Source organism: Agrobacterium sp. 20P9.1.2 (genome assembly GCF_057799395.1).
The window spans coordinates 1-57,671 of the sequence record NZ_JBYOKI010000009.1; the positions used below are offsets into that span (position 1 = coordinate 1).

Here is a 57,671-nt window from a genome sequence, read left to right on the forward strand (position 1 = left end):
GGCTGGTATCCGGATGGATCGCCCTGCCGTCCCACACGATCTGCGCTGGCGGTTTGCCGTTCACGAGGCTGGGCATGCCATCGTTCATCATGTCCTGAAGCTTGGACCGATCCATGGTATCAACATCGATACCGCAAACGGGGGGTACAGCCAGCTTGGCTTCACAGCTTCCGGCAGCGATACGCTTGGCTATCTCGAGGATATGCTGGCCATGCTGATGGCCGGGCGGGCCGCCGAGCAGATCGTCGTCGGCAGCGTGTCATCAGGGTCGGGCGGGAGTGATGACAGCGATCTCGCCCGCGCCACCAAGCTCGCGCTTGCCATGGAGAGGACGTTGGGTTTTGCCGCAGTTCATCCGCTGTTGTATCGCCATGACGTCGACCAGGCATCCGTGCTCGACGGAAATCCGGATCTTGCCGCACGGTCCATGCGCGGTTGGAGACGGCGCTGGCCAAGGCACAGGAAATCCTTCAGCAGAACAGAGGCGCCCTTGATGCGCTTGTTGAAGAGGTGTTCGATATGCAATCGCTTAGTGGAGAAGATATTCGCCGCATTATCAAAATAATAGGAAAATGATAATTGCCGAGTAATAGGATATCGACAGCAGGTATTTATCAATGTTCTGGCGATCAACTACGAAACCGTAGCTTGTGACGAAAAAGCTCTCCCTTAGCGGCCGGCTCATAAGCTAGCTACGAGACTTACGATCTTACGAAGTTGCTCACATGAGTGCTGCTGCGAACAATCTGGGACGCGGCGTCAGAAATGATTTGTCGTGATAGCGTATTGTCCGTTCGCCGGTCCGGACGGGCTCTGTCGAACGATCCCACTTTACCTTCGCCTGCGCCCCATTGTAAATCAACTGTGAACTGGTTCATCTCGAAGACCTTGCCTCGACGACACTATTAAAGATATTCGCTCATCCAACCACGAACTGACGATCGCTTGCGACGTTTTGCACAGCTGCCGACGACGCGCCGCTAGCCGTCTGGGCGCTGTCATCCAACGGCTTCTGTATCCTTGCCTAGCTCACTTCAGAGAAATTTTGTCATTCTCGACTTTCTGCAGTCTGGCAGCTTTAAGTTTTTTGGTTTTATCTTTGTCATCCCTAATTCGCTTCTCCTCCATATTCGAAACGGTCAATTTAACTGTGTCGAAATCTTTTTTTGGGGTAAGCTTCGCCAGCTTTTGGGGCTTTTGGTCGCTCATGTTCAGCACCTTATCTCCAGAGGAGTTTATCGCTCAGCACGTTAGCACATCTTGGGTAGCTTATGAGCTAGGATTTATAAATGCTCGATTCCATAGCCATCCAAAACGATCTTCAAAATCCCGATCGATTCGGCAGATCTTGATTGATTAACTTTTGACTAAGCGTAGGCGCCTTTGAGGTGACTTGCACGACTACAGGTCAATATTGCCGCCGAACCGTATGCCGCATTTCCCCATAACATCGCCACGGCCGATGCGGGATTAAGCTCTACTGGAAGTCACCAATCATACCGCTCTTCTTAGCGTGTCAGATAGCAGATGAAGCCCGAGCGATCTTCAGCTAGTGGACCTTTCGTCAATCCACGGGGTGACTCAAATTCCTCGCCCAGAATAGCGATGCTTGGTAAGGAAATCATCCTCGCTGCTCTCAAACGTCGTCCAAGCCTCTGAAGATACTAACGCGCTGCCCGTCAAAGATCAGATAGAAGCATTCGTAGATAGTCCCCATAGTCATTCTTACCGTGCCTTTTTCCGAGGACCTCAAGCTGACCTGCATCAATAAATCCTTGGCGGTAGGCCACCTCTTCTGGGCAATTGATTTTTATACCCTGCCGTTTCTGAAGCGTTGCCACAAAATCACCAGCCTCCAAAAGGCTATCTGGGGTTCCGGTATCGAGCCAAGCATAGCCGCGCCCCATCTGTTCGACGCTCAGCTTGCCGCGTTCGAGATAAGTACGGTTGACGTCGGTGATTTCCAGCTCTCCGCGTGGTGACGGGTTGAGATTAGATGCAATATCAATGACGTCTTTGTCATAGAAATATAGTCCCGTAACCGCCCAGTGTGACCGTGGCATAAGCGGTTTCTCCTCTATCGAGATCGCCTTCATCGACTTGTCGAACTCGACCACGCCGTACCGGCCTGGATCCTGGACATGGTAAGCGAATATCGTTGCGCCACTTGGCCGCGATGCAGCGGTCTTGAACAGGTCAGAGATGCCATGTCCGTAGAAGATGTTGTCGCCGAGGATAAGGCAGGAGGGATGAGAGCCAACAAAGTCAGCACCAATGACGTAGGCTTGCGCAAGCCCATCGGGCGAGGGTTGCTCAGAATAGGACAGTGAAATCCCCCAGGTGGAACCATCACCCAACAGGCGCTGGAAGCTTGGCAAGTCATGCGGCGTCGAAATGATGAGAATGTCGCGAATACCTGCCAGCATCAGCGTGGACAATGGGTAGTAGATCATCGGTTTATCGTAGATAGGAATAAGCTGCTTCGACGTGACAAGCGTTATAGGGTGCAGCCGCGTTCCACTCCCGCCAGCGAGAATAATGCCCTTCATACGGTTGCTCCTCAATATGCTTGCGGCATTATGCCAAGGTGAGCCGACGAACCACTTCGGATGTTGCGCTTTGCCAGTCCCGCAGAGATACGCCGTGCTCTGCAGAGAGCTTTCTGCAGTCCAAGCGCGAATTTTTTGGCCGTTTTGCCGGCGTCGGATATTCGACTGTGGTGATCATGTGAACCTTTGCCGTTGGCCCATTGCCCCTACCGGATGCAGCGAATATTTCCGTCGCAAACTCCGCCCAGCTGGCGTCGCCCGTTGCGGTCATATGGAACACACCCCGCAGGCGTGGATCGTCGGAAGTCAGAAGGTTTTCGGCGACCTGGAATACTGCTTCGGCAATGTCGAGAGCAGATGTCGGATTACCGATTTGATCAGCGACGACGTACAGATCAGTGTGCGTCTCAGCCAGACGCAGCATGTTCCGAAGAAAATTCTTGCCAAATGGGCTGTACACCCACGCAGTCCTGAGGATTGCGTAATCGGCACCTGAAGCTATCAGCAGGTGCTCGCCCTCAAGCTTCGAGCGACCGTATACACTGAGCGGATTGACGGTATCACGCTCATTGTATGCAGAAGCTTTGTCTCCATCGAATACGTAATCGGTCGAGAGATGCACAACTGGAATGCCGAGGGTCTTTGCAATTCTGCCAATCTCCCCAATCGCTGTCGCATTGATGGTGAATGCGATTGCCTGGTTCGTCTCTGCCTGATCGACGGCAGTGTAGGCGGCGGCAGAAATGATCAAGTCCGGTCTGGAGTGCAGGATGGCAGCTTCGATCGACGCAATTCGGTTGAGATCCAGAACCGGTCTACCCAAAGCCATGACTTCGATCTGCGCGTGGCTAGATCCACGATCGAGGAGGGAGCGAACAACTTGGCCTTCCCGACCCGTGACGAGATACCGGCGGACCATCACTTGCTGCCAGAGGCAGAGAGGAGCCCGAGCCGGTTGCCGTTATAGCCTTCACGAAGCGGCGCCCACCACCATTCGTTCTGCAGATACCATTTCACGGTCTTTTCGATGCCGGTGTCGAAATTTTCCGTGGCCTTCCAGCCGAGTTCAGTCTCCAGCTTGGTCGCGTCGATGGCGTAGCGCGCGTCGTGGCCCGGTCGGTCTGTTACGTAAGAGATCAGGCTCTGGTGTTTGTTTGGCTTCGGAGCCAACCCGTCCATGATGGTACACACATTCTGCACGACATCGATATTGCGACGTTCGTTACGCCCGCCGACATTGTAGGTTTCTCCGAGGCGTCCACGTTCGGCGATAAGATCGAGCGCGCGTGCGTGGTCTTCGACATAGAGCCAATCGCGAATGTTCATACCAATGCCATAGACCGGCAGAACCTTCCCTTCCAAAGCATTCAGGATGATCAGTGGAATGAGCTTTTCTGGAAAATGGTACGGGCCATAATTGTTCGAGCAGTTGGAAACCACGATCGGCATGTCGTAGGTGCGGGCCCACGCTTTTGCCAAGTGGTCTGATGCTGCCTTTGACGCAGAGTAGGGAGATGACGGATCATAGGGCGTTTCTTCCGTGAAAAGGCCATCGTCACCCAGTGATCCATAAACCTCGTCGGTCGAAACATGCAGGTAGCGAAACGCAGCCTTGCGAGCTGACGGCAATCGATCCCAGTAAAATCGCGCCGCCTCGAGAAGGACGAAGGAACCGATGACATTTGTTTCGACGAAATCGCGTGCGCCGGTGATTGAGCGATCAACATGGCTTTCAGCGGCAAGGTGCATAACGCGATCCGGCTGGAAGCTTTCGAAGGCGTCCTGCATGGCTGCTCGGCCGCAAATGTCGGCCTTGAGGAACCGATGTAGCGGATTGTCTTCTATCGCTGACAGCGACGCAAGGTTACCGGCATAGGTAAGCTTGTCGATGGTTAGGACCTCATACCCCTTGACGGTGATAAGATGACGAACGACCGCAGAACCAATAAAGCCAGCACCGCCTGTAACAATGACGCGCATCCTCAATCTCCAGCCAAAACAGGTTCGTAGGTGAGGGCAGCTAGAAGGTCCGCGAGTTTCGGCTGGACCTTATCCTTTGCAGAAAGATAAGCCGCATCGGCAGCTATGGGCCATTCGATCTCAAGTTGAGGATCGCTCCACAACAGGCCCCGGTCATGCTTTGCGCTGTAGTAGTCGGTGACCTTGTAGGAAATGACGCTGTTTGGCTCCAAGGTGCAAAAGCCGTGCGCGAACCCCGGCGGCATCCACAACTGGTGGCCATTTTCAGCCGTCAACTCGGTCTTTACGTGTTGACCAAAGGTTGGGGAGCCCCTGCGGATGTCGACGGCGACGTCGAGGATCGCGCCTGCAACACAACACACAAGTTTCCCTTGCGCTCGAGGTTCCAGCTGAAAGTGCAGCCCGCGAACCGTACCGACTTGCGCAGATAGTGATTGGTTGTCTTGGACAAAAGCTGCAGGACAAACATTTTCGTTGAAAATATCTGTTCGGAATGTTTCTGAGAAATAGCCTCGGTCGTCGCTAATTCTATTCGGAATTAGCAGAACCACACCTTTTATTGGCATTTCAAGAAATCGCATATTGGATCCTAACGATGAACATATTTGATAGTATTCCGATCTATTCTTTCGCTTGCGGTCTCCTTGTCGGTTTGGTGAGATGCCCCAGATCATGCATGTTTCAGATAATTGTCTGCGAATGAGTAGGCGAGCTTCATGATTGTGAAGGTTGGGTTTGCGCTGCCTGCAGTTGGAAAGACTGACGCGCTGACAATGGAAACATTTGGCACGGCATGACAGCGCAGGTTCGGCCCCACAATTGAGTCCGCAGGGTTGGTCCCCATTCGTGTCGTCCCGGACGGGTGAGCGCAGGCTTCGGATTTGGCGATGATCGAGCCAGCGGGGTCTTGGACCAAGTCGTTCAACATCAGCGGGCTTTTCTGATCCAGGGCCGCTGATTTCCAGTAATCTGCCAATCGGGCTACAGCGATCCGGAAAGTACGCTCCTCACTGGGCATTGGCTGCCATTCGATCTGAGCCTTTGGCATGCCAAGACGATCGAGTGCAGGCGACAGAGAAATGTGATTCTTCCATTCCGGCAGTTGTTCTGCGCAGATCATAACTTTGAAGTTGACGTCCTTAGGCACGAAAAGCTGCTTTCGGACCGCTCTCCAATAAGCCGCTTGCGCGACCAGCCCGGCATTCTTGGAGATCGTTACCAATTCGCGCAGGTCGAGTTGACGACGCTGCAGGTTTTTCGCCACCCGCCGGAGAGCGGCAAGCGGGCTGTTGGCTACATCCATGGCAATGTAGGCAAACGCACTGGAAACGCCGCCTTGCGTCTGAGCGGTCTGCCCAAGATCCAGATGAAGATCCCGCCTTGTGGAATTAACGTACCGATAGGCGAACAGACGATTGGTCATCACCGCATCGTATCGCCCGATAGTCGCAACCTCGACCTTCAGATGGTCTTGAAAATATCGGCCAATCACGCTCGGCTTGGCAAACATTTTCTCGTTTGCGCAACGGTCCATCAAAAGCATCAGTTTCGTGGTCTCGATTGTCCCTGCAGTAAAAACAAATCGGCCAGCTTTCACCGTCAATGATTTACCGGCAAAATTTCGGGCGGTGATTTCGCGTAAAAATCCAGAGTCGCGATCCAGATCAAAGTCACAAACCGTGGCTTCGAGCCATATTTCAATGTTAGAATTTTTCGACAATTCTCGTCTCAAGACGTGAGCGAGATTACAATTTCTCAAACTGGGACATTTGGCCCAGCGGGTCTCCAGATGTCCGTTCCCGAGCAAAGACAGGGCCCCACGAGAATTTGTTTCTGGAAGTTTGTCGAAGGAACCGTTTGCAACGCCGAAAAGCTTTTCAATTTCCTCTCCATAGCAATCCAGACCGGCCATATCGAGCGGCCATGCCGGCATTCCGATATGGTCGCGTCTGGCCGTATCATGGCTGCTTATGGGAATGAGCCTTCCACCCCAGCGACTTGAAGATCCACCGAGGCCCCGGAAACGACCATCCAGTTCTCTGGTGTAACGCCCATCGATATCTTCAACAGCGTTTAAGTCGTGAATCTCAGGATCGAATTTGTCCTTACCGCTTTCGATGACGATAACCTTTCGACCTGCTTTTGCTATCCGGTTCGCGATGAGAAGCCCGGCAATTCCAGCACCGATCACGCACAGTTCTGCCGAAATAGTCATGGATGGATGATCGATCTGCGGCAGGTGAAAAATTGTCATGACAAATTCTGCATCCGGAATTCACGGATGTAAAATTGTACTAATTATCAAAGGCTTGTACCTTTGCGGGATTTCACGTTGATCGGTCCGTCCTTGTGTCTGACCAGGGTCAACCATTCGGCTTAGATATCGCAATTTAGGCGTAGGTGTTCCCAAAACGAATTGACTTCCGTCTTGGTTCAAGGCTCGCGAAGAGCAGTGTCCAAACCCTTAATGATTGGGTAGAGGACATAGGACATAATGGAGCGATGGCCGACCTTGATTTCGGCGGATACTGTCATTCCTGGAACCAGTGCCAACCGCTGATTTTGCGTCTTGAGTTCCACATCAGTCAACATAACGCGCGCTCGGAAGAAGGGTGTGGATGATTTTCCGGCACTTATTTCCTGCTGTGTAGGCGTAAATGTATCCCTGCTAATGACTCTGACGACACCTGAAGCAGTTCCAAATTTTTGGAAGGGAAAAGCATCGAACTTGACGCGTACGGCTTTATCCACGGTGACACGCGCGATGTCGATGGTGCTCACAGAGACCTCAGCCTCCAGCGGAACATTGAGTGGAACCAACGTCACGATGGGCTCAGCTTCCCTTACAACGGAACCTTCCGATCTCTGGGCGAGATCGAGGACGACAGCGTCTGCTGGTGCCTTGAGAGTAACCATGGTGCGGCGCAAATCCATTTTTTTCAACTCCTCGGCAGCAGCATCACGCTGATCCCGAAGTTGGATTAATTGCTCCAAGAGCCCACGACGCAGTTCCTCAATGAAAGCTTGCTTCTCTGCCGTTAGCTTCAGCACGGCATGCCGTGCTTCTATGCCCCGGCTGCGCACGGCCGACAGCGTAACGCTGACATCCAGGCGGGCTTCTTTTGCATCAAGAAATACAATGAGCGATCCTGCCTCATTTTGAAAAAGGTTCTCACGGGCCGCTTCGATCTGCGTGAGTGTGTCGAGGCGGCTTGCAAGGATAACGGCTTGGTCGTCGCTTGATGACACTGTCGCCATCTGGCCGGCAATCTGCTGATCGAAGTTTTGGAATTGCGCACGGGAAAACGCACTGCGCTGCTGAAACAAGGCACTTTGGAGCTGCTGGTCCGAAGATGCATTCGCCATCGCCGGATAATCATCACCTGCCACTTCCGCCTCGATCCGTTTAACCTGAGCATCGTACGCACTGAATTTGAGACGTTGCTGGTCGACGTCTGCCTGGCTGAATGTCGGGTCCAATGTTGCAAGCTGCTGGCCCGCCCTGACAACATCACCGACCGAGACGTCGAGAGTCCTTATGATCGAAGTCTCCAGAGGTTGGACGACCATCGTCGGTTGGGTGGTGATTAATTTTCCGGTTGCGATGACCACTTCGTCCACCTGCGACACGCAGGCCCACACGAGCGCAATCGCGATCATGGTCGATAGCGTGTAGAGTGTCACCCTGGCGACGAGTGGTGGGGGACGTTCCTCCAGTTCGACGGCGTCCGACTGAAAATCGGCAATCACCGCCGGGAGTTGTCGGAGCCGACGCGGAGTTGTCTCTGAGGCTTTGGTAAGATCATTCTTCCGCTGGGATGACGATCGGTTTGTCATGCGACTTGCCGCATCTGCTGAGCCCAAAGATGACGATACGTCACGCATCTCGCGACAAGCTGATCGTGCGTGCCGATATCGGAAACCTTGCCCTGATCCATGACGAGAATCGCATCTGCATCGATCAGGGTCGAAAGCCGGTGTGAAACGATGACGACCGTGCGCCCCGCAGCGATCTTGCTCAGATTTTGTCGCAGGATCGCCTCACTGTCGGGATCCAGCGCACTGGTCGCTTCGTCGAGAATCAGCAGCGTGGGATCGGTTATCAACGCGCGGGCGATGGCCAGCCGCTGCCGCTGTCCACCGGAAAGGTTGGAAGCGTTCTCCTCCAGCAGCGTGTCGAAACCGCGAGGCAGCCGCTCGATGAACTCCTCGGCTCCAGCCGCCTGGGCGGCTGCGGCAACTTCTTCGATCGTTGCGGCAGGCATCGTTGCCGCGATATTGTCGCGCACTGTTCCGCGAAACAGGAAATTGTCCTGCAGGACAACGCCGATGTTGGTGCGCAGGTGGACAAGATCGATTTCGCGGCTGTCATAACCATCGACGCGGATAATGCCTTGCTGGTTCTGGTACAAACCCTGAATGAGACGGGTCACCGTTGTCTTTCCTGACCCGCTTTTTCCGACTATCCCGAAAACCGAGCCAGCCGGGATTTCGAATGAGATACCATCGAGTGCCGGGGAACCGTCGGGCCCGTAACGAAACAATACTTTGTCAAATTCTATCCGCCCTTTCAGGGCCGGCCTGATACCCCTGCTGCGTCCGGACTGTTCGGGGCGTTGGTTCATCACCTCACCGAGCATGCGAACGGAGAGAGCAACCTCCTGATATTCATGCACCATGGTGACAATCTGCATGAGCGGACCCGAGACGCGGCCGGCCAGCATGTTGAACGCCACGAGCGCCCCGATCGTCATCGTGTTGTCGAATACGGCAAGTGCGCCGATCCCGATAACCGTAACGCTCGTCAGCTTCTCCAGCAGGCCGGTTACGGATTGTGCTGCGGCTGAAATCTTGTCGACGCGAAAGCGAACAGAAATCGATCGCGCGGACTGATCGTCCCATACCTTTCGCTGCCTGGGTTCGAGTGCGAGCGATTTTACAGTGCGCATTCCGTGGACGGTCTCGACCAGAAGCGCCTGACGCTCTCCTTCAGCCTGGTAAAGCGCTTGGAGCCGCCGCTGGAAGGGTCCGACCAGAGCCGTAATCACAATGCCGACCAGAACGGTGAAACCCAGAACGACTAAGGTCAATGTGACACTGTAAAGGAGGAGAACAGGTATGAATACGAACAGGGACAGGGCATCCAGAAGCGTCAGAAACAATCGGCCGGTCAGAAATTCCCGAATTCGCCCGGTCTGCTGCATATGTTTGACGAGCACTCCCGCGGACGCTTGCTCGAACAGGGCGATCGGCAGGGACAGAAGATGTCCAAATGTCCGCGTTGCGACCCTGATATCGATCCTGTTCGTTGCGTAGAGAAGGATGTAGCGCCGCAGGAAGGTGAAAATCGCATCGAAAACCAGCGCGATGGCGATGCCCACGGTCAGCACCACCAGCGTGGCATAGCTTTGGTGGACGAGAACTTTGTCGATGACGAGCTGAAAGAATATCGGGGTCGCGAGACCAAGGCCGTAGAGAATAACGGCGGCCATTCCGACATCCCGAAAGAGACTGCGCTGACGAATGATGTCCGGCACGAACCAGCGAAATCCGAATGGCTGGTCTTCCTCGGTCATACGGTAGTCGCGCTTTATCAGTATCACGGTTCCGCACCAGCTCTTGGTAAACTGGCTTTCGGACAAAACCATCTGTTCCGGCCGTTCCGCCAGCGGGTCCAGAACGCTGATTATGTCATTTCCTTCAAGTGTCGACCCGCCAGTGATGACGATCCAGTTGCCGTTTTCTAGTTCGGCCAGAACGGGGTAGGCCTCACCCAGTCCGATCAGCGACTTCCAACTGAGGTGATGGCTGCGAGCACGCAGACCGGCATCCTTTGCCATCCGAAGAAGCTGACGTGTCGTGACCCGAGTTTCGCCAACGTCGTAATCGTGCAGCAATCGCTCGGGTGACAGGTCCACGCCATGGTGGCGGCCGACGAGAGCAAGGCAATGCAGATTTGTGTGAAGAGCCAGGGTCATATTCAGCGGAGACCATCGAATATTCGCGTTCAGTTGAAGTTTGGCGAAGAATTCAGCTGCGTGTGATCGACTGGATCGCCGTCTGTTCTGTGCGGTTTTGGTAGTGGAGGATTTCGGTGCACGGCGCCCGCTTCGATCAGGCCACCCAGTGCCTTCTGCATCAGATCTACAGCATTGGCGAAGGCTTCCACCGGCATGATGATCCGCTGGCGAAAAGTGGGAGACGGATTTCCATCGCTGTCCCGTACGGTGGCTGACAGGGACATGAGGTCGAGCCGTACAATCGAAGCCGTGACGGTAATCTCGCCAATTCCATCGCAATATAGTTCGTCGGTCATTCCAGTCTCCACTGCGTAAGAGAAGTCATCTAGTGAGGTGCATCGGCGTGTTGCCATGAGGGGAGTGGATCAGGCAGATCATGCCAGCGGTCAGGTTCAAAGCAATCCTCCGAGCCGATGAGACAGGCGTCGAGGTTCAGCCGGATTTCATTTTCGGGGAGGTCTACTCCGATGAAAACAATCTCCTGCCTACGGTCACCCCAGGTCCCGCTCCAGGATCGCTGAAGCATTTCATGAAATTGTGGGTAGGCAGGCCAATGGGCCTTCGGCGCCGCCGCCCACCACATGCCCTTCGTTTCAGTGCGGCGCTGTGTGCCTGCGATCGACAGAAGTCCTATTAAGTCTGGGCGCGTGGCCACCCAGAAGTAGCCCTTGGCACGCAGAAGACCTGCCCATTCGGCCTGTAGGAAGGCCGAAATCTTGGACGGGTCGAATGGACGGCGTGCCCTGTAGACGAAACTTGTGATTCCGAATTCTATCGTTTCCGGGACGTGGTCTTGCCAGCCAAACAACTCTTTGTGCCAGAGAGGATGGCGCGCCGCCTTAACCTCGTTGAACAGCCCGGTGTTCAAAATCCCAGCAAGCGGGATGTTTCCGAAGTCAGCTTCGATGATGCGCGCGTCCGGGTTGAGCGCTGCAATGACCAGTCTGATGGCGTGGCGGGTCCGCGTATCCACGTCTGAAATCTTGTTGATCACCACAACATCGCAGAACTCGATCTGCTCGACCAACAGGTCGATCAGCGTTCGGGCATCGGTCCCGTCGCGCGCGGCTCCCCGGTCGCTGAGCAGATCACAACTGGAGTAGTCTGCGAGAAGGTTCTCCGCATCCACGACGGTTACGATCGTGTCCAGTCGTGCGACGTCGCTGAGGGCGGCACCCATGGCGTCTCTAAAAGAAAAGGTGGCCGCAATCGGCAAAGGTTCGGCAATACCGGTGCCTTCGATCAAAAGATAGTCGAAGCGACCTTCGCCAGCGAGCCTGCGAACTTCGCTGAGCAGGTCATCGCGAAGGGTACAGCAAATGCAGCCGTTGGTGAGTTCCACCAGCGTCTCTTCCGTGTTGGACAGGCTGCTGCCGCCATCACGGATAAGATTGGCGTCGATGTTGATCGCGCCCATGTCGTTGACGATTACCGCGGCCCGCAAACCTTCCCGGTTTCGAAGGATATGGTTGAGTATCGTCGTCTTTCCGGAGCCAAGGAACCCCGTAAGCACCGTCACTGGCAACCGTGCAGGAAACATGGTGACCCCTTTTCGCTAGGCGGCAAGCTGTGGGCGGAATGCGATATCCACGTAGTAGTTCGTGCTGTTGAAGGTGCTTGTCGGGAAGAGCCCGCTCGAACCATAGGCGTAGACCCCGTTACCGCCGCTCAATGCGGAGGATTTGGCATGCAGACTTCCGTTGTCGACAGAACTGAGGAAAAAGTTGCTCGTCGCGGAGTAGTTGCCGTTTGTGCTGTAGGAAACGACATAGGACGTGTTTGCCGATATCGCCACGTCCGTCGACAGATTGACTGTTTGCCAGCCACTGCCGCTTTCGTTGGTGAAGCTGGCGCTGGCAAGCAAGGTGCCTGTCGAAGACCAGAGATATCCCGTGTGCGGACCGACGTTGTCGCTCCCTTTGTAGAATTGGATACCGGATATCCAACCGGCCGTATCAGCCGAAAATTTCATTCCAAGATTGACTGGCGAGTTGTCAGCTACGGAGATGATCGTCGGCGTCTCACTGGGGAGAAAAAGGGTGGAGACATTGCCTTTCTGGGCCACTGTCAACGAAACCTGCGCTGAGGCCGTTCCGCCGTGCCCATCTGAAACTGCGTAAGAAAACCCCGCAGCGCCTGAATAGCCTGCATTGGCAGCGAAGGTCACCGTGTTCAAACTGGCGTCGAATGTGGCTATGCCGTTGGTCGCATTGCTGACCGATGTAACAGCGATGGTATCGCCGTCTGGATCGTTGTCATTGGCGATCAAGCTAGAAGCTGAGATCGTGAGGGGCGACGCGGCGACAGCCAGAAAGCCGCTGTCGGATACCGCGACCGGTGCCCTGTTCTGCGAGGCATTCTGGTAAAGGACGTCCACCCAATAATTGGTCGAGTTGTAGGTAGCCGTCGGAAACAGAGATGAAGCCCCGTATGCATAGACACCGTTCCCGGCAGCTGTGGCGCTGGATGGTGCAGTCAGTACACCGTTCGAATGGCTTGTAGAGAAATAGTTCGGTGTCGCAGAATAGTTGCCATTTGAGTGATAGCTGGCAACATATGTCGAGCCTGCCGAGATACTGATCGGCTGGGTAAAAGTGGCGGTTTGCCACCCGCTAGCTGTTTCTGCCGAAAATGTCAGCGTGCCAAGAAGCGTGCCTGTGCTGGACCATAGAGACCCGGTGTGCGTGCCGGTGTCCTGAGCGCTCTTGTAGTAGCGCAGCCCGCTGATTTCGCCTCTTGTCGAGGTCGTGAACTTCATTCCAAGTTCGACCGAGCCGGGATCAATCACGCCGGATGCGGGAGGGGTGTCCAGCGCCGTGAACACGCCCGTAGCCGTGGATGGGGGAGCGACCGTCATCGAAACACTTGCAGAAGAGGTGCCGCCGCGTCCATCCGATATCGTGTAGGAAAAGCTTGCCGCGCCCTGATAACCTGCGGTCGGAGTGAAGTTGAACGTCTGCGACTGTGCATTGAAGACGACGGCGCCGTTGGTTGCGCCATTTGCAGCGATGACCGAAAGTGCATCGCCGTCAGGGTCGGTATCGTTTGCAAGCACGAATGCCGCCGGGATCGCCATCATCGTGTTCTGAACAATGGAAATGCCGCTGTCGTTGTGCGCAACCGGTACCGCATTGGTCGTCGATGGTTCGAACGCCACGTCGACCCAGTAGTTGGCGCCATTATAACTTTTGTCAGGAAACAGACTGGCGGAGGTTCCATATGCATACACGCCTGCCTCCGCTGACGCGCGCAGAACGCCGTTTGCATAGGAAGACGTGAAGTATCCATCGGTCGACGAATAGTACCCGCCGCTGTGATAGGAAGCGACATAGGTCACACCAGCCGAAATCTGAACGGGGTTGGCGAACGTCACTGTCTGCCAGCCGCTGATCGATTCACTTGTGGATAGGGCGGTTGCAAGACGTGTCCCGTCGGCCGACCAAAGGCTGACATTGTGGTCCCCGATATTGTATTGGCCCTTGTAGAAGCGGATAGCAGTCACAGAACCCGCAGTGGTTGTCTGGAAACGTGTGCCCAATTCCACGCTTTCCCGGTCGAGGGTCGTCGCGGTGACCGGAACTGCCGACCTGGTCCACAGGCCAGAAGTCGATGGCAGGACGACGTTCACCTGCTTGCCGGTGGAAGGCGTTTCGAGATTGACGCTGTCATCGACCGCGCGTGACAGGATCGTATAGCTGCCGCTGGCTTGCACGACCCAGTTGAAGCTCCAGTTCTCGCGTCCGGTCGCCTTGAACCAACGCTGGCCGCCGTCCGTGGAGACCTCCACGCCGGCGATGATCCCCCCGCCGAGATCCTGTGCCGTTCCGGTGATCGATACATGTTGGCCCTCGACGAAGCTGGTTCCCAGACCGGGAGTGATGGTCGATGTCGGCTTGATGTGATCGGGAGATGCCGTCGCCAGAACCAGGCTCGCATCCAGTGTCGTGGGCTGTATTCCCATGTCCGCGAACATGTTGATCATGGCTTGCTGGACATTCGGATCGGCGGGCGTCGCTGCGCCCTCATGGGCAGTACTCAAACCCCATGACCAGAACACGGTGCCGGCCCCGAATACGAGTGCGCCGCTCTCGGCGCGATACATGGTAAGGCTATGGGTGGCCACAGCGGCGCCCACGCTTGTGCCATAGTCGCGCAGATAGGTATCGACCGAGATGCTAGAAAGCGAGAGATTGATCAGGCCATCCGGACGAAAACCGTTTTCGACATCGGAATCCCATTCATAGCCCAAAAGATTTTCTGTCAGCTGGTAGGTCTGGCCAAGGGCCAGTTCCGCAACGTCCGTGTTGCGCCAGAACCGGAGATTCGAATAATCGTAAGGTATCGAAATGGCATCCTGACGATAGCTGTCGACCGTGAACATCGTTCCTGTCAAAGAATTTTCAGGCTCTTGTCCGGCATCGGCATAACGCGGATCACGCCAAGTTCCCGTGCCGATTGGACTGGGATCTACGCTGGTTCCCCAGGTTTCCTTGTAACAGACCATCGTACGGTAGGCTGTGCCGTTGCCGTCGATGCTGTTCTCCCAGCGCACCTTCCAGTAGCATTCGTTACCGCTCCAGAAAGCCAGGTTGACCCCTGCATCGCGGGCGGCCTCGACATTGGTTCGTTGTTCTGCAGACCAGTACTCGTCGTGGCCGACCGACAGGAACGCCTGATGATTGAGAAGCTGGCTGCCGCTTCGCGCAGAGTCCACCCCGGAAATATACGAGACGTCATAGCCATTCTGCTCAAGCCACTGGATGGCCGAACTTTCGGCTCCGAAAATGAAGTCGTGTGTGCCGCCGATGGGGCTGGTGTTGGTGATGATGGGTCGATTGTAGCTGACGGCGGAAGCGCGACCGATGGCGGTCAGACCGCAACTGCAATTTGGCGGCATGTAGCCGATCATATCGGCTGGATCCACAGGAACCTGACCGTAATAAAGGCTAGCTCCGCCCCACGCATTATAAGCCTGCCAGGTCGTATCGGAAGTCTGGAAGACAATGTCGCTGGCAGCCGCGTCATCGCGCACGATAAAGGGTACGATGCTTTCGCCACTTATGCCGTCTTCGCGGACGAGCTTGGCGAAGTAGACACCCGACACGGCGTCCGAGGGTATTGCCCAGCTCGCCGAAACAGACCAATTGCCGCAATCGATCAGCCCCAGTGACATGTCGACGATGGGATGTGGCTGTATCTGCGCGGTCGTCAGGTTCTGTTCGATTGTGGCTACCTTTCGGGCGCCATCTCCATCGTAATAACCCATGCGGTAAATGTCTAACCGGTAGTGGGCGCTGTCGGTCGCTATCTTGAAATCAATCGTCTGTCCTATATTGCGGCTGATGTCCGTGGCGAAGCCTTGAATATTGCCCGTACCGTCACCGGTTATGCCCCATTCGCTCTCCGGGTTGCCCTGCTTCAGGTTTTCGACTGCGATCTTGTTGAGTGGCAAGGCAGACGCTGTAGTTGGCTGATCAGATGGCGAAATGGTCACCGCGTTATCCTTTCACGTTTTGAGGGACCTGATGGTGGCATGACTATTTTTAGTGATGCATTTCGCAGGCGAAACGCTTGCCGATAGAGCGTGTCTGAAGCCGAAGAGATCATCTTGCCGCATTTTTCGCGGGAATGGATCATAGCCTTTTGATGATGCCCTACTCCCGGCCTCAGCCAATGTGAGGGGTTGCGTCGGTGTTAGAAAACTCACCGGGCATTTGCAAACGGTCAGCAGTTCAGTGCCACGCTCCCCTGGTGTCGTAGACCACCTTGCCGCCAAGACGCGTGTGCTTGATTGTCTTGAATGCCTCATGCTCGACCAAGAGAACGACGATGTCGGCCCGCTCCACGGCTTGATGGGCGCTTTCGAGGTGCAGATTGGCGAAGTTACCCAAAAGTTTTGGCAGAGTGCTGACATATGGATCGGATACCAGGATGGATAGGTCTGGCATGGACTGAGCAATCAGACTGACGACTTCGATAGCGGGACTTTCTCTGATGTCATCGACATTCGCCTTGAAAGTCAGCCCAAGGCAGGCGACCGTCGGCGATTTGAAGCGCTTCGCCTTTTCGACAACCTGACCTGCGACATGGTGCGGTCTGTGATCATTCACTTCGCGGGCTGTGCGGATCAGCCGCGAAAGTTCGGGTGCCGCGGAGACGATGAACCATGGATCGACCGGAATACAATGGCCGCCAACACCCGGTCCTGGATTTAGAACGTTGACCCGAGGATGTCTGTTGGCCAGGCGGATCACCTCCCATACATCTATGTGCAGCGACTCGCTGATCAGGGAAATCTCATTCGAGAACGCAATGTTGACGTCGCGGTAGGCGTTTTCGACCAGCTTTGCCATCTCGGCGCTCGCTGCGTCAGTCAGGAGGATTTCACCCTGTGCAAATAGCCGGTAGATGGACGCGGCCTTTTCTGCGCATTGTGGCGTCAGACCGCCGACGACGCGATCATTCGTGATCATTTCAATCATGATGCGTCCGGGAAGGACGCGCTCGGGGCAGTGTGCAAAAAACAGGTCTGCCCGGTTTTCGCCATCGACGGGAGTCTTCAGGTCCGGCCTAAGGTCCGCGATCCACTTTCTAATGCGTTCCGTCGTGCCAGGAGGGCAGGTGGATTCGAGAATGACAATGTTTCCCGGCCTCAGCATCGGCGCGATTTGGCTGGCCGCTGCTTCCACACACGAAAGGTCAGCGGATTTATCGCTGTTGAAGGGTGTTGGCACGGCGATGATGAAGGCATCGGCTTCGGGCATTTCCGTGGTCACGCTGAGACGTCCCATGGCAACCGCGCCGCTGACACCAACAGCGAGGTCCGGTTCGACAAAAGGTGCCTCACCGCGCGACAGCGCTGCAACTGTGGCGGGGTTGATATCGACCCCTATAACGTCGATGCCACGCGTTGCAATTGCTACGGCTGTGGGAAGCCCGATGTAGCCCATACCGACAATAGCCACCCGACCCTTGAATATCTCACTCATCGACACCCCCGTGCGGCTGTGTGGTCGGTAACCGACGCGCAAGTCGCTCACCCGTACGCCGGACATGCGTGCTGAAAGCGCTGGATGGATGAAGCATCTCGACCAATGTAAGACCGATAAAGGCGAAGTTCGTTGTCAAATAACGCCAAGCCAGGCGCCGCGGCTCCTGCAAAAGTCGGTACGCCCATTCCATTCCGGCCCTTTGCCACGCAACAGGCGCCCTCGCTGTTAAACCTGCAATGATATCGAAAGAGCCGCCGACGCCATGTAGGACCGGCACATTAAGAGTGGAGCCGTAAGTCGCGAGAAAAATCTCTTTCTTTGGAGAGGTGATCCCTAGGAACAGCATATCGGCTTGTGATGACCGGATGTCCCCGGCGATCTTGCTGGCCTCGTCAGCCGAGTAGAAGCCGTGATGCCGATAAACGATCTTTAGGTTGGGGTATCGTTTCGACACGATAAGGTCGACTTCCTTGACCACTTCGGGCGTAGCTCCGAGCAAGGCAATCGAAAGCGAATGCCGATGAGCGAGTTGGAGAAGACGTTCGAAAACGTCTATTCCGGCAACGCGCTCGGGAAGTGGCCTGCGTAGCAGCCTGCTTGCCCAGACAACGGACTGACCGTCAGCTAGGAGAAGATCACACTCGATCATGGAGTCGCGGAGGATCTTGTTCCTGCGCAGCTTAACCACCTTTGCAGCGTTGAGAACGCCGAGCAGGAGACGTTTACGTGTTGTCACGGCTGTGTGGCAACGGGCGATCACATCGTCCATGCGAACCGCATCAACGTGAAGGCCGAAAAGAAGTTGGCGTTTGGCAATCATCTCATGTTCCTCCTGAATGTCCGGTGTTTTCGGCATATGTGCAAGAAAGCGCGGCGACGGTGCCTCCCGAAAGCCACGCGTAGAGGAGCCAACCCAGTTCATAGGGTCGGCATTCGTAGTCGATTGCGCAGGGCGGAAAGATTGCATCAAGCCCGGGAATTCGAAGTCCGGGCGATGCTGCGGTCGTAATCGCGGACAGCCATCTGACAGTCTTACCTGGCTCCCTGCGGGCGACCTTCCGCCAGATCACCCCGATCTCGCGATCTATGAGAGGCTCCGTCTGCTCGGGGTGGGCCTCAAGCCAATTCAGTCCTTTGGTGATGGCGTCGGAATGATCCGTGCCACCGGCGTCCTTGAGATCCAGTAGAACCATAGGGGCCATACCGTGCTGGTGGACGCTGTAGACGGGGTAGCCTTCAACCACTTGCCCATTGCGCGTATCATAGTGCCACCACCATTGACCCGCCGGTCCCTGGAGTGCGCAAATCTTCTCCGCACAAGCTTCTGCAGCAGCAAGAGCTTGGCGGTCTCCCTTCGCCACGTACAGCCTCGAAAGCGCCTGAATGGGATAGACCTGGTCGGCAAAGCAGCCGACATGTGCTCGAAATCGTCTGTTGGATTTTGCAGAGATCGTATGCGGGAAAACGCCGTGGGATGACTGACCCACCAATAGCCGTTTCGTAGCCAGCGAGACAACGTCTTGCGTGTCGCCATATCGCGCCGCTGCCAGACCTGCGGTAAGTGCCCATGCGCAGCTGACTGTTTCAATAGGTGCGTTTGACGCCAAATATTGGCCGAGAGTGTCGAATAGTCGCCGGGCGTAGAAGCCTCCAACCTCCGCTGCTGCCCAGGCGGCAAGCGTTATCGCTCCCAGATCATCGGACTTCTCAGCACGCTCGACACAGACGCGGGCCAGTTCGGCAGCCGTTTTGCCGCCCAGCGTTTTCATCTGAACAACTTCCGGGACCAAGCCTATGCCGAGCGCTACTATTGCGGTGTAGCGCAGATTGTCGCCCTCGAGTTCAGCTGTGGATGGATGCCCCTTGGTACGGGCCCTCAACGTATGGCCGAAAGCGCCGTTCCGGTGCATTTGCGGCAGGCCTGTCAATGCGAGTGTGACAAGCTTATCGACCTTGTCCTGAGGGTGCAGAGCTGATGTCGAAAGCAACCTGCGCCTATCATGAGAACAAACGTCATCCTGCTCGTGATCCAAATGAACCGATAAGGTTGCGCCGTGGGAGACATCGTATCGATCTGGACTGAATTGTTGCTCGATCGGCATGAGTGCTCCTGGCGGATCGTCCTTCCCAGGGAAGGCGATAGAATTAAGTTGAGAAAAGCGGCTATGGAATGAGCTTTATGTTAGGAGAAACGCAGTAATGCGCCAGCACACTAAAAGGCTTAGTGAGCATCCAGAATGGCTCAGCAGGGCGTGCCGCGGGTGCATCTAATGGATAGTTTGTACTTTGGACATCCGCTCTTCGGCTTAGCGCACCGCATGAGGGTAATGTTCTCTACTTCTCACGACCGGCTTTCAGAACCACATGCTTTGGCGCAAGGGTAATGATGTCTGCGTAACGCAGACGTCGGCCATAAGGAGACGAAGACGTGGATGCATCCTCAATGCAAGCGCCGCAATCTGATCGCGAACCGAGCGACGATAGGACGGCGCTTGCCATTGTCATCGTTACCTATAACAGCGCAGAAGTTCTTCCGGGCCTGCTGGATTCGCTTGAAAGCGGCCTTGAGGGTGTTGTGCGCAGTAAGGTAATTGTCGTCGACAACAGGTCGCAAGACCGGTCCGTCGAGATTGCGCAGGCACACTCATCGGTAGACCGGGTCATTCAAACTGGCCGCAATGCTGGCTATGCTGCTGGTGTCAATGCGGCCACCGCCGAGATTTCCACGTCGATGCATCTTCTTGTTCTCAATCCGGACATCCGGCTCGCCCCCGGATGCCTCGGCATCCTTCTCAAAGGGCTTGGCTCTTTGAAAAACGCTGGCGTCGTCGTTCCCCGGATGCGGAACCAGCAGCATCTGGTATCGAAATCTGTCCGGCGGGAACCATCCATTACAACGGCCTGGTCCGAAGCGCTTCTTGGCGGCTCCCGCGCCGCTCGCATGGGGCTCGGAGAAATGGTTGAAGATCCCGTGCTCTATCAAAAAGGAGGTAAAATTGAATGGGCTACCGGTGCCATCCTGCTCATATCCGCAGGTGCCCGCAAAAAGGTCGGCGATTGGGATGAGAGTTTTTTTCTCTACAGCGAGGAAGTCGACTACCTCCGAAGAACCCGTGAAGCTGGATTTGCTATCTTCTACGTTCCGCAGTCGGAGGTCGTTCATATCGGTGGAGATTACCGCAGCAGCAATTTTCTCACAAATCTGACCATGGCCAATCGTATAAAATACTATCGGCGACACCACGGCATCGTCAGTACCACTCTATTTCAAGCGGCTCTTGTCGCCGGTGAATGCATCCGTCTTCTTTCGAGACGGCCGCGCACATCTGCGCTCGCCGCTGCATTGGGCATGTGGAACGGCCAGAATGTTGCCGGGCCATGATGATGGTCCCAACCGGCGCGACAGCATTTTTATTGTACGCATTCCAGGTAAGCGGGATGCCCTTGCCTGTCGGGGCAACAGGCGTGGAAGCAACTGCTGCTTTTCCTGATGACAGCAATACCGGGGTGAAAGCGGGAACGGTGCTGCAGAAATACCGCGGCACGCTTCATATCAAGACTCCCAATGCCGTTGTCAGCAATATGGAAATTACAGGCGATATCGTGGTCGACGCTCCGAATGTGACAGTCAGCAACACAAGGCTGATTTCCGACACACCATGGCATGCTTTAAGGGTCATGGATGCGGCCAGCGGTTTCACACTCGTTGATAGTGAAATCGATGGTCGGGGTCGCACTAATAACGCTGTTTTTGGCTTCGGAACATTCCTGCGCAACAACCTACATGATGCCGAAAATGGCATGACCATCGGGGGACCATCTCGCGTTCAAGGCAATTACATTCATTGCCTGCGGAGCACCAACACTGATCCGCACTACGACGGTATCCAGATGACCGGTGGAACGAATGTCGAAATCAGCGGCAACACCATTATCAATGGTCATTCGCAGACATCAGCCGTCGGTATAGGCAACACGTTCGGGGTTCTTTCGGATATCACAATCACCAACAATCGCTTGCTCGGTGGAGGCTATACGGTCCAGGTCGATGGCCGCAAGGGCGGTGGCGCCCTCGACAGCGCTTCGATCAGGATTACCGGCAACCAGATCGGAGGCGGTCGCTGGGGTGATTTCGCGATTTGGGACAGCAAACCTATCGTATCGGGAAACATCAACAAGGGAACGGATGCGATAGAGGAGGTCCAGTCATGCCGCCGACCGTAAAATTTCTCTATGCGGCAAACCCGTGCGCCTGATCATCCATTTCTTGATAGATAGGCCCAGAACCGAACTCTGCTGGCCGTTCACCGATTCCGAAAAAATGATCGATCGCCTGCACCGCGCGTTGCGCGGCCTTTCCGTCGCCGTAGGGGTTTATGGCGCGGGCCATGGCCTCATAGGCTATCGGATTGACAAGAAGGTTCGAAACTTCCTCGACAATGCGGCTTTCATCTGTTCCGATAAGCCGAACGGTACCCGCCGAGACGGCTTCGGGTCGTTCCGTCGTGTCACGCATAACAAGCACGGGTTTTCCGAACGTTGGCGCTTCCTCTTGGACACCACCGCTATCGGTCAGGACAATCGAGCAGTTCCGCATAGCATTGATAAAATCACAGTAAACGAGCGGTTCGGTGATGAGAATATTGTTCAGGCCAGCAAGCGGAGGCAGCAGAACGGAGCGTACGGCGGGATTGAGGTGGGCGGGAAGCACAAACGATACATCTGGAAACATGACCGCCAATCGTGCGATTGCGCGTGCAGTCTGCGCCATAGGCTCACCCCAGGACTCCCGTCGATGGACGGTAATCAAGACACTTCGCCCATTCATGATGCGCTCGAGATTCAGGTTCTCAAGAGGGCGATTTTTTCCTGATACATGCAGCAATGCGTCGATGACCGTGTTTCCGGTGACGACGATATCTTGCGCGCTCACACCCTCCTTCAACAAATTATCGCGGGAGGTCCTAGTCGGAGCAAGGTGAAGCGCTGCCAATTGCGTCGTCAGGCGGCGGTTGATTTCCTCGGGAAACGGGTTATGGCGATTGCCTGTGCGAAGGCCCGCTTCGAGGTGGAGGAGTGGAACTTTGCGATAGAAAGCTGCCAGCGCGCCGGCAAAACACGTCGAGGTGTCACCTTGGACAATGAGCGCATCCGGCTTTTCTAGGGCAATTATTTTCGAGACACCATCGAGAACCCTACCTGTAATCTGTTCGAGACTTTGTGATGCAGTAATGATGTCGAGATCGTAGCTCGGGCGGATACCAAACATGCTGTTGACCTGATCGAGCATCTCGCGGTGCTGACCTGTCACCGCAACGATCGGAATGCAATGCAGCGATTGGGTGAGAGCATCAACGAGCGGCGCCATTTTGATGGCTTCAGGACGTGTGCCGTAGACAACGAGAATCTTGCGCAACGTGAATTCCTTCCGGTGACCAGCGGGGCGATGAAGTCGAGAGTTGTCTTGTCTTCAGGTTTCGTCGCGGCGCATTAGCCCACGTCGAAAAGGCACTTGTTCAAAACCACGCCAAGCAGGTTTGTTCGCTCCGATAGATGCCGCTCGCAGCGGTCGATCTCGTCGAACGTGCTGTGTTCAGCGGCTGCGACCAAAAGGGCGCAATCAACATTCGGCAGGAATGCTGTCACGTCATCGCCTCCCAACATCTTCGGCATGTCATAGATGATGACGTCTGGCGCCAGCTTTAACTTCATCTCCTTGAGAACCCGGGCGGTTTCTGAACTTTGAAGAAGCTCTGCCGAAAACTCGGCGGTTTTGCTCGTTGTTCCTATCGCCAGGTTTTCGCCAAAACGGACAAATGCTTGCTCCAACGAACTGCTGCCGCAAAGGAAATCTTGAATCGAGAAAGGCGCACTGACGCCGAGGAACTGCTCGAAGCCAGGCGTTTTCATATTGAAATCAATCAAGACCGTGCGGCAATCAAGTTGATGAGAAAGACTAAACGCAAGGTTCAGCGCGACGGTCGTCTTGCCGCAAAGCGGAGTGGGGGAGGTTATTGCAATCGACGTCCACTCGTTCTTTTTAAGGGTCTGTAGGGTCTTCGTTCGCATCATATCGAATGTCGTGTGCGTAGGATCGGAACGGTGCAGAGTCACGATGTGGCTACGCTCAAGCCGATCCCTGTCAACGTCGACGACCTCGAGATCTTTCCAGGTGTGGTCGAGCGATAAACTCGAGGACGAGTGTACAGCTTGCTGAGCCGTTTTCTCCGTGCTTCTAAACCAAAGGGGATCTCCTAGCTGTCGGGGAAAATGATCCATGGCCAAATTCTTCCTTGATTGAAGCGCTGTTTCGGGTGTGGCGTATGCCACTGAGATCAATGGGTCGAAAATCAAGGTGATTTTTCTCCTAGCCGGTGTAAGGCCGCCGTCGGCGGTTTGATGGCGGTCTGCCCGACGACAGAAAGACGGTAAGGTGCTTGAGGAGAGCAGCAGCCCTATCAACCAATCTTGCGCGGCGTCGTGCGGGTTTCATGTCCGGGACGATGGCGAAAGGTTCATATTGAAGCAGGCGCACCAACTCGGCCGGGCTTCTAACCTTCTTGTTCAGCAATTCGAGAAGGACAACTAAGGCCAGTCCGAGCACCAATCCAGCCGCTCCACCAATAGCAAGAATCCGCGTGCGTTTCGGGCTGAGACGAGTTTCAGGCGGGATTGCTGCCTCTAGCAAAGAGAAACGTCCGCCGTCCGCCCGCATTTCGATCTGCTCGCCGATAGAAGCTTCCGCACGACGTGCAGTGGCGGCATTGTACTGGACCTGCAGGCTTTCCCGGTTGCGGGTCAGGGAATTGAGCGCCGTTTCCGTAGCTGGCGTATTCGCGATCGAGCTTGTCATCTCGTCCATCTTCATTGCAGTGTCCCGCTTTTCGACGTCAATCGTCGCGAGCCGATTGTCGATGTCGGAAAGCTGAAGGTTTAGACCCATCCGGCCGCCCTGTGCTGCTTCTCGTCGTTCGCCTTTTTGATTGCCTGTCGTTGGCATGTCCACGATGCTGCGTTCGATATCGGCAACACGTGCCCGTAGCGCGACGATGTTCGGGCTGGTTTCCGAAAATAGCGCGAGTTGTTCCGCAGAGGCCCGCTTCAGACTGGCAAGGGTCTGCTGTTCCGATGTTAGCGGGGTCGAGCCTTGCTGTAGATCCCCATCAGAATAGCCTGCAACCAAGTTACCGCGGCGAGTTCGAAGGTCGGCTTCGTCTCGTTCCAGCGAGATCAGTCTGTCCTGCAATGCACTCTGTTGACTGCGACGAAAATCGAGACTTTCCGGAAGTGAGTTGCGGTTCTCGGTTTTGAATTTCAGGATATCCGCCTCAAGACGGTTCAGCTCTGAAACCAGCCGAGAAACGTCCTGATTGAAAAACTGGAAGGTATTTCCAGCCCGGTCCGTTCGCTGCCGTTGATTGCTTCCTAGGATCATCGTGGCGAGCTGGTTGGCAATCTTTGCAGCTAGTTCCGGCTTGGCAGCCAGAAATGAAACACTGAAAACCATCGTGCCTCCGCCGCCTTGATCGCCGAGAGATACTTGGTCAAACACAATGCGCGAGCGCATCTCCCGCACAACGTCTTCGCCATAGCGGTTCATTTTGAAGCCCGGTTCGTCGCCAAGCTTGCTTGCCAATTCCAGAAGGTTATCGCGTGACGTAATCTGCTGCTGGATGATCTGCAACTGCTCGACGGCCCCCACCGGAACCGTTGATCGTGCCATTTCTGCTGGTATCTGAGGCGCCTCGACAAGTATCCTGGCGCTTGAGCTGTAAACGGATGGAAGTAAGTACGCTACAGCTATTGCGACGCACAAGCACACGAAGACTATACCTGCCACGTATCTCAGTCGTCTTAGGAGAATGTTCCAGTAAAAATAGAAGTCGATATTCAGCATGAGCGGATATCTCTTTGTTGAGGTCGCGATACGGATCCCAACTCACACTCGGACATGTCATGATGTAATGGAAGTTGTTACATTTGCATCCGTGATACGCATCATGTCTTAGTGGGTCATCCCTTCGGTTGACGCGCGCGCTGTATGGCAAACCGGAAGTCACCGGCATATGTCTATTTTGCAAGTCACGGAGCGGTTGGTTCAGCGAATATGACCCACGTCATCAAAAGTGTGCCGCCAACGATATCTGCCCCAGTCTCTCTGCCTCGAAAGCGGTAGCTAGGCTGGCTACATCGAAGGTCGGGCCATCCGAATGCTTAATATTCGGTTAATGTTTCAGCCTTGGCGCAGCCATATAGCCATCTTACCGGGCTGTCCCCGGCAGTTCATCCTGGCTTCGCTGATGCCTGCAAATCACTTCATATGGCGGCAGCACCCAGGCTTCCGTGACATTTGGGAGGCCTAATGGAAACTCCTTCTGAGAAGCCTGTTCAATGCCATCTCCTTTCCAGTTAAGTGTGATAGTGCCGCACTTGAATGAGCCTGACGACCTTCGCCGTTGCCTCGCAGCTCTCGTGTCGCAACGTACGCATCAGATATCCTTCGAGATCGTTGTCGTGGACAACGGATCCAGGGTTATGCCGCATGACGTATGTGCCGGCATCGATGACCTCAGGCTCTTACGCGAACCCATTCCTGGACCAGGTCCTGCGCGCAACTTGGGTGCTCGGACAGCAAACGCAGAATTATTGGCATTCATTGACGCCGATTGCGTCGCGCAGCCGGGCTGGGTTGCCGCTATCGTCGAGAGGATGGCATGCCACGGACGAACCGCTTTCGGCGGCGGTGACATTCAGATTCGACCTGCAAATGCACTGCGGCTGACAGCAATCGAGTGCTACGAGAGCATCTACGCCTATAACGCACGTGCCTATGTGGAGCACCACGGATTTGCGGCGACGGGCAACATGGCTGTCTGGAAGCAGATTTTCCAGACCAACGGCCCGTTCGGCGGAATTGCGATCATGGAAGATACCGACTGGGGTCAAAGAGCTACTCGAGCGGGGTACAAAGCGGTTTTTCTGCCTGAGGCGAAGGTGGTGACGCCCTCCTGCGCTGCATTCGCAGAACTTGCGCGCAGATGGGACCGTCACATCGCTCACGAATTCAGTGAAACGACCGCGGGTGGCTCGGGCGCAATGATCAAGTGGCTTTTGCGGGCTGGCGCCATCGCAGCATCTCCGATTGCGGAAAGCATCAAGATACTTGGCACCGATCGTGTTCGAGGAGCACGTAACCGTTGGCTCGCTTTTTCCTGTCTGACGCGCGTTCGGCTTTACCGGGCGTGGAGGATGCTTTGTGTCGCGTTAGAGGGAGACGCGAGTGGTCTCGTCAATAACTGGAACCGCAAGGAGCCTTAACCGGGCGTTCAGTCACGCCCGCCGCGACCGTCACTGCGTCGATCAGTCTTACATGCCGTCTCGTTCACAAAGCAGGAGAACCATCGTGGTGAGTAGCGCGACCAATCACGCCGTCTATATTGAAGATGATTTTCCTGACGAACTGTATGATTACATTTCCATAAACTATTACCTCTTGGCCAAAAGGCTCATGGATCTGTTGTTGACCATGGTGTTCGCGGTGCCAGCGCTCATTATCATCGCGCTATGTGCGGTGATGATCAAACGAGATGGTGGGCCAGCATTCTTTTCGCAACCTCGCGTCGGCAAGGGCGGCGTAGTTTATCATCTTTGGAAACTTAGATCGATGGTGCCTGATGCGGATCGTTTGCTAGAAGAGCATCTTGCCCGGACACCTGCTGCTCGCAAAGAGTGGGAAACGATGCAAAAGCTGCAAAGAGACCCGCGTATCACCTGGCTGGGGCGATATTTGCGCAAATACTCGTTGGACGAGTTGCCTCAACTATTCAACGTTTTCGTAGGGGACATGAGCGTTGTAGGACCGCGACCGATGCTGCCTCAACAGCGGGCGCATTACCCAGACACAGCCTATTTCGACTTGCGTCCAGGTCTGACAGGTCTTTGGCAAATAAGCGAGCGTAATGGATGTACATTCGTCGAGCGTGCGAAGTATGATAGCCGTTATTCAGCTTTCATTTCATTGAGCATGGACTTGTGGATCATCTGGAGAACGCCCTTTGTCGTGTTGAGTGGAACCGGGCTTTGACCTCGACATGCTGGATTAGATGCCATTTTGATCAGGCCTGTATCTGCAAGCCCTTATTGGGTGGCGGCATTATCAAAGCAAAAAATTCGACTCTGCCGAAGCAACCTCTATTCATCATCCAGGTCGGACTGGTTAACCGTTACGGGGGAAAAGTCCTTTAGCTTATAGGCAACTTCCGTGCGGTTCGTCGCCTTTAGTTTTTTCATGATATTACGAATGTGAACTTTGACCGTGCTCTCACGAAGTTTTAGTTCGAATGCAATGATCTTGTTGGCCTTGCCGCGACGTAGTGCTTCCACCACTTCGACTTGGCGTTCGGTGAACAAGCCATCCAGCGGACGGGCAACGGGACTTCCGGCCTCCGCTTGCTGCATCGCTAAGATGCTGCTGGCTGGTACGAAGATTCCTCCTGCAATCGAAAGCGCTACCGCCTCGATGCATACATCTATGTTGACGGACGAGGGGATGTAACCTTTCGCTCCGCATTCCAGTGCGCTGAGGACATCATGCAGATCAGCGCTGTCAGCAAGCACGATAATTGGCGCTTTCAGCGTGGAGCAGAGCTTTCTTACCTCGCTCATGACGTCAGGATCGCTTGCTTTCTTGCCGCCGAGATTTAGCAATATGGCAGCAACGGGCGGATAACTCGCCTGGCTTGCTTCCCATTCGACTATGGATGCGAATGATAGGATTTCAAAATCCTTGTTCTGCACAGCTATACAGTAAGCGAGACATTGCCTGTCTAAAGCGCGGTCATCCAATATCAACAAGGATCTGCCATGCGGTATATCATCAGCTCGACGATCTTGCCCGCCGCTGGCAATGGGGTGGTAATCTGACCGAGGATTGCCCTCGCCATCGTCATCTGCTGGCAGCTTCATTAGTCAACCTCCTCTAATTTACGTGTAGGCCGCCGCAGGATGCGAATTCGACAATACTTTGGAAGTTAAAGGAGAAAACTTATCGCTTATTTGTTGCTATCCAACATTCAGTTCAAAGACATAAAGCTAATCCAATATTTAATGAGTATCAGATAATTTATATAAACGTAAAATAATATTTTATTTTATTTTTTATTGCAATATTTAGGTTTTGGCTTCTTTAACTCTTTGTGCAGAGCCAGCGCAGTTCCGATGCAGAGTTGTTCGTGTCAACGAAGTTTGGCAGATATGACGTTCGTTCGACGTATCTGATATGGGTGGATCCTTCTGTTCCGCTCCACTTTCGTGTGATCAACGACTGGTGGGCCAACTCTTTGATCAGATTTGCGTTTTGTGCGTGGGACAATTGCCGTCGATTGGGTGCCCATTTGCGGTACGTCCAGTATCCAGAGACCTGCGGCCAACAGGAAGATAAAAAGGACATAAGTTGCATTCCAGAAATGCACCGTCCACCCCACCAGAAAGAAGCTGTACATAGTGATCATGTAGCCGGTTCTATACTGCACCAACTTATCATCGCGACTTTTGGATAGACCAATGGTCACGACCGGCAGCAAAAATATCAGCAGCATCAATATTGCGGCCGGTATTCCATACTGGACGGCATGGACCAGCCAAAACATATCTATGCTATTCGGCATCCAACTTGGACGGTCCCATCTGTTAAATCCGACACCGAAGAACGGGTGGTTAAGCGCGGACTGCGATCCAAATGTCCAGATCAGAATGCGGTGATAAGCAGAATCAACGTCAAAAGAAAAATTGGTGAGAAAAATGTTCGGGACGGATCGATTGGCCGCAATTGAAATGAGAATCCATAGGGTCGATAAGCCCGTGCCTAACAGCCACCATCGATGCTCGTACCGTCGTAACACCCAATTCCACAATAACAACAGGCCCTGAGCTGCAAGGGCGGTGATTGGACCTGCAGAGAGACTGAGAAACGCGGTAGCCGCCACGAGCCCGGTTCGGAGCCAACGTTTGCCAGCTTTTTCGCCGTAGCCGAGTGTGAGATGCACCATCGCCATGATGCTTCCGCAGACCACGCCAAACAAAATGGGATGCTCGAGCACGGCTTGTACCCTTCGCAAACCCCAACGCATCTCATTTTCGGCAATCGGAGGTATGGGAAGGAAGGTGGATAGAGCCTCAAGCAGAAGGTTGCGGTTGGTCACGGCTTCCGAAATTGCGATGGGGAATAAAATCATCACGATAATGAACAAAAGCCGAATTGCTTCCCGGAAGTCATCCGCACTGCGAATAAAGCATCGCGCAACGAAGTAAGCGCCGGCGGTTTCGACAAATTGTGTCCCTGCCTGCGTGATGCTGCCCTCAAACCCGTGATTGACGATCAGGCTTACAGCGCACCAGAAACAATATAGCAGCACGGTAATGTCGGCCGCACGGATCGGGCCTGCCCGTCCAGTGATCCAGCGAAAAAGACAGGGTAAAACCATAATTACTAAGACGAGCCGATAGGGTGGGACGGCGACGGAACCGAGGTGCCACGTCCATGGCAGAAACAGGGATATCAGAAGAATACGGGCTGGCCAGGCTAATCCTGTCCTTTGGGTTTGCGCGCTATTTCTGATAGTCCCGCGCAACGGTCTTGACACGCCTTGACCAACCAAAGTTTCGTTCACGACATTGCCCCTTCAAAAGACAAGCGGGTGCATGCTTTTCGGATCCGCGTGCAAACGGCTTCAATCCATGTGTCTAGTCTGCCTTCGCAGACCAAACAGCGCGCACGAGTGTCCTAAGGCTCCCAATCAACCGGCCAATACTAAGATTACAGGTGTGAGGGGTAGGGAGGTAGACTGTCTTCCGCCGTACGCCAGACGGCCAACTCACGTCTCAAATAGTTCGTTTGGATGCCTCTAGTCCGCCAAAAGCCGTAGTCGCGTCGTGTGCTACTCCGATTTTGCAATGGTCAGTCCTCAAGTGCGGAGTCCGATTGGCTTTTTTCGGGAGATGCCTTGCTTCTGCGCCACAGGGTTTTGAGGTTGCGGACCCACAGCGACTTACTCGCCAATCCGCGCGCCTGATTGTTGACGACAGAAAAAAGCGAGTGGGTCATCATCAAAAAGAAAGGCAGCGGGCGTGCCGCAGTCAGCAGTATTTCGCGTTCGAGACGAATATCTATCCCAAAAGCAGCCTTGTATTCAGCCTCGCCCTGGCCGAAGTCTAGGCGCGTTATCTCCGGCTCGCGGCACAAATCCTCTATCATACCAAGCATTGTGAATCGCCCCACGGAATCCTTCGCAAAATCCGGATCGAAGCCAGGGGTGTTGACGTAAAACGTGTTTCGATATGCGAAGCCGGTCCAGAACGCCACCGGCTGGTCTTTCAGATAGAGTATCCATGTTCGGTGCCAGCCCTTGCGTAGGCCAAGCCTGATGAGTGCCATTTCGATCGGACTGCCTGAAAATCCAACACCTAGCCCCCCCTGATAGGAACTCGATGCGATTTTCTGCATGTCGCGGCAGAGTTCCGAGAGCTCTTTAGGTCGGCTGAAACGGCGTAGTTGCAGATTGTTTGTGAAGCTTTTCTTCAATGCACGATCGTGCCAGCGTAGTTTCTTGCGGGTCTTTGACGAGCGGTTATCAAGAAATTCGTCGTAGGAACCGGGAATGTCCGCCACCCATCTATGAGACGCGGGCTGGCCACAGCTTCGCATTAGGAGGGGAGTAGATGCCACAGCCGCAGCATACCGGTCACTGCCGACATCGATGTTACGCATGTGGACGATATCTGCTGTGCCTTTTTTCAACGCCTGGCGAAGGCAGTAAAAAGCAAGGTCCTCGTCTTCCCGATTCCGGGTTCCCAGAATGCCATCGAACGAGACGATCAGCGCGCGCAGCGATATGCGGCCTAGCACGCTATAGCCAAGCTTTAGCGGCATCGATACCGTTTGCAGGCGGGCGATGACCATAAGATCTGGCGCGTTGGGGCGTCGAATAAGCATCACATGCGGCATGATCTGGTGGTCACTGCCAACGACGGTCATGAAGTAGTCGATTTCCGCATCTATGTCGGTAATCGCAAATGCGCTCCAAATGTTCCTAAGCGCCTCAACCTCAGTCAAGCTCGTCGCGACACTGACCGTAACCGCATTTAGGGAATTCGAGACCTTTTGCGTTGCAGAACCACTATGCAAGAAAGATACCTCCGGTGTGGCCAATGGCCTGTCTGCGTCTTCGCGACAACGTAGTGCTCAGTAAACGGTTTTGATTTTCGTGCGTGCCACCAATTCTGAAGAATGAACGTTCGGCGCCAGCTTGGAGGCTTTCACCACAGTCCGACGTCCGTGCTTGAAGATTTTCCTTACGAAAGCCCAGCTCATTAAGCCGATGTGCGGGGGATGATCGATCAGGGCAGCGAGAAGAAACGTCATAGCGCTTCTTCGCTTTCCTACGTTGAACAAATAACTTCCAACATCCATCAGCATGATGGATCGCTGCTTCCTTCTGACAGACAGCGCATCCCTGTTGTGCCTGAGGATACGCATCAACCCGATCATTTGCTTTCGTCGGTTCATCGATATGCTGTCTTGGGAAATGAACCCCAGGACAACCGGCTCGATGTCTTCGTAAATTGTGGTGAACTTGGCGAGCTGGATGGCAAAGCCCCAGTCTTCATTGGCTCTGGCGCAGCTATCGAACCACTTCACCGTGGGAAAGCAGCTTTTGCGAAACAGGGCGTTCTGGAGGCTTATACGGTTTTCCGTAAGAAGATGGCCAAGTTGATCCTCGTCGATGCGCAATCGTCCCTCTGGACGAGGCGCATAGGCCACACGCCCCGGGCCGAAATTCCAATCGTCGTCACGGCCGTAAAGGATCTTTGCCCCGACAACCACGCCGATGTGGCTGGGCATGGTTGAAAACAATGCGAGCTGCTTCTGAAGCTTTCCCGGTAACCACAAGTCGTCGCTGTCCTGGAAAGCGATATAGTCGCCGCTTGCGTGCTCCAGTCCCGTGTTGCGAGCCGCCGCGGCACCACCGTTTTGCTGGCGCTTCACATATTTTACCCGACTGTCGCTAATGCCGCAGACAATGCTCTCCACGTCCTCCGTTGACCCGTCATCAACGACGATCAACTCTAGGTCGGAATAAGACTGAGTCATAACGCTGTTTATCGCTGCGAGCAGAGTGGCGCCTCGGTTATAGGTTGGCAGTATGACGGATATCGTCATGCCGGTGATGTCCAGGCACGATCCAGCATCTTGTCAGGCGGCCAGTCCCCACACCGCGCCGCATTGAGAAGGTTCAGTTGAACTCGTCGCTTCTGCCGTTTACGAAGGGGATTGTGATTATCGATCTCGACCATGAGAGACATTCGCGCTGACCTGAAAGCTTCGGAAGGACGTCTCATCGGGGGGGTGCTGAGGATTTGGTGGTAGATCGCGAGCTGCAAAGCGTTGGCGCGCTCTACGCTGAAGCGCTCTGTAACGATCCGACGACCATAGCGAGCAAGTTCTAGCCGTAGATCCGGTTCGCGGAAAAGAGCGTGGATCTGCTCCGCGAGGCGTTCAGGACCGGCCTGCGCATCTCCTCTTCCATAAAACCCCTGTTTTAGAAACAGGTCATAGCTCTCCGGCTCGAATATCTCCGAGAAGCCTTCCTCGCCCTGGACGATGAGGGGTATCCCCATGGCGAGCGCTCGCAGAGCAGAACTTCCCATGCCGACAACAAGATCAGCGGCGGCATATGCCGACCGCGGATCCAAATCCTGGCCAGCAAGACGCACAATTTCCCTACCGTGCCGACTATTGACCGCCGCTGCTCTGGCTTCCAAGGCATCGCGGGCAGGGCCATCGCCGACCAGTATAAGCCTTAACCGGCATGAACGAGAGAGCTTGTCGACGGCATCTATAGCGCGAACAAGAGCATCCAGTTTCAAGTCGATAGCTAGCCGCGATACACTCACGATGAGAAATTCGTTCGGCGATACCGCATGCTTGCGACGGAATGCCGATCCATCGATATCTGGATTGTCGCGGACAACGTCGATAGGTGGCTCAATCACCCACACGCCATTTTTTTGCCTTTTGCGCGCCTCGATAGCCAGATTTTGAGTTCCCATGATCAACGGAACGGAAGCAGGTATGTTGGGCATGACCTCCATGCTAAGCACCGTGCACACAATCGGTACGTTCAGCAGAAGAGAGGCACCATAATAGGCGTCAAGGCAGCTCGGCCATTCATATGTGTGAATGAGATCGATGCGATGTCTCCGGGCAATCGCAGTCAATTGTGCAATACGCGAAGGTGCAGGCCGATACTTGAGAGTGTGCGCCGGAATAAACCGAAGTCCGCGTTCGGCGATATAGTCAACGAGAGGTCCGGGAACCCCGTAGACGATCACGTCATGCCCGGCAGCAGCGGCTGCCGCAGCTAGGTCGATAGCATTGATCTGACTTCCACCGATTGACAGCTCGTGCGGATAAACGAGGAGACGCATGTGTTTAACTCTCCGCTTCCTTGAGCTAGGTGCGAACCGGTCGGTTATTCCCGCCTGTCGAACACTTTCGAGAGCTTTGCGCGTCAGTCGAGATAAGCACAAGCTCGCCCTTTGAAGGATATAAGAGGATGAACTTCCCGAGCGCCCGGTAATTGGGCGTATGCGGTCGAGCAGGTTGCTGCGGCAATACTCCTTTTGATCGAGTAACAGCCTATTTATGTCAGCTTTACGCTGTTGGAAAAAAGTCGTTCTTCTTGGGTTGCGCCACCGCCTGAGCTCCGATGAGGGACAGAGTGCGGTTCGCGAGAGCCCCCGGATGTCGGGGCGTCATTAAACCTCGCACCACAGGGCCTTCAAGCATGATTGCATCAAGCGTTACCTTTGGCCACGACGTGGTGATCCATCATCCTGATCTTGTGAACCTTTATGGCTGCAGCATCGGCGACGGAACCCGCATCGGGACTTTCGTTGAAATCCAGAAGAACGCGGTCGTCGGGCGCAATTGCAAGATTTCCAGTCATTCTTTCATCTGTGAAGGCGTCACCATCGAAGACGGGGTCTTTATCGGGCACGGGGTCATGTTCACCAATGACTTGCATCCCCAAGCCGTGGGGTCTGACGGTCTGTCACTCTCTGACGGCGACTGGACCGTTGTTCCGACCTTGGTGCGTAGGGGGGTGTCGATTGGCAGCAATGCTACCATTTTGCCCGGCTTGACGATCGGTGCAGAGGCCTGTGTTGGCGCTGGCGCTGTCGTTACGCGCGACGTTCCCAACGGGGCGACAGTCGTCGGTGTCCCAGCCGTGATCATCGGCTTTCGCCACACTGCGGAAAATCAAATATCGTCGAGTAGGAGCGTGTGATGATTGGCATCGCTGTCGTGGGATACGGCTATTGGGGCCCCAATCTGGTGCGCAACATCGTCGGACTGGAGGGTCTTCAACTGCTCTATGTCTGTGACTTGCAAAAAGCCCGGCTTTCCAACGTGAAACTGCGGTATCCGACGGTTGAAGTCACGGATGATTTCGAAGATATCCTTCGAGATCCGCGGGTCCATGCTGTTGCCATAGCAACGCCTGTGTCGTCGCATTTTATGCTGGCGATCAAGGCCATGATGGCGGGTAAGCACGTTTTCGTCGAAAAGCCGATGGCGGCGTCCAGCGAGGAAGCTCGCCGGATGGTGGATGAGGCAGCACGCCGTAATCTGATCCTGGCTGTTGACCATACATTCATCCATACCGGCGCTGTGAAGAAGATGCGCGACATCGTGTCCAGCGGCTTCGGCGACATCTACTATTACGATTCTGTCCGGGTTAATCTGGGCCTTTTCCAGCATGACGTGAGTGTCGTATGGGATCTGGCCGTTCATGATCTGGCGATTATGGATTACGTCCTGCCGGAGAAGCCCATAGCCGTTTCGGGCACAGGAGTTTGCCACATTGCAGGGCAGCCCGAGAATATCGCTTACCTCACGCTCTTCTTTGAAAGCAAACTGATCGCCCACATTCACGTCAACTGGCTTGCTCCCGTCAAGATCAGACGCACGCTGATCGGCGGCAGCAATAAGATGATTGTCTATGACGATCTGGAGCCAAGCGAGAAGATCAAGATCTACGACAAAGGCATCACCATAAGCGACAATCCCGCCAGCGAGAACGAGCCTGGATACAAGCATCTGGTTGGCTACAGGATTGGCGACATGCACGCACCACAACTCGATATGGGGGAGGCGCTGGGCAGTGAGCTGCGTGAATTCATTCGATGTGTAGAAAACAATATTCAACCGACTGCCGACGGCCAGGCCGGTTTGCGCGTGGTCCAAATTCTTGAGGCTGCTGCGCGATCGATTGCGCAGCAAGGCCGTGTCATCGAACTGGAAAAGACAAGGTTGATCGCATGATACCCTTTCTTGATCTGAAAGCCCAATATACCTCGATCAAAAACGAGGTCGATGCCGCAGTACTGGGAGTTTTGGCGTCGGCGCAATATGTGCTGGGCGAAGAGGTCGCCCGGTTCGAACAGGAATTCGCCAGCTATTGCAGGGTCGAACACGCGATTGCGGTCAATACGGGCACGAGCGCGTTGCATCTGGCTCTGCTGGCGGCCGGCGTCGGACCAGGCGACGAGGTCATCACGGTTCCCTTCACCTTCGTCGCGACCGTTTCGGCAATCTGCTACACCGGAGCGACACCGGTTTTTGTCGATATCGAGCCGACGACCTTCACCATGGATCCGGCAAAACTGGAGGCTGCGATTACGCCTCGAACAAAAGCGATCATGCCGGTTCATCTCTACGGCCAGATGGCCGATATGGATCCGATCATGGAGATTGCCGAGCTTTACGGAATCGCGGTCATCGAGGATGCATGTCAGGCCCATGGTGCGGGATACAAGGGCCAGCGTGCCGGCAGCATAGGTATGGCGGGCTGCTTCAGCTTTTATCCTGGAAAGAATCTTGGTGCCTGCGGCGAAGCCGGCATGATCGTCACCAACAATGCGGCCGAGGCGCAGGCAATGCGCATGATGCGCGATTGGGGGCAATCGCGCCGTTACGAGCATCTGGTCAAAGGCTTCAACTATCGAATGGATGCCATCCAAGGTGCCGTCCTTCGGGTCAAGCTGCGACATCTGGATGCCTGGACGGACGCTCGCCGCGCCCACGCCGCACGTTATTCGGAGTTGTTGCGTGGCCTTGAAACGGCACTAACGCCGGTAGAAGCTGCGGGACGTCGTCATGTCTATCACATTTACGCCGTCCGTTGCCGTGATCGCGAGAACCTTCATCGCAGCTTGACCGAAGCGGGCATACAGGCCGGTTTTCACTATCCGATCCCCGTTCATCTACAGGCTGCACACCAGGATCTAGGCCATCGAGTAGGCGACTTTCCTTTCGCCGAGGAAGCGTCGCGTACGCTGTTGTCTTTACCGATCTATCCAGAAATGACAGCCGAACAGATAGGCCAGGTCGCTGCCGTCATGGAGCAAGATGTCTATGCCAGCTGAAAGCCTGCCCACCGTCAGAACTGTTCAGGCCGTTCACGGTCTGAGTAAAGCCCATGCGGATTCCGATTTCCATCTGGCATTATCCGCCGAGATGAAAGCGGTATACGGGGATGCAGGCCTGCTCGAACTTTATGGACGGTTTTGCTGCGGCGATGGCTTCGTCGATTCCGTCATGCGCAAGGTTATCTGGCAGGCGGTGGCCCGGAGCTGCGGAGCCGGTCTGAAAGTTGAAAGCGGTGCAGGGTTCAAGCATCTCGAAACATTCGAGATCGGCAACGGTGTCTTCGTCGGCGCACAATCTTTCATCCAGGGCCGCTACGACGGGACCTGCATTATCGGCAATAATGTATGGATCGGGCCGCAGGTATTCATAGACGCAAGGTCACTCAGTATCGAGGAATCGGTCGGTATTGGCCCAGGTACAAAAATTCTCGGTTCGAGCCACACTGCCCAACCGATGGATGTTCCGATTATCGAAACGGATCTCCAGATCAAACCGGTCCTCATCGGTGCCTGGGCGGATATCGGGACCAATGCGACGATTCTTCCGGGCGTGACGATCGGCGACGGGGCGATCGTCGGCGCTGGTGCGGTTGTCGCCGAGGACGTGGCACCATTCTCCGTGGTTGCAGGCGTTCCCGCAAAATTCATTCGGTGGCGCCAAAGCGCCGATCAGCCGACTTTGCCGAAAGCAGGGAAGCAATGAAAAACAAGAGAGTTCTGATTACGGGCGGTGCCGGCTTGGTCGGATCGCATATCGCAGACCTGGTTGCCCTCGAACAACCTCTCGAGATCGTCATACTTGACAATTTCGTGCGTGGACGCCGTAGCAATCTTGCACAGGCCGTTGCCGCCGCTCCTGTTACCATCGTCGAAGGTGACATCCGCGACCGCGCACTGGTGGCGTCGTGTTGCGAGGGCGTTGATATTGTCTTCCATCAGGCGGCAATCCGCATCACGCAATGCGCAGAAGAGCCTCGCCTTGCGTTTGAAGTCCTAGCGGAGGGGACATTCAATGTCCTTGAGGCGTCTGTGAAGGCGGGCGTTAAGAAGGTGATAGCGGCTTCCTCGGCGTCCGTCCTGGGGCTCGCGGATGAGTTCCCGACGACCGAGGATCATCACCCCTACAACAACAGAACCCTCTACGGCGCTACAAAGGCGTTCAACGAAGGCATGCTGCGCAGCTTTGCCGAAATGTACGACCTCAATTACATTTCCTTGCGATATTTCAACGTCTATGGCCCGCGCATGGATATTTTTGGGGCCTATACAGAGGTCCTTATCCGCTGGATGGAACGGATTTCTGCTGGGCTGCCGCCCATCATCCAAGGTGATGGCAGTCAGACCATGGATTTCGTGCATATTCGCGATATTGCGCGCGCAAACTTGCTGGCCGCACAATCGACGATCACCGACAGAGTTTTCAACGTCGCCAGCGGCACGGAAACAAGTCTTCTGCAATTGGCGCAGATGCTGCTGACAATCATGAACTCTTCGCTGGAGCCGCAACATGTCGCCGCGCGCAAGGTCAACGCAGTGACGCGCAGATTGGCGGATGTCCGCCGAGCAGACCTTGAACTCGGATTCCGTACACAGATAAGCCTTGAGAGCGGATTGCGCGATCTGGTGAACTGGTGGACAGCATCACAGGTCCCCCACAGCGGAGAAGCTGCGGCATGAGCACCGAGATGTTGCAGATTCCCGTCGCCAAACCGCTGCTCGATGAACAGGAGGTCGAGGCTGTCCGCCGGGTCATTCTGTCCGGGTGGGTCACGCAGGGTCCTGAAGTCAGCGCCTTCGAACGGGAGTTTGCGGCGTTCGTCGGCGCCGATCATGCGTGCGCGGTATCCAATTGTACGACTGCGCTCCATCTGGCACTGAAAGCCGTCGGTATCGGCGTTGGCGATGAAGTCATCACCGTCAGCCATTCGTTTATCGCAACTGCCAACGCGATACGCTACTGTGGTGCAGTTCCGGTTTTCATCGACATCGAGGCGGATGGGTTCAACATGAATCCGGACCTCATTCTATCGGCAGTCACACCCAGGACGAAAGCGATCCTCTGCGTGCATCAGTTGGGCATGCCATGCGACCTTTCGGCAATCGTGGCGATTGCTCGCGACCTTGGTATTCCCGTCATCGAGGATGCAGCCTGCGCAACGGGTAGCGAGTTATTGTGGGACGACGAGTGGCAGATGATCGGAAAGCCGCACGGCGACATTGCCTGTTTTTCGTTCCACCCGCGCAAGGTTATGACCACCGGTGACGGTGGGATGCTAACGACAGCCAACTCAGAGTACGATCGCAAATTCAGGCTTTGGCGCCAGCACGGCATGGATGTGACGGATGCTGTGCGGCATGGCGCAAATCGGGTCATCTTCGAAGGTTATCCCGAAATCGGTTTCAATTATCGTATGACCGACCTTCAGGCAGCAGTTGGCCGGGTGCAGCTGTCGCGCATGCCATCGATTATTGCCGGACGCCGCGCGCTTGCCTCTCGGTACAGCGAATTGCTTTGCGACATGGGCTGGCTGGAAACACCGCAGGAACCCGTGTTTGCACGAAGCAATTGGCAAAGTTACTGCGTCAAACTAGGGGGCGGGGTCGATCAGATGCACACGATGCAGGAACTGCTGGATAAGGGAATTTCCACGCGTCGCGGTATCATGAACATTCATCTCGAGCCTTGCTACTCGGACCCTGCGATACGGCGCGTCTCTGGTAGTCTCGCACTGAGCGTAGCGGCCCAGACGCGGTCGATCATCCTGCCGCTGTTTGCGCAGATGCAGGCTGGGCATGTGGATTTTATCGCGAAGTCGCTTGGCGATTTGAAAGAAGAAGTAAACCGCTTGCAGGAAATGGCGATATGAGAGTTGGAATTCTAAACTTTGGCGCCTTCAGACGGTTTTCAAAACCCATCTGCGAATTTTTGTTGGAAGCATCTCTTCCGGTAGTAGGCGGATCAGCCTGCTGACGGAATGCAGGCTACCTCCCAAGACAGTTACAGACCCCAGAACCGTCGCTTGCCATAAAGGCAACCACATCGTCGCGGCGAAGATCAGACTCGACAGTCCGAAAAACAAGGCGCCGGTCTTGCAGTTTTCGCTAGACCAACGAAACCCGGTCAATCTTCTCACGATCAGAAATATTGCAAGCGTGTGCCAGACATAGAGGCCGCAAAACGCAACCGCCGCACCGACGATGCCGAAGTATTCGACCAGTAGATAAGCGAGGCCGATGTGAACAAGTGTCGCAGCGACCTCGGTCCAGAAAAAGATCGCCTGCGCCCCTTTGGCCAGCACGATATACCCCATCGGCCACGACACTATACGAAGAAGCATTCCGATGCAGATCCATCGCAAGAGATCGGATGCAGCGTGAAATTCCGGAGAGTAAAACAGCCACATGACCAAGGGGGCGAATGTCAAAGTTGCAAGCACCCCTGGACCGGCCAGCAGCATGCTTACCTGGGCTTGTTCGTTGACGAGCTTGTTGCACGCATTGTGGTCCGCCGAGATTGCCGTTAGCCGAGGATAGAAATCCGTTCCCATGGCTTGCAGGATGAAACCTGAATACAGACTTCCGAGGGCCCAGGCAGCCTGATACAATCCGGCACTCAGGACGCCACCAGCCTGCAGGACAATCAAGCGCACGACATAGGCACTCACCAACGTCAACAGGCCGCTTATCATGAACACGAAGCCCAACCTGACAAGCGGCTTGAGATCCTGGCCGAAATGCGAAAATGACATGGTTGGTGCGTTTCCGGCCAGCCTGCGGCTGAACCACCATGATGAAAGCAGCATAGCAGCAGATGAAGCGACCAGAGCCGGCACAATTCCCCCGGTATTGAAATAGAAGATCATCGGAATGGTGATGGCGGTAGTAAAAAAGGCCGTGACGATATTGACCTGCGCCAATAGAGATATCTTCCGCAAACCCTGCAACAACGCTGTCTGACCAGCGGATGCCAGCCGGAAAAAGATCGCAGCCGATAATAAGCCGATACTAAGCGATTGTTGATGGTCGCCGAAGGTGAAGTAACCAATAGGAAATGAAAGCGCCGCGAGGAGCGCTGCCCCAATCAATCCCAGCAAGGTTGACGTTCTCTTCAAGATAAAAGCGGTACGGGCTATCTTGTCTCGATCTCCTGTTCCGACCGCCTCGGCAATCTGACGCACACCACTGGCCTGCACACCCAGACCTGCGACGGCTTGCGTCATGTCGGCAATCGAGTTGAATATCCCGATCAATCCAATGCCCTCGGGTCCCAACAGCACTGCCATTGCCTTAGTCCTAAGGATTGCGAAAACCATTGTGATGGCAGATGAGCCGCCGATCAGCGCTGTCGATCGGAGAATTTCGACATAGCCCGTCTTTTCCGGCTGAAGCTCGTTCATCGTTTGCAAGCCTGTTCTTCGGCGTTTTTGCGATTTTTCCGCGCCATCTGGATTTTAGATGTCTAATTCTGGCTGGACGTCTTCATCAACGAACTCACATCGTTTTTGGAAGGCTTGGGAGCGCCCCTGCTGACGTTTACAACGTCTCCCGGTTGAAGGGTCGTGTTCGTCGTCGCCACATCCTCGCGGACTTCGTTATTTTCACGGCGCACGACGGTGAAAATCAGTTTATCGTCATCCTCGTCCGACGCATGGCTTTGGGACAGAATGTCGAGCAACAGAGTCTGCGTGAGATCGCGTTTGAGTTTGAGCTGATCCTGGTTCGCTTTTTCCGCCTGTAACTCGGTAGCGACTTCTGTGCGCTGCTTGTCATACAGTCCGTCAAGGCTGCGTGTCGTCTCCGCGATGCCCTGACGTGCCCGCATGATGGACGTATCCAGATCTAGCCGGTCCGAAAAATAACTTCGCAACAAGCGCTCCAGATCTGACTGGCGAGCCGGAACCACGATACCCCGATCAACAAGGCCCTTGATCTTTCCAAGCTGCATTTGAAGGGATGAAACGTCTTCGTCGGTGCTGATGACTTTCTTTTCGAGGGTCTGTATCTCCGAACCGAGCAATCCGCGCAGTTCGGCGTAGGATTTCGACTGGCGATCGAGTTCGTTCATGCGGGCGACGTGCAAAATCTTTTCGTGCTCAAACACCATGGCAGCCGCTGTGGGATCGCTCTGCAAATTCGGATCGAAAACCATATCTTTGGATCCCGAAATTTCGGCCTCAAGACGCACTATTCTTACGTCACTTCTGAGAAGCGAGTTTGCGATTTCCTTCAACTGCCCGGCATATCCCAGTCTGTCCTGCGATGTCGGCGGAGCACCAACGGGTCTGAAAACTCCTCCACTCAAGGCCAGAGCCTGAAGAACCGTCAGACCATCCCGAAATTTGTACTCTCCTGGACTTGCTACATCTCCAACGACGTATACAGGCGGCCTGTCGATAATCTCTACAGTCGCCAGCGGTGTCTCGACGAGGCCAATCTTCGATTTCAGTTTTTCCGCGATTTGCGCTGCCAGGCCGTCATTGTCCAGCCCAGCGACCTGTAGAAGGCCGATCACCGGGAGTGAAACCGTTCCGGCGTCGGAGATCAGAAAGTCGCCTCCTATAGGGTCCCATCTTTCGTAAGCACCCTTTGTTGGCATCCACTGGACGATTGTCACGCGAATTTTCGTTTGCGGCGAAAACGGAAAAGTTTCTGCTCTTACGACGGTGCCGGTAATCGACACCAGAAATAATGCAGACGTCAGGAAACCGCCAATCGTTTTCAGGATACCACCACGCTGTCGTGACGCTCTATTCAAAATCATTACTCCGGCAAACAGCGGGCTCTCCGGAGGCCGCACGTCAAATGTCAATTTGCTTTAATGAGCGAAAATGAGAAGAGGATCAGATGGTACTTGGCATCATCATTAAAGGTTATAGTAAGACGAGCGACATACCCAAAGACAAAAATGGATGTTAGTCTCTACACTCTTATTGGTTGTTATAAATGATAAGCGTGTGAAATACACAAATAGCATCACATTTTTTCATTGATTAAGTAGCTTACTACTAAAGGATGCTTTCCAATTTATGGCTGCACAATCAAAATGATTGATTAAATATTAATAAAATGTAATATTTTGTAAGTGATTTTTTGTGAATCTGCTCTTTGAAATTTTTCTAGGGAAGGCGCTACGATGGCCTTAAACGCAGTAGTGAACGGAAGGGATATCCCTATTGATCCCTCTTATCAATATTCTCTAGGAGCGATGTCGACAACGGACCGAGATTACGATCAACGGACACTGCTCATTATTGATGTTCGGTTGCTTTCACGACAATGCTTGTCCTATTCGATTTCCACTCACAAGAAGGACATCAACGTCGTTAGCTTTGCATCTATTGCGGACTGGCAGGGCAGGCGAGCTGAGTTTCCGGTGCCCGATGCGATCTTGATGAGTATTGGCAGCCGAAACCTCACTATACCGGCTGTCGCCACCGAAATTCGGTCGGTATGCTCAGAGATTGACCTGCCTATCATTCTGCTTGCCGATGCGGATGAGTTTTCCCAAATCGTCAACGCACTTGAATGTGGTGTGAAAGGTTACATCCCGTCTTCGGTAAGCCTCGATGTGTGTGTGGAAGCGATATCGCTTACTATGGCCGGCGGGATGTTCGTTCCAGTTGGCAGCATTCCCATGATGCGCTCGTCAATCGAAAAGCCGTCTACGTGCCGGTTGTCGGATTTTTTCACGGATCGTCAACTAGAGGTCGTTGAAGCTCTTCGCCGTGGAAAAGCGAACAAAATCATAGCTTTTGAACTAGATATGCAGGAGAGCACAGTCAAAGTGCATGTCCGTAATATCATGAAAAAAGTAAGGGCCTCGAATAGAACCGAGGTCGCGTTCAAGATCATGGAATTGATGCCTCCACTTTCTGAAACCAGACAACGTGTGAGCTGAAAACTCATACTTTACAGCTTCCAGAACCGGATAGGCTTCGCGAGACAAGTTCAGAATTGTGGCGGGTTTGGCTGCACGACATGCGGGTATTCAGTGGACAGTTGAAGCAGGTTATTGCCCTTCATTCACGCGCAAAATTTCAACTTCCAAGTATCTCGCGCGGACATTGGTCGAATTCGCTGGCGCATCGACTTTAAAGGGGCCATGGTCGGTTATCGACTTATTGGAAGCTGGTGATTTTCCCTCTTTCAGTCACATCTTGCGTGGTTCCGAGCGATAAGTGCTGCACATGCCGAAACACCATCTCTCGACGCCGCCTGTCAATCGCAGAAAACTCCTCCGGCTAAGCCACAGGACAGAGTCTAATGCCACGATACTTTTTTCATACCATGGACGGCCGAGCCGCCATAGACGATACAGGCCTTCTATTTGATAACGTGAAACAGGCGCAGCAGGAGGCGATGCGGGGTGCCAGTGAAATGCTTGTCGATCCCGAGATGGGTCTTTGGCTAGGCAATCGCTGGATCATGGTAGTTGCAGATGAAAATGGCTATGTGCTTTTCAACGTAAGAATTTCAGTGGAACAAACAATTCGCTCGTTTCCTGTCCCTAAATATTGACTGGCGACATCTGAGTGAGCTGAATTATAGCGACTGACCGTAAGCGCGATCTACATCTGCTGTGTTTCAGCGATACAACAGCTCCATCAAGACCTGTGGTTAGAGTCGGGCGACGGAACTTGTGAAGGATCGTCGCCAGTGACGCTCTTTTTCCGTGGAACCAGGGTCGTCAGCTTCGATTTGCAGAGTTCGTTTACTTCGAAAATTTATCTCGTGTATTTATTGCATTGTTTGGAAATTCGTTTTCCAACCAATTTGTTGTCTTGCCGCACCGTTCGCGTTGATTTTTATAGGTCGCCGACGAGACGCCTGTATTCTTTCTCAGCAGGCCCATAGGTGCCGCTTGCAAAGCTCTCAAGACCCTGACGATTCAATATAGTTATCTGATTTCTTTCCGCCGAGATCAGATGTTGCCCCTCTAGCACGTGTAATGCTGTGGTGATGCTCTGACGTCTTACGGCCAGGACGTCTGAAATGAAAGCATGCGTTAGGCTAATCTCTCCTTTGTCGAACCTATCGTGGCACATCAAAAGCCAACGCGCGAGGCGTTGCTCTATGTTGTCGGTGGCGTTAGACAATGCCGTGAAGGACGTCTGAACAGACATTGCTTGAGCAAATCGTAAAAGGAACGAGCGAAGATTGAAACTTTCCTCCATTGCATGGGAAAGATGCACGCTCTGAATCCTGTAGCCGTCTCCAGAAACCTGTATAAAGCTCGAGTAAGGAGCAGTGGGATCGTGCATGATGAGCGAGGTAGGAAACATTCCTTCCCGGCCTACAATAGCGATCTCTGCCTTTCGACCGCCGCTCACCTCTGCAACTACAGACGCTATGCCTCGCTCGAAAAAATAGCAGTAATTGGCAAATTTTCCCGGTGACGAAAGCGCATAAAGTCTCGGAAGTTCCAACTTTTCCAAATGTGGCGCAAGTCGATCAAAATCGGCGGAATCTAATGCGGAAAGAAGTCTGTTGTGGACGGTCGATTGTTGTAAAATGCTCATACTCTTAACCTCAGTGAGGGCAAGAGCAATGATTATCTCCTAGCCGTTCGCGCCATGAAGTTGCGAACGATTGGTCGTTCTAGGCTATTGGCGTGGCAGATGTATGGCCGCCGTAGAGATCGGCAGGCAAGAGCGTAGAAATTAATGTCCGAAATCGGACTGTCATGTTTGTTCTTCAATTCGTATGAAGGGAGCGACATATTCAGCAACGCAGATTATCACGCGAGATTAGCACAACTATAATTACGATTTTTTCCTGAAAATAATATTATGGAACTGCTGTTTACGGCCCGTTCTCGTTGTGTTTTACCGCAAAGATTATATTATTAGAAATATCTAATAAAAAGAGCCTTCGCTTAAGCGATAGCTAGGCAAGCATTTTAAAATTAGCTCGAAATAGAAATTATGTCCGATATAGGACAAATTGGAAGCGGATCCGAATGCTGTGACGGTACATCCCTGTAAAGGAAGCGAGGTCGCTTACAAACACCGTTCGCGAGTCGATGACGAACGGGTCATGCCGGTGAACGTACTGCCTTGAAATTGTTGACATTTTTTCGACTCGCGCTGATCATTCCCGTGAACTTCATCTCGCATAGCCGACAACTGTTATCATTACGCTTTTGGACTTCAAGGATCGATTCTAATTAGACGATGTCGAACTCAGCTCAAATTGACTTCCAGGATTTCGGACCTGCCATTACGAGACGCACCGTTTTTTAGCTGTTAAGTTCGGGCCTTGCGTCCCTCAACAAGCACAGGACATGGACGATGTTTACTCACGTAATGATTGGCAGCGATGATCTGGAGAGATCGAAAGCCTTCTACGACGCCACCTTCTCTGCCCTTGGCGGCGGGCCAGGTGAAATCGATGCCAGAGGGAGGCTTGTCTACATACATGACGGAAGCCGCCTAATGGTAACAACGCCGATTGATGGGAAACCAGCGACGGTTGCCAACGGCGGAACGATCGGTCTTGTCGCTCCAAGCCCGGAGCATGTAAAAGCATGGCACGACGCCGGGACAAGCCACGGAGGAAAGTCGATCGAGACACCGCCGTCAGAGCGTCCGAACGGCTCATTTGTCGCCTATCTCCGCGATCCGGATGGAAACAAGCTAACCGCGCGCACGCTACCGTCGGCTTGAGTTGGCCATGCACGGCAAGGTTTCGTTATAGATGCAGACTGTCTGGAGAAACGGATGCCGAAGCGTCGTGAGAAGTCGGACTTGCCTACTAAGATCTGTCCGGTCTGTAGCAGGCCGTTCTCATGGAGAAAGAAGTGGGAGAAGACCTGGGAAAACGTGAAGTTTTGCTCCCAACGATGTCGAGAGACGAAAGTAAGATCGTGAGGCTATTGAGCCGTCGTTAGATCGGGCACAGATGTAACTGCTCGATATGTGAGGATTAGAAATGGCCGAAGATGCAGGCGTGATAGCTGTGGACCACACGGGATTCTCGGTCGCCTCGTTGGAGGAGGCGATCCAGTTCTGGACTGAGGCGATGGGTTTCGACCTTGCTCGCCAGGGAGAGATGGGTGGAGAGTTCCTACGGGAGGCCACGGGGGTTGACGATCCGCGCTGCCGAATGGCGCTGGTGACAGCTCCAAATGGCTACCCTATCGAGCTTCTCGAATATTCGACAGGCCGTATGCTGGGGGAGACACCTCGGAGCGCGGGTGCGATCGGCGCCGCGCACATCGCCTTCACGGTTACGGATATCCGCACGGCGATCGCGCGGGTTGAGAGGGCGGGGTGGGCGGTGAAGGGTTCGCCGCAGCCGATACCGGCTGGACCCCGACGCGGAACGATGGTCGCGTACATCTCCGGCCCGGATGCTATCACCATAGAGCTTATGCAGCCGCCTGTTCAACATTCTCGCGTCGTCTAACGCTCCGTTCGCCCGGGAAAGCTGAACCTTTGTAGGTCTTGGTGCATGGACCAAGCGCCGAAGGTCGTCTGAAAACTGCGAAGTTCATGGCAGGATTTGGCCGATACCGTTGAAAAAGTCGGCGTTGCTGTCATTGCGAAGTTCTGATTCACTCTTTCTACGGATTTAGGAGGATGTGCCGATGATGGGCGAGCGGACGGTAGCGCAGGAAGCGCTGTTTTACGGGTTCAGCATGGAGCGTCACGTCCCAGCGAGCCATCTTCTGCGGTCTATAGACCGCTTCGTCGATCTGTCTGGTCTTAGGTCTCACTTGCGCCCTTTCTACAGCGAGATCGGGCGGCCCTCGATTGATCCGGAACTGATGATCCGCATGCTGATCGTTGGTTACTGCTTCGGCATCCGTTCGGAGCGTCGACTGTGTGAGGAAGTGCATCTGAACCTTGCTTATCGCTGGTTCTGCAGGCTAGGCCTTGAAGGCGATGTCCCGGATCACTCGACTTTCTCCAAGAATCGGCATGGTCGTTTTCGGGATAGCGATCTGCTGCGCGAACTGTTCGAGACGACAGTGAGGCGCTGCATTGAAGAAGGCCTTGTCGGCGGCGAAGGCTTTGCCGTCGATGCGAGTCTGATCAAGGCGGATGCCAACAAGCAACGGTCAGTGGAAGGATCGGAAGCGGTCGACTGGAAAGCCATGGCCGAGACCCGCCGCTCGGTTCAGGAATATCTCGACACGCTGGATGACGCGGCTTGGGGGGCGGCTAGCGAAGCAAAGCCGAAGTTCGTATCGAGGTCGGACCCAGCGGCTCAATGGACCGGAGCGATGAAAGGCCACGCCTTCTTTGCTTATGCTACCAACTATTTGATCGATTTGGACAATGCCGTCATCGTTGATGTCGAGGCGAGCCGCGCGATCCGGCAGGCGGAGGTCGGCGCGGCACGCACCATGATTGACCGTACTCAGGATAGCTTCGGTCTCTATCCGGAACGCTTGGCCGCTGACACCGCCTATGGTTCGGCAGAGATGTTGGGCTGGCTCGTCCACGAGCGCGGGATAGAGCCGCATATTCCAGTCTTCGACAAGTCCGAGCGGCGTGATGGTACATTCCAGCGTGCCGACTTTGCTTACGACCACAAGCGTGATCTCTACACCTGCCCTGGCGGCAAGGAGTTACGCTCTCGGCAGATCACCTACAAAAGCGAACGTCCGCTCGTGGATGAAGATGGCATGGTACGTTATCGCGCCAGCAAACTCGACTGCGATGCCTGCGCCTTAAAACCTCGATGCTGCCCGAACGCCCCGGCGCGCAAGATACCACGCTCCATCCATGAAGGCGCTCGCGACATGGCGCGCGATATCGTCAAGACCGAAGCCTATGTTACGTCGAGGCATCAGAGGAAAAAGGTAGAGATGCTTTTTGCCCACCTCAAACGCATCCTCAGACTGGATCGCCTGCGATTACGTGGACCGAACGGAGCGCGTGATGAGTTCCACCTCGCAGCCGCAGCCCAAAACCTCCGGAAACTCGCAAAACTGATCCCGTCAACAACGCCAAAACCGGCGTGAAGGGAAATACATCTCAGCATGTCCCAACGATGAAAGCGTCGGAGCAAGATCAGCATGCGCCTTTTTCAACGGTATCCGCCAATTGCGGTCATCAGAATTCGACACTGCGAAGCCATTTTTCGATGGCCGCCGCAAGCGAGGCTGGCGCTTCTAATGGGATCATATGGCCGGTTTTATCGAGGATGGTGAATTCCGAACCGTCAATTCCGTGGTGGAGTTCTTCTAGTTCCGTTCGGGTTCGGAGCTTATCGTCCTCGCCAGCAATAACGAGGCATGGGCATTTGATTCCTGCAAGTGAGGCTCGTTCGTCGTGGCGGTCGATCAAGGATTGTCGACGGAAGACTTCGCCTCCCAGCCGTTGAGCCATCGACTTGATACGATCAATCAAGTCCACTCGTTCAGTATTTTCCGGATGCAGGGATGACGCCACCGCAGTCGTGCTGAGCCCTTTGAAGGATGAGCCATTGGTTTGCCCGGTGATCGCCGCTTTTCGTTGCCGCTGTAGATCAGTGTCACCTCTTGCTGAAGTCGCAACCAGCACAAGAGCGCTTACCCGGTTTGGTGCTTGGCGCACGATCTCACGAGCCACGTAGCCTCCCATCGAGAATCCGACGAGAACGAAAGTCTCTGGGGCCTCTGCTAGCGCTCGCTGAGCCTTATCATGAATTGAGGTATCCCTCGAAAGATCGGCGTACGCAATCGGGTGAAAGTCCGCCAAGCCCGGCATCGAGCATGAAGCCCGGGACTAGAAGCATAGACATAATTTTCCTCGGCCCCATCCATATCCTTTGGCGATGTAACGGTATTAGCCGCGATGAACCCGATTGGCTACCGATGAGATACCCGGGTGCTGAGACCACGTCCGCTTTGGGCCAAATGCGCAATCCCCTATATGCACTGGAAATCACTAGGGAATTTGAAGCTTCTTTGGCACGAAGCGGTTAGTCGTGTGGCTTAGACAGTAAGCCAGTGGCAAAACCGCATTTCAACGCGAGATCAGTGCTTGACAACTATTTGCTCACTAGGCGGAAATTTTAGTGGTGAGAGGATGACGCGCTAACCCTACTATTTCGTAGACAGTTACAAGGAGACGAATGGCGGGCATTGAATTGCAGGAATAATAAATCGTTTGCGCATCTCTTCGAGTGCTAACAAGTTGGGCGCGGCGGAGTTTTCCAAGATGCTGAGACAACGCAGATTGGCTGAGGTCAACCATCTCGGCTAACTGCCCAACCGCCACTTCTTTCTGGCTTATTATGTCAAGGATATGCAGTCGTTTTGCGTTTGCCATTGCTGACAACATACCAGCAAAATCTGTCACCGCACCGTCTTCGAAAACTGTTGTTTTCATATGTGGTCACCTTTTTGGGCGAAGCGCGGTTTATTGACGTAAAATACGGACATCATGAGCGCGTGGCGCTGCTACGCTAGTACGACTATTGATTACAGTGGCACCTTTGGCACGCTTATGCAATGCAAACCAGATGAAGTATGTCCGATAACGGACGCAACCACTACGTCGGGAGCGCTTACGCATGATCGCATATTCAATATTCGCTTAAAGACTTCGTTCTCACGGTACGAGCTCACGTAGCGAGGCAATGACAAAGTCCGATTGATAGGGTTTGGGTATGAACCTTTCTCCAATACTGAGAGGTTGGCTTTGAAGATGATGATGTCCGGAGGTGATAATAATTTTTATCGGTGGCCACCTATCTCTTACAAATGCAGCGAGTTTGAGCCCATTAATATCTCCAGGCATATCGATATCGGTAAAAAGCGCGCGTATGGATGGGTTGAGTGCCAAAAGAACAATCGCTTCAGTCGCGTTCGCAGCTTCAAATACCTCGAAGCCTTCTTCTTCCAAGTTTTCAACGATGGCAAAACGAATGAGTGCTTCGTCCTCAACTACTAGGACGCCAATTCGGTCTTTGGGCACGAAGGCCTCGTTTCGGTGAGAGGTAGCTGCTATCTGATGGCAGAAATAATATTTGTCCGCTATCGGACATAATTCATTTGTCTCACTTAGGTTCCAAAAAATGCTGGATGCGCTTAACCTTGCCTCTAAGTTTCATCTAGTTTTGAGCTCAATCTTGTGGTTTTTTGCGGTGGTCCATAGTTTTAAGGCCAGCGCGAGTTTAAAGTGTCGGGGGTTAAGCATTGTGCCGATGAACCCTTGTGAGCGAAATAGGCACCCTGTTGACGATCGCGCTGTGTGCCGGAACTCGTATCGTCTTTAAGCCAATCCTCCATTTTTCCCGTGCGCCGTTGAGGCTCTTAAACCATCGGGCGTTTAGGCATTCGCGCATTCGTTGCCGGATGAGGACAAGATTTTACAAGTTTCTGTGCGATCAGGCCCCCGCAACCAATCTTTCCCAAAACCACCGAGATAATCAAAACGAACGGCGCACTAAACGGCAGATTAGCCCTCGAACGCGGAACATAGTGCCGTGGATGGGCCATCATTGAACGACTAGCCAAATGATGTCCCTTGTCTAAACAACGAAGCTACCTCAACTTCGCCTTCAAAGACGCATCCGGAAAACAGGTTGGGGCCATTCCATTCCTAGACTGCCAATCCCCAAGCGACCGGCGCGTCTTGAAAAAGGCGACGGCAAGAGCTTTTAAGGTAGGTTCTGGCTTGTGGCTATGACGGCGAGGTTGCAGCTGAAGGCAATACTGGCACCATCGCTAGCCGTCAGTCGCGGGGTGAGAACGACACTGCTGAGGACGACCGGATCGGACGCATGTAGCGGTACGGTCTCGTGGCTATTGCTGCTAGTCAGGAGCCGGATGGTCGCGAGGTTTTCAACAACATCCGTTACGGCGTCTTCGTCACCTTCAAGGCACATAATGAATATGCCCGTTCCTGCTTCAAGCAAGATGGCCTGTTGACGGACCCCTCAGGCTGGCATGCGTCGATGTGGCGTCCGTTTCACATTTATCGGTCTGGAAACCTCGATCAGCGTGCTGTCCGCGGTATTGCGCGATGAGCCGACAGGTTCCTCCAAGGAATTTCGCGGTGACGCAGTGGCGACTGCGAAGAAGGACAGCCGGGCGAAATGCTGGATGGCGAGGGTGGCTACGCCGTGTGGGCGAATGCCATCCCGGCAGCGCGCAGTCTATACATCAAGGCGCTGCCCTTTGGTCTTGCGCACAATGTGAAACTCAAACGCCCGATCAAGAAGGACCAGATTGTATCGATCGACGATGTGGACATCGTCAAGAATCTTGATGTAGTCAACCTGCGTCGTGAAATGGAAGACCGTTTCCGCCCAGCCAAGGTTGCTGCGCAATGAGTGATATGGGTGCCATGAATAAACAAGCTTTTGTCGTGATTGCGGAATTCAAGGTCAAGCCAGGCAAGCTGGACGCTTTTCTGGCGGCTGCTCGTGACGATGCTAAGCACTCGGTGGAGGGCGAAGCGGGTTGTCACCAGTTCGACGTGATATGCCCCAAAGGCTCTGACGATACCGTTATCTTCTACGAGGTATACGAAAGCCGCGCGGACTTCCAAACGCATCTCGAAACGCCCCACCTAGCGCGTTTCCGCGACGCCTTCCCACCGCTTATCGTTGAAGAGCGACCGGTGCGGCTTTCAGCAAGACAATACCTCTGACCGCAAGGACAAACCTGTGATCGATACCGTGTCTAATGTCGCTGTTATCGGAACCGGTGTTATGGGAGGTTCTCCAGCCTTGCCTGTTCCCTCCGCCTCCAAACACGGGGCGGTTCGCCAGCGCGGCTGAGGAAGAAGCGGGAGAAGTAGGCTGGGTCCGCAAAGCCCAGATGGGCGGCGATTTCGCTGACGGGTGCTGCTGAAAACAGCAATTGGGCCTTGGATTCCTCCATCAGCTTTTCCGCGATCAGGTCGTGCGCCGTGCATCCCAGTGCAGAGCGGACGACGCGATTGAGGTGGGTCAGCGACACGTCGAGCGACTGAGCATAGAAGGCGACCGGTTTGTGGGTCCGGAAATGCTGCTGGATCAGCGCGCGAAGCGCTTCTATGCGACGTGCCTTGTCTGAGGGGACCTGTTGGTTTGCAGTCTGTGCGGAGGACATCCGCGTCAGGAGTTGTAAGGTCGATGAGATATAGGCGGCCAGAAGATTTCCGCGGCCAGGGTGACGATTGTCGAACTCGTCTGCGAGCCGTGTCAGCGTTTGTGCCACATAGGCCGCGTCTGCTTGAGCGATGTCCAGTTGGGTTACTTGCGGTGTTAGAAACAGCCCACCGCGTTCGACCGGCGCGTGGCCGAGATGCGTATTGAGGATCGTCAGAACGATGCCTTTCACGTCGCGCGAAAAGCGAAAGCCGTGATTGAAACCGGTTGGTACACTGACGACGGATGACGGGGGAATCGGCACAATCCGGTCGTCGAGCACGGCGTCGCCGGATCCGCTTTCGAGGTACAATATCTGAAAGAAGGAGTCATGTCGGTGAAGCCGGATTTCCCAGGCATGTCGGCTGCTCCGAGACTCAATCGTTTCGCAATGCACCCAGAAATCAGGCTCTTTACGCGGATTCTCGCCGTAGAGCATATAGGTGGGCACGGATTGCATCGGGAATTTTCTCCAGCCTGAATGTTCAGATAGTGCAAGTATGCGGCTGAAATGTCCATTGCGGATTGGGGTGAAGTTCATCACACTTGCACCATCAACTGCGATCGGGAGGAAAGCATTGAGAACCCAGGTTGCCATCATTGGCTCAGGACCATCCGGTCTGCTGCTCGGTCAACTTTTGACCGACGCTGGCATCGATAACGTTATCCTTGATCGCGCATCCAAAGAGTACATTCTCGGCCGGGTTCGCGCAGGCGTGCTGGAAGAGGGCACCGTTGAGCTTCTCGAACAGGCAAAAGCCGGTGCGCGCATGCATGCGGAAGGGCTTCCGCATAACGGGTTCTCGCTGGCATTTGATGGTCGCGACCACCGTATCGATCTGGCTGGACTGACCGGTGGCAAGCGCGTGATGGTCTACGGCCAAACCGAGGTGACCCGAGACCTGATGGAGTGTCGCGAAGCCAGCGGGGCGATGACGGTCTACGAAGCGTCCAACGTCCAGCTGCAAGATTTCTACACCAGTTCGCCCTTCGTAACTTATGAGAAGGAGGGCACGACGCACCGGATCGATTGCGACTTCATTGCGGGCTGCGACGGTTTTCACGGTGCCAGCCGCAAGTCGGTGCCGCCGGATGCGATCAAGATATTCGAAAAGATCTATCCCTTCGGCTGGCTGGGTATTCTTGCTGATGTCGCGCCGGTGAGCCACGAACTGGTCTATGCAAACCACCCACGCGGCTTTGCGCTCTGCTCTATGCGCTCGGAAACGCGCAGCCGCTATTATCTTCAATGTTCGCTGGACGAAAAGCTTGAAGATTGGAGCGACGACCGGTTCTGGGACGAGTTGAGGCGCCGCCTTCCGGCCCACCATGCACAAGCGCTGCTAACTGCGCCATCTTTCGAAAAATCGATTGCGCCGCTACGCTCTTTCGTTGCCGAGCCGATGCGATTCGGCAGGCTATTTCTCGTGGGAGATGCGGCCCATATCGTTCCGCCCACCGGCGCGAAGGGTCTCAACCTCGCAGCCAGCGATGTGCACTATCTCTTCAGCGGGCTGCGGGAGCATTACAAGGATCGCTCGGATGCCGGTCTTGATGCCTATTCGGAAAAGGCGCTTGCCCGCGTCTGGAAAGCAGTGCGTTTTTCTTGGTGGATGACCAGTATCATGCACCGCTTTCCCGACACCGGAGACTTCGGTCAGAAGATACAGGAAGCTGAGCTCGATTATCTCACCCATTCGCCAGCGGCTTCGACGGCGCTCGCGGAAAATTATGTGGGTCTGCCATACTGATGAAATGCCGAAAGGGTGTTTATCTCGCGACATGCGTTTAAGACTATAAGTTGAAACGGTGCAAAGCCTGGGAGGTGCGCACCAAAAAGGGAGGACTAGACCATGAGGAAAACCATTCTCGCCGCCATCGCGGCGCTCGCACTGAGCAGCACGGCTTATGCCGACGTCATCAAGGTTGGTGTCGTGGGCCCGTTTTCGGGTCCGTTCGCATTGCAGGGCAAAAACTTCAAGGCAGGCATCGATGCCTATATGGCGATCCATGGCAACAAGGTCGGCGATGACACGATAGAGATCATCTATCGCGATGTACCGCAGGCCGATCCAGCCCAGTCCAAGGCGCTCGGACAAGAATTGGTCGTCAAGGAAAAGGTGCAGTATCTGGCCGGGTTCTACTTCACCCCGGATGCCATGGCGGTGACGCCGATCCTGAAGCAGGCAAAGGTGCCTATGGTCATCATGAATGCCGCGACCTCAGCGATTATGAAGACCAGCCCGCTGGTCGTGCGCACGTCGTTCACTACCTGGCAAACATCGACCCCGATTGCGACGGTGGCCTTCGAGGCTGGCGTTAAGAAGATGATCTCGGTGGTCAGTGACTACGGTCCGGGCGTCGATGCTGAAAATGCCTTCAAGGCGGCCTTCGTGAAGGCAGGGGGCGAAGTGGTGCAGTCGATCCGCATGCCGCTGACCACCAATGATTTCAGCCCCATCATGCAGCGTATCAAGGATTCAGGCGCAGATGGCGTCTTTGCCTTCCTTCCGTCCGGCCCGACCACGCTCGGCTTCGTCAAGGCCTATAATGACAACGGCCTGAAGGCGGCTGGCGTGAAGTTTTTTGCACCTGGAGACCTGACGCAGGAATCCGATCTTCCGGCGCTGGGCGATGCCGCGCTCGGCATCCAGACCACGTTCCACTATGCGGTTTCGCATGATTCGCCGGAAAACAAGGCATTCGTGGAAGCGGCCACCAAGGCAATCGGCAACAAGGCGGAACTTTCCTTCCCGGCAGTCGGCGCGTTCGACGGCATGCACGTCATCTACAAAATGATCGAGGCGACCGGTGGCAAGCAGGACGCGGAAAAGGCTGTCGATGCCGTCAAGGGCCTGTCGTGGACCAGCCCGCGCGGACCGGTGTCGATCGATCCGGAAAGCCGGCACATCACGCAGAACATCTATCTTCGCGAAGTCGTAAAGGCTGATGACGGCACCTATATCAACAAGGAAATCCGTACCTTCGAAAATCATGGCGATCCAGGCCTCGCGGCTGCGAAATAAGCCTCAAGAAGAACCTCGAAACATCGGTGGGTCTATGACCCGCCGATTTGAGCAGGATATTCCATGCAGACAGTCTTCAGCATAGCCATCGATGCCCTTGCCTATGGCATGGTGCTTTTCGTCATTTCAATCGGCCTTTCGGTGACGATGGGGTTGATGCGCGTCGTCAATCTGGCGCATGGCGCCTTTGCCATGATCGGCGGCTACATCGCATCCTACGTCGCCCGCGACCTTGGGCTGGGTTATTCGGTTGCCGTGATGGCGGCTGTCGTGCTGACGATCATCATCGCCATTCCGATTGAGCGGTTCCTCTATCGGCGCATCTACGGAGCGCCCGAACTGACGCAGGTTCTGATGACCATCGGCATAACCTTCTGCGTCATCGGTATCGCGAATTACGTGATGGGGCCGACGCTGAAGACCATCCCGTTGGCAGGCCCGCTGCAAGGCGCTGCCGATCTCGGCTTCCGCAGCATTTCCGTCCACCGCCTCTTTGCCATCGTTTGCGGTCTCGTCGTGGCGCTCGGTCTTTGGTTTGCAATCGAAAGGACGAGTTTTGGCGTCAAGGTACGGGCGTCAGTGGATGACGCCGCGATGGCTGCCGCGCTCGGCGTTCGTACCGAAGTCATCTACGCGATCAGCTTTGCCATTGCGGTTGGTCTCGCCGCATTCGGCGGTGTCGTCGGCGCGGAGCTCCTGCCGGTCGAGCCCTATTACGCGCTTCGCTACATGGTGACGTTTCTCGTCGTTGTCTCAGTCGGTGGTGCGGGGTCCATTCCGGGCGCACTTGCGGCCTGTCTGCTGCTCGGCGCAATCGATACGACCGGACGCTATCTGATGCCGGAATTCGGTGAATTCTTCTTCTACCTCGCGGTGATCGCGATCATCTGCGTGTTTCCGCGCGGCCTTGCCGGAAGAGCGAAATGAAGGAGACCGTGGAAATGACCTCCAAGGCGCAACGCGACATCTCTTCCGGCGCAGAACCGCGCAGCGCGCTTTTCCGCGACCTCATCGGTATCGCCGTGATCGTGGTTGCCGCCGTGATCGGCTATCTGCTGTTCCCGGATAATCTGGCGCTGCTGACGCGCATCCTCGCGATTGCTTTTCTCGTGCTGGCGCTTGATCTCGTCACCGGATATTGCGGCGTCGCAACCCTTGGCCATGCCGCGCTGTTCGGGGCAGGTGCCTATGCCGCGGGCATTCTTTCGGCCCATTACGGCATTAATGATCCGCTGCTGATGACACTGGCGGGTCTCGTCGGCGGTGCGGTTTCCGGCCTGCTTTGCAGTGTGATCATGCTGCGTGCTCATGGATTGCCGCAGCTCGTTCTGTCGATTGCGCTCATCCACCTTTTTCACGAGCTAGCGAACAAAATGTCCTCCTGGACCGGCGGCAGCGATGGGCTTGCAGGCATCGCGCCGGACCCGGTCTTCGGCATCTTCGAGTTCGACCTCTATGGCCAGACGGCCTATGTTTTCGGCGTCGTTCTGCTGTTGACCGTGTTCGTTTTCCTGAGGATCCTCGTTCGTTCGCCTTTCGGCA

At 54.6% G+C, this 57,671-nt stretch carries 50 protein-coding genes and 2 pseudogenes (1 of these 52 running past the window's edge); 23 read left to right on the forward strand and 29 right to left on the reverse strand.

The window, feature by feature from the left end:
- Window positions 1-565 (forward strand): annotated as a pseudogene (locus AC27VJ_RS20410) (ATP-dependent metallopeptidase FtsH/Yme1/Tma family protein); the annotation flags it as partial.
- Window positions 566-1,029: 464 nt separating this feature from the next.
- On the opposite strand, the gene AC27VJ_RS20415 reads toward AC27VJ_RS20410, so the two are convergent.
- The 14 genes from AC27VJ_RS20415 to AC27VJ_RS20480 all read right to left on the reverse strand — a co-directional run bounded on the left by AC27VJ_RS20415 (window position 1,030) and on the right by AC27VJ_RS20480 (window position 19,529).
- A complete protein-coding gene (locus AC27VJ_RS20415; RefSeq protein WP_488685541.1) occupies window positions 1,030-1,209 on the reverse strand; it encodes a hypothetical protein in 180 nt (59 codons plus the stop codon).
- A 470-nt stretch (window positions 1,210-1,679) separates the two neighbouring features.
- Window positions 1,680-2,549, reverse strand: a complete 870-nt coding sequence (gene rfbA, locus AC27VJ_RS20420) for a glucose-1-phosphate thymidylyltransferase RfbA (RefSeq protein ID WP_488685542.1) — start codon at window positions 2,547-2,549, stop codon at window positions 1,680-1,682.
- Window positions 2,550-2,577: 28 nt separating this feature from the next.
- Complete coding sequence (gene rfbD / locus AC27VJ_RS20425; RefSeq protein ID WP_488685543.1) at window positions 2,578-3,468, reverse strand: dTDP-4-dehydrorhamnose reductase; 891 nt, start codon at window positions 3,466-3,468, stop codon at window positions 2,578-2,580.
- Entirely contained in the window at window positions 3,468-4,529 is a 1,062-nt protein-coding gene (gene rfbB, locus AC27VJ_RS20430; protein WP_488685544.1) for a dTDP-glucose 4,6-dehydratase, read from the reverse strand. Before rfbB ends, rfbD begins: the two co-directional genes overlap by 1 nt.
- 2 nt (window positions 4,530-4,531) lie before the next feature.
- Window positions 4,532-5,110: a dTDP-4-dehydrorhamnose 3,5-epimerase gene (gene rfbC, locus AC27VJ_RS20435; RefSeq protein WP_488685545.1), complete on the reverse strand. Its 579-nt coding sequence runs from the start codon at window positions 5,108-5,110 to the stop codon at window positions 4,532-4,534.
- Window positions 5,111-5,199: 89 nt separating this feature from the next.
- Window positions 5,200-6,783, reverse strand: coding sequence for a GMC oxidoreductase (locus tag AC27VJ_RS20440; protein ID WP_488685546.1), 1,584 nt, complete (start codon window positions 6,781-6,783; stop codon window positions 5,200-5,202).
- Between the two features lie 179 nt (window positions 6,784-6,962).
- Window positions 6,963-8,366, reverse strand: coding sequence for an HlyD family type I secretion periplasmic adaptor subunit (locus AC27VJ_RS20445; protein WP_488685547.1), 1,404 nt, complete (start codon window positions 8,364-8,366; stop codon window positions 6,963-6,965).
- Window positions 8,363-10,507, reverse strand: a complete 2,145-nt coding sequence (locus AC27VJ_RS20450) for a peptidase domain-containing ABC transporter (protein ID WP_488685548.1) — start codon at window positions 10,505-10,507, stop codon at window positions 8,363-8,365. The genes AC27VJ_RS20445 and AC27VJ_RS20450 overlap by 4 nt, the downstream gene beginning before the upstream one ends.
- Before the next feature lie 29 nt (window positions 10,508-10,536).
- Entirely contained in the window at window positions 10,537-10,845 is a 309-nt protein-coding gene (locus AC27VJ_RS20455) for a hypothetical protein (protein WP_488685549.1), read from the reverse strand.
- Between the two features lie 29 nt (window positions 10,846-10,874).
- Entirely contained in the window at window positions 10,875-12,089 is a 1,215-nt protein-coding gene (locus AC27VJ_RS20460; RefSeq protein WP_488685550.1) for a GTP-binding protein, read from the reverse strand.
- A 15-nt stretch (window positions 12,090-12,104) separates the two neighbouring features.
- Window positions 12,105-16,043 (reverse strand): DUF4082 domain-containing protein, encoded by a 3,939-nt coding sequence (locus AC27VJ_RS20465; RefSeq protein WP_488685551.1) that lies wholly within the window; start codon window positions 16,041-16,043, stop codon window positions 12,105-12,107.
- Window positions 16,044-16,281: 238 nt separating this feature from the next.
- Window positions 16,282-17,538 carry a UDP-N-acetyl-D-mannosamine dehydrogenase gene (gene wecC, locus AC27VJ_RS20470; protein WP_488685552.1) on the reverse strand — a complete coding sequence of 419 codons (1,257 nt, stop codon included), beginning with the start codon at window positions 17,536-17,538 and terminating at the stop codon, window positions 16,282-16,284.
- Window positions 17,531-18,361, reverse strand: a complete 831-nt coding sequence (locus AC27VJ_RS20475) for a WecB/TagA/CpsF family glycosyltransferase (protein WP_488685553.1) — start codon at window positions 18,359-18,361, stop codon at window positions 17,531-17,533. The genes wecC and AC27VJ_RS20475 overlap by 8 nt, the downstream gene beginning before the upstream one ends.
- A gap of 1 nt (window position 18,362) precedes the next feature.
- Window positions 18,363-19,529: a hypothetical protein gene (locus AC27VJ_RS20480; RefSeq protein ID WP_488685554.1), complete on the reverse strand. Its 1,167-nt coding sequence runs from the start codon at window positions 19,527-19,529 to the stop codon at window positions 18,363-18,365.
- A 440-nt stretch (window positions 19,530-19,969) separates the two neighbouring features.
- On the opposite strand from AC27VJ_RS20480, the gene AC27VJ_RS20485 reads away from it, so the two are divergent.
- Window positions 19,970-20,923, forward strand: a complete 954-nt coding sequence (locus AC27VJ_RS20485) for a glycosyltransferase family 2 protein (protein ID WP_488685555.1) — start codon at window positions 19,970-19,972, stop codon at window positions 20,921-20,923.
- On the forward strand, window positions 20,920-21,765 hold the full coding sequence (locus tag AC27VJ_RS20490) for a right-handed parallel beta-helix repeat-containing protein (RefSeq protein ID WP_488685556.1): 846 nt from the start codon (window positions 20,920-20,922) through the stop codon (window positions 21,763-21,765). The genes AC27VJ_RS20485 and AC27VJ_RS20490 overlap by 4 nt, the downstream gene beginning before the upstream one ends.
- Window positions 21,766-21,772: 7 nt before the next feature.
- On the opposite strand, the gene wecB is transcribed toward AC27VJ_RS20490, so the two are convergent.
- The 3 genes from wecB to AC27VJ_RS20505 form a co-directional block, all read right to left on the reverse strand.
- Window positions 21,773-22,957, reverse strand: coding sequence for a non-hydrolyzing UDP-N-acetylglucosamine 2-epimerase (gene wecB, locus AC27VJ_RS20495; protein ID WP_488685557.1), 1,185 nt, complete (start codon window positions 22,955-22,957; stop codon window positions 21,773-21,775).
- 74 nt (window positions 22,958-23,031) lie between these two features.
- Window positions 23,032-23,895: a CpsD/CapB family tyrosine-protein kinase gene (locus tag AC27VJ_RS20500; RefSeq protein WP_488685558.1), complete on the reverse strand. Its 864-nt coding sequence runs from the start codon at window positions 23,893-23,895 to the stop codon at window positions 23,032-23,034.
- Window positions 23,896-23,908: 13 nt separating this feature from the next.
- On the reverse strand, window positions 23,909-25,438 hold the full coding sequence (locus AC27VJ_RS20505; protein WP_488685559.1) for a GumC family protein: 1,530 nt from the start codon (window positions 25,436-25,438) through the stop codon (window positions 23,909-23,911).
- Between the two features lie 494 nt (window positions 25,439-25,932).
- Here AC27VJ_RS20505 and AC27VJ_RS20510 point away from each other — a divergent pair, with 494 nt between their 5' ends.
- A complete protein-coding gene (locus AC27VJ_RS20510) occupies window positions 25,933-26,859 on the forward strand; it encodes a glycosyltransferase family 2 protein (RefSeq protein ID WP_488685560.1) in 927 nt (308 codons plus the stop codon).
- An 88-nt stretch (window positions 26,860-26,947) separates the two neighbouring features.
- Window positions 26,948-27,625 (forward strand): sugar transferase, encoded by a 678-nt coding sequence (locus tag AC27VJ_RS20515; RefSeq protein WP_488685561.1) that lies wholly within the window; start codon window positions 26,948-26,950, stop codon window positions 27,623-27,625.
- 107 nt (window positions 27,626-27,732) lie between these two features.
- On the opposite strand, the gene AC27VJ_RS20520 is transcribed toward AC27VJ_RS20515, so the two are convergent.
- The 5 genes from AC27VJ_RS20520 to AC27VJ_RS20540 all read right to left on the reverse strand — a co-directional run bounded on the left by AC27VJ_RS20520 (window position 27,733) and on the right by AC27VJ_RS20540 (window position 34,026).
- Window positions 27,733-28,506: a LuxR C-terminal-related transcriptional regulator gene (locus AC27VJ_RS20520; protein ID WP_488685562.1), complete on the reverse strand. Its 774-nt coding sequence runs from the start codon at window positions 28,504-28,506 to the stop codon at window positions 27,733-27,735.
- 269 nt (window positions 28,507-28,775) lie between these two features.
- Complete coding sequence (locus AC27VJ_RS20525) at window positions 28,776-30,209, reverse strand: O-antigen ligase family protein (RefSeq protein WP_488685563.1); 1,434 nt, start codon at window positions 30,207-30,209, stop codon at window positions 28,776-28,778.
- Between the two features lie 287 nt (window positions 30,210-30,496).
- On the reverse strand, window positions 30,497-31,723 hold the full coding sequence (locus AC27VJ_RS20530) for a GNAT family N-acetyltransferase (RefSeq protein WP_488685564.1): 1,227 nt from the start codon (window positions 31,721-31,723) through the stop codon (window positions 30,497-30,499).
- Window positions 31,724-31,780: 57 nt separating this feature from the next.
- The gene (locus AC27VJ_RS20535; RefSeq protein ID WP_488685565.1) at window positions 31,781-32,758 is read right to left on the reverse strand and encodes a glycosyltransferase family 2 protein; all 978 of its coding nucleotides are present in this window, start codon (window positions 32,756-32,758) and stop codon (window positions 31,781-31,783) included.
- Window positions 32,755-34,026 carry a glycosyltransferase family 4 protein gene (locus AC27VJ_RS20540; RefSeq protein WP_488685566.1) on the reverse strand — a complete coding sequence of 424 codons (1,272 nt, stop codon included), beginning with the start codon at window positions 34,024-34,026 and terminating at the stop codon, window positions 32,755-32,757. Before AC27VJ_RS20540 ends, AC27VJ_RS20535 begins: the two co-directional genes overlap by 4 nt.
- 359 nt (window positions 34,027-34,385) lie before the next feature.
- Here AC27VJ_RS20540 and AC27VJ_RS20545 point away from each other — a divergent pair, with 359 nt between their 5' ends.
- The 6 genes from AC27VJ_RS20545 to AC27VJ_RS20570 are packed head-to-tail and all read left to right on the forward strand — an operon-like array spanning window position 34,386 to window position 39,899.
- Window positions 34,386-34,889, forward strand: a complete 504-nt coding sequence (locus AC27VJ_RS20545) for an acyltransferase (protein WP_488685567.1) — start codon at window positions 34,386-34,388, stop codon at window positions 34,887-34,889.
- Window positions 34,889-35,926 carry a Gfo/Idh/MocA family protein gene (locus AC27VJ_RS20550; protein WP_488685568.1) on the forward strand — a complete coding sequence of 346 codons (1,038 nt, stop codon included), beginning with the start codon at window positions 34,889-34,891 and terminating at the stop codon, window positions 35,924-35,926. Before AC27VJ_RS20545 ends, AC27VJ_RS20550 begins: the two co-directional genes overlap by 1 nt.
- Window positions 35,923-37,029: a DegT/DnrJ/EryC1/StrS family aminotransferase gene (locus AC27VJ_RS20555; RefSeq protein ID WP_488685569.1), complete on the forward strand. Its 1,107-nt coding sequence runs from the start codon at window positions 35,923-35,925 to the stop codon at window positions 37,027-37,029. Before AC27VJ_RS20550 ends, AC27VJ_RS20555 begins: the two co-directional genes overlap by 4 nt.
- Window positions 37,019-37,735, forward strand: coding sequence for an acyltransferase (locus AC27VJ_RS20560; RefSeq protein WP_488685570.1), 717 nt, complete (start codon window positions 37,019-37,021; stop codon window positions 37,733-37,735). Before AC27VJ_RS20555 ends, AC27VJ_RS20560 begins: the two co-directional genes overlap by 11 nt.
- A complete protein-coding gene (locus AC27VJ_RS20565; protein ID WP_488685571.1) occupies window positions 37,732-38,709 on the forward strand; it encodes an NAD-dependent epimerase/dehydratase family protein in 978 nt (325 codons plus the stop codon). The genes AC27VJ_RS20560 and AC27VJ_RS20565 overlap by 4 nt, the downstream gene beginning before the upstream one ends.
- On the forward strand, window positions 38,706-39,899 hold the full coding sequence (locus AC27VJ_RS20570) for a DegT/DnrJ/EryC1/StrS family aminotransferase (protein ID WP_488685572.1): 1,194 nt from the start codon (window positions 38,706-38,708) through the stop codon (window positions 39,897-39,899). Before AC27VJ_RS20565 ends, AC27VJ_RS20570 begins: the two co-directional genes overlap by 4 nt.
- Before the next feature lie 27 nt (window positions 39,900-39,926).
- Here the strand turns inward: AC27VJ_RS20570 and AC27VJ_RS20575 are convergent, their stop codons facing one another.
- Window positions 39,927-41,429 carry an O-antigen translocase gene (locus tag AC27VJ_RS20575; protein ID WP_488685573.1) on the reverse strand — a complete coding sequence of 501 codons (1,503 nt, stop codon included), beginning with the start codon at window positions 41,427-41,429 and terminating at the stop codon, window positions 39,927-39,929.
- Window positions 41,430-41,491: 62 nt separating this feature from the next.
- The gene (locus AC27VJ_RS20580; protein WP_488685574.1) at window positions 41,492-42,793 is read right to left on the reverse strand and encodes a polysaccharide biosynthesis/export family protein; all 1,302 of its coding nucleotides are present in this window, start codon (window positions 42,791-42,793) and stop codon (window positions 41,492-41,494) included.
- Window positions 42,794-43,165: 372 nt separating this feature from the next.
- Here AC27VJ_RS20580 and AC27VJ_RS20585 point away from each other — a divergent pair, with 372 nt between their 5' ends.
- Window positions 43,166-43,930 (forward strand): LuxR C-terminal-related transcriptional regulator, encoded by a 765-nt coding sequence (locus tag AC27VJ_RS20585; protein WP_488685575.1) that lies wholly within the window; start codon window positions 43,166-43,168, stop codon window positions 43,928-43,930.
- Between the two features lie 365 nt (window positions 43,931-44,295).
- Entirely contained in the window at window positions 44,296-44,550 is a 255-nt protein-coding gene (locus AC27VJ_RS20590) for a DUF6894 family protein (protein ID WP_488685576.1), read from the forward strand.
- A gap of 287 nt (window positions 44,551-44,837) precedes the next feature.
- Here the strand turns inward: AC27VJ_RS20590 and AC27VJ_RS20595 are convergent, their stop codons facing one another.
- Window positions 44,838-45,551 (reverse strand): Crp/Fnr family transcriptional regulator, encoded by a 714-nt coding sequence (locus AC27VJ_RS20595; RefSeq protein WP_488685577.1) that lies wholly within the window; start codon window positions 45,549-45,551, stop codon window positions 44,838-44,840.
- Between the two features lie 771 nt (window positions 45,552-46,322).
- Between AC27VJ_RS20595 and AC27VJ_RS20600 the strand changes: the two genes are divergently transcribed.
- The 4 genes from AC27VJ_RS20600 to AC27VJ_RS20615 all read left to right on the forward strand — a co-directional run bounded on the left by AC27VJ_RS20600 (window position 46,323) and on the right by AC27VJ_RS20615 (window position 49,003).
- Window positions 46,323-46,697 carry a VOC family protein gene (locus AC27VJ_RS20600; RefSeq protein WP_488685578.1) on the forward strand — a complete coding sequence of 125 codons (375 nt, stop codon included), beginning with the start codon at window positions 46,323-46,325 and terminating at the stop codon, window positions 46,695-46,697.
- Between the two features lie 54 nt (window positions 46,698-46,751).
- On the forward strand, window positions 46,752-46,901 hold the full coding sequence (locus AC27VJ_RS20605) for a DUF2256 domain-containing protein (protein WP_077104747.1): 150 nt from the start codon (window positions 46,752-46,754) through the stop codon (window positions 46,899-46,901).
- A 61-nt stretch (window positions 46,902-46,962) separates the two neighbouring features.
- Entirely contained in the window at window positions 46,963-47,439 is a 477-nt protein-coding gene (locus AC27VJ_RS20610) for a VOC family protein (protein ID WP_488685579.1), read from the forward strand.
- Between the two features lie 181 nt (window positions 47,440-47,620).
- A complete protein-coding gene (locus AC27VJ_RS20615) occupies window positions 47,621-49,003 on the forward strand; it encodes an IS1182 family transposase (RefSeq protein WP_488685580.1) in 1,383 nt (460 codons plus the stop codon).
- Window positions 49,004-49,094: 91 nt separating this feature from the next.
- Here AC27VJ_RS20615 and AC27VJ_RS20620 read toward each other — a convergent pair whose 3' ends face one another.
- The 3 genes from AC27VJ_RS20620 to AC27VJ_RS20630 form a co-directional block, all read right to left on the reverse strand.
- The gene (locus tag AC27VJ_RS20620; protein WP_488685581.1) at window positions 49,095-49,730 is read right to left on the reverse strand and encodes an alpha/beta fold hydrolase; all 636 of its coding nucleotides are present in this window, start codon (window positions 49,728-49,730) and stop codon (window positions 49,095-49,097) included.
- A gap of 294 nt (window positions 49,731-50,024) precedes the next feature.
- Window positions 50,025-50,354, reverse strand: coding sequence for an ArsR/SmtB family transcription factor (locus AC27VJ_RS20625; protein ID WP_488685582.1), 330 nt, complete (start codon window positions 50,352-50,354; stop codon window positions 50,025-50,027).
- Between the two features lie 222 nt (window positions 50,355-50,576).
- On the reverse strand, window positions 50,577-50,942 hold the full coding sequence (locus AC27VJ_RS20630) for a response regulator (protein ID WP_488685583.1): 366 nt from the start codon (window positions 50,940-50,942) through the stop codon (window positions 50,577-50,579).
- 814 nt (window positions 50,943-51,756) lie between these two features.
- Between AC27VJ_RS20630 and AC27VJ_RS20635 the strand changes: the two are divergent.
- Window positions 51,757-52,302 (forward strand): annotated as a pseudogene (locus tag AC27VJ_RS20635) (flagellar biosynthesis protein FlgA); the annotation flags it as partial.
- Window positions 52,303-52,316: 14 nt separating this feature from the next.
- The gene (locus AC27VJ_RS20640; RefSeq protein ID WP_488685687.1) at window positions 52,317-52,622 is read left to right on the forward strand and encodes a putative quinol monooxygenase; all 306 of its coding nucleotides are present in this window, start codon (window positions 52,317-52,319) and stop codon (window positions 52,620-52,622) included.
- A gap of 59 nt (window positions 52,623-52,681) precedes the next feature.
- On the opposite strand, the gene AC27VJ_RS20645 is transcribed toward AC27VJ_RS20640, so the two are convergent.
- Window positions 52,682-53,563 carry a helix-turn-helix domain-containing protein gene (locus AC27VJ_RS20645; RefSeq protein ID WP_488685584.1) on the reverse strand — a complete coding sequence of 294 codons (882 nt, stop codon included), beginning with the start codon at window positions 53,561-53,563 and terminating at the stop codon, window positions 52,682-52,684.
- 118 nt (window positions 53,564-53,681) lie between these two features.
- On the opposite strand from AC27VJ_RS20645, the gene pobA reads away from it, so the two are divergent.
- The 4 genes from pobA to AC27VJ_RS20665 form a co-directional block, all read left to right on the forward strand.
- Complete coding sequence (pobA, locus tag AC27VJ_RS20650) at window positions 53,682-54,854, forward strand: 4-hydroxybenzoate 3-monooxygenase (protein ID WP_488685585.1); 1,173 nt, start codon at window positions 53,682-53,684, stop codon at window positions 54,852-54,854.
- Between the two features lie 102 nt (window positions 54,855-54,956).
- Window positions 54,957-56,129: an ABC transporter substrate-binding protein gene (locus tag AC27VJ_RS20655; protein WP_488685586.1), complete on the forward strand. Its 1,173-nt coding sequence runs from the start codon at window positions 54,957-54,959 to the stop codon at window positions 56,127-56,129.
- A 63-nt stretch (window positions 56,130-56,192) separates the two neighbouring features.
- Window positions 56,193-57,056: a branched-chain amino acid ABC transporter permease gene (locus AC27VJ_RS20660; protein ID WP_353578371.1), complete on the forward strand. Its 864-nt coding sequence runs from the start codon at window positions 56,193-56,195 to the stop codon at window positions 57,054-57,056.
- Window positions 57,057-57,070: 14 nt separating this feature from the next.
- Window positions 57,071-57,671, forward strand: partial view of a branched-chain amino acid ABC transporter permease gene (locus tag AC27VJ_RS20665; protein WP_488685688.1) — the 5' portion only. Its footprint extends 404 nt past the window's final position; only the first 601 of its 1,005 coding nucleotides appear in the window; it begins with the start codon at window positions 57,071-57,073; its stop codon lies beyond the right edge, outside the window.

Excerpts from the sequence above, each read along its gene's own strand:
- rfbB (WP_488685544.1), bottom strand. The coding sequence starts at position 4,529 with ATGCGCGTCATTGTTACAGGCGGTGCTGGCTTTATTGGTTCTGCGGTC.
- AC27VJ_RS20540 (WP_488685566.1), bottom strand. The coding sequence starts at position 34,026 with ATGCGTCTCCTCGTTTATCCGCACGAGCTGTCAATCGGTGGAAGTCAG.
- AC27VJ_RS20510 (WP_488685560.1), top strand. The coding sequence starts at position 25,933 with ATGCCATCTCCTTTCCAGTTAAGTGTGATAGTGCCGCACTTGAATGAG.
- AC27VJ_RS20560 (WP_488685570.1), top strand. The coding sequence starts at position 37,019 with ATGCCAGCTGAAAGCCTGCCCACCGTCAGAACTGTTCAGGCCGTTCAC.
- AC27VJ_RS20575 (WP_488685573.1), bottom strand. The coding sequence starts at position 41,429 with ATGAACGAGCTTCAGCCGGAAAAGACGGGCTATGTCGAAATTCTCCGA.
- AC27VJ_RS20660 (WP_353578371.1), top strand. The coding sequence starts at position 56,193 with ATGCAGACAGTCTTCAGCATAGCCATCGATGCCCTTGCCTATGGCATG.
- AC27VJ_RS20545 (WP_488685567.1), top strand. The coding sequence starts at position 34,386 with ATGATTGCATCAAGCGTTACCTTTGGCCACGACGTGGTGATCCATCAT.
- AC27VJ_RS20505 (WP_488685559.1), bottom strand. The coding sequence starts at position 25,438 with ATGCTGAATATCGACTTCTATTTTTACTGGAACATTCTCCTAAGACGA.
- AC27VJ_RS20440 (WP_488685546.1), bottom strand. The coding sequence starts at position 6,783 with ATGACAATTTTTCACCTGCCGCAGATCGATCATCCATCCATGACTATT.
- AC27VJ_RS20450 (WP_488685548.1), bottom strand. The coding sequence starts at position 10,507 with ATGACCCTGGCTCTTCACACAAATCTGCATTGCCTTGCTCTCGTCGGC.
- AC27VJ_RS20585 (WP_488685575.1), top strand. The coding sequence starts at position 43,166 with ATGGCCTTAAACGCAGTAGTGAACGGAAGGGATATCCCTATTGATCCC.
- AC27VJ_RS20640 (WP_488685687.1), top strand. The coding sequence starts at position 52,317 with ATGAATAAACAAGCTTTTGTCGTGATTGCGGAATTCAAGGTCAAGCCA.
- AC27VJ_RS20570 (WP_488685572.1), top strand. The coding sequence starts at position 38,706 with ATGAGCACCGAGATGTTGCAGATTCCCGTCGCCAAACCGCTGCTCGAT.
- AC27VJ_RS20595 (WP_488685577.1), bottom strand. The coding sequence starts at position 45,551 with ATGAGCATTTTACAACAATCGACCGTCCACAACAGACTTCTTTCCGCA.
- AC27VJ_RS20490 (WP_488685556.1), top strand. The coding sequence starts at position 20,920 with ATGATGATGGTCCCAACCGGCGCGACAGCATTTTTATTGTACGCATTC.
- AC27VJ_RS20600 (WP_488685578.1), top strand. The coding sequence starts at position 46,323 with ATGTTTACTCACGTAATGATTGGCAGCGATGATCTGGAGAGATCGAAA.
- AC27VJ_RS20455 (WP_488685549.1), bottom strand. The coding sequence starts at position 10,845 with ATGACCGACGAACTATATTGCGATGGAATTGGCGAGATTACCGTCACG.
- AC27VJ_RS20535 (WP_488685565.1), bottom strand. The coding sequence starts at position 32,758 with ATGACGATATCCGTCATACTGCCAACCTATAACCGAGGCGCCACTCTG.
- AC27VJ_RS20590 (WP_488685576.1), top strand. The coding sequence starts at position 44,296 with ATGCCACGATACTTTTTTCATACCATGGACGGCCGAGCCGCCATAGAC.
- AC27VJ_RS20580 (WP_488685574.1), bottom strand. The coding sequence starts at position 42,793 with ATGATTTTGAATAGAGCGTCACGACAGCGTGGTGGTATCCTGAAAACG.
- rfbA (WP_488685542.1), bottom strand. The coding sequence starts at position 2,549 with ATGAAGGGCATTATTCTCGCTGGCGGGAGTGGAACGCGGCTGCACCCT.
- AC27VJ_RS20460 (WP_488685550.1), bottom strand. The coding sequence starts at position 12,089 with ATGTTTCCTGCACGGTTGCCAGTGACGGTGCTTACGGGGTTCCTTGGC.
- AC27VJ_RS20610 (WP_488685579.1), top strand. The coding sequence starts at position 46,963 with ATGGCCGAAGATGCAGGCGTGATAGCTGTGGACCACACGGGATTCTCG.
- AC27VJ_RS20555 (WP_488685569.1), top strand. The coding sequence starts at position 35,923 with ATGATACCCTTTCTTGATCTGAAAGCCCAATATACCTCGATCAAAAAC.
- AC27VJ_RS20520 (WP_488685562.1), bottom strand. The coding sequence starts at position 28,506 with ATGAAGCTGCCAGCAGATGACGATGGCGAGGGCAATCCTCGGTCAGAT.
- wecC (WP_488685552.1), bottom strand. The coding sequence starts at position 17,538 with ATGAGTGAGATATTCAAGGGTCGGGTGGCTATTGTCGGTATGGGCTAC.
- AC27VJ_RS20415 (WP_488685541.1), bottom strand. The coding sequence starts at position 1,209 with ATGAGCGACCAAAAGCCCCAAAAGCTGGCGAAGCTTACCCCAAAAAAA.
- AC27VJ_RS20565 (WP_488685571.1), top strand. The coding sequence starts at position 37,732 with ATGAAAAACAAGAGAGTTCTGATTACGGGCGGTGCCGGCTTGGTCGGA.
- AC27VJ_RS20655 (WP_488685586.1), top strand. The coding sequence starts at position 54,957 with ATGAGGAAAACCATTCTCGCCGCCATCGCGGCGCTCGCACTGAGCAGC.
- AC27VJ_RS20445 (WP_488685547.1), bottom strand. The coding sequence starts at position 8,366 with ATGACAAACCGATCGTCATCCCAGCGGAAGAATGATCTTACCAAAGCC.
- rfbC (WP_488685545.1), bottom strand. The coding sequence starts at position 5,110 with ATGCGATTTCTTGAAATGCCAATAAAAGGTGTGGTTCTGCTAATTCCG.
- AC27VJ_RS20615 (WP_488685580.1), top strand. The coding sequence starts at position 47,621 with ATGATGGGCGAGCGGACGGTAGCGCAGGAAGCGCTGTTTTACGGGTTC.
- AC27VJ_RS20475 (WP_488685553.1), bottom strand. The coding sequence starts at position 18,361 with ATGATTGCCAAACGCCAACTTCTTTTCGGCCTTCACGTTGATGCGGTT.
- rfbD (WP_488685543.1), bottom strand. The coding sequence starts at position 3,468 with ATGGTCCGCCGGTATCTCGTCACGGGTCGGGAAGGCCAAGTTGTTCGC.
- AC27VJ_RS20550 (WP_488685568.1), top strand. The coding sequence starts at position 34,889 with ATGATTGGCATCGCTGTCGTGGGATACGGCTATTGGGGCCCCAATCTG.
- AC27VJ_RS20605 (WP_077104747.1), top strand. The coding sequence starts at position 46,752 with ATGCCGAAGCGTCGTGAGAAGTCGGACTTGCCTACTAAGATCTGTCCG.
- AC27VJ_RS20625 (WP_488685582.1), bottom strand. The coding sequence starts at position 50,354 with ATGAAAACAACAGTTTTCGAAGACGGTGCGGTGACAGATTTTGCTGGT.
- AC27VJ_RS20620 (WP_488685581.1), bottom strand. The coding sequence starts at position 49,730 with ATGCCGGGCTTGGCGGACTTTCACCCGATTGCGTACGCCGATCTTTCG.
- AC27VJ_RS20645 (WP_488685584.1), bottom strand. The coding sequence starts at position 53,563 with ATGCAATCCGTGCCCACCTATATGCTCTACGGCGAGAATCCGCGTAAA.